The organism is Streptomyces sp. NPDC102467 (assembly GCF_044765445.1).
Taxonomy (GTDB): domain Bacteria; phylum Actinomycetota; class Actinomycetes; order Streptomycetales; family Streptomycetaceae; genus Streptomyces.
In genome coordinates this window covers 285,584-341,364 of the sequence record NZ_JBIWKA010000011.1, presented here as the reverse complement: position 1 = coordinate 341,364, position 55,781 = coordinate 285,584, and the positions used below count along the sequence as shown (strand labels likewise).

The following is a 55,781-nucleotide window of genomic DNA, read 5'->3' as shown; positions in this document are numbered from 1 at the left end:
AAGTCCCAGTGAGGCGTCGCACCGGCTGGCTGGTCTCCGTGGCCGCGGCCGTCGCCGTGGCCACGGGGGTGGTCGGCTACGCCGTCGCCGACGGGAAGGGCGGCCCCGCCTACCTGAAGGTGCCGGCGGCCGAGTCCGCGGACGCCGGGTTCGCGCGCGACATGGCCGTGCACCATCAGCAGGCCGTCGAGATGTCGTACATCGTGCGCGACCGCACCAAGGACGTGGAGGTGCGCCGCCTCGCGTACGACATCGCGCAGACCCAGGCCAACCAGCGCGGCATGCTGCTCGGCTGGCTCGATCTGTGGGAGCTGCCGAAGGTCTCGGCGAAGCCGCCGATGGCATGGATGGGGATGGCGGACGCGCCGGTCGGCGAGGACGGCGCGCTGATGCCCGGCATGGCGACGAACACGCAGCTCGGCCGGCTCGGCAAGGTCAGCGGGCGGCAGGCCGAGATCATGTACCTGCGGCTGATGATCGCGCACCACAAGGGCGGCGTGCACATGGCCGAGGGGTGCGTGAAGCGGTGCGTGGTCGGGGCCGAACGGCGGCTCGCGCGCGGCATGGTGGCCTCGCAGCAGTCCGAGATCGACCTCATGACGGGCATGCTGAAGGATCGCGGCGCGACCCCCTGACGCCTCCGCCCTCGCCGTCGCCCTGGGGCCAAATCGGTTGATCTCGAACAGACTTGGGATGACTTGACGTCTTCTTGATCGATCCATTCCCCCGGCGTGAACGGTTCGTGGCGAGAGTGGGGCCCTCTGCGTGTGCATTACACGTGCAGCGTGTGCATTACACGTGCACCTCACCCAGGGGTTCCACGAGACCAGGGGGTTTCATGAGATCCATCCGCGGCGCACGCCGCACCCGCGCCGGCCTGAGCCTGGCAGCGACACTGCCGCTGCTCGCCGGCGCGATCGCCCTCGCCGCTCCGGCCGCCCAGGCCGACACCGGCCGCGCCACCCTCTCCGGCACCAAGCCGCTGTGGGCCACCGGCACGGCCGACAAGGGCGCCACCGCCGACGGCAACAAGGTCAACGCCCGGGTCTACCTCGCCGGTAAGGACGCCGCCGGCCTCGCCGCGTACGCGAAGGCCGTGTCCGACCCGTCGTCGGCCGCTTATGGCAAGTACCTGAGCGCGACGCAGGCGAAGGCCCGCTTCGGCGCCACGAAGGCTCAGATATCCGAGGTCACGAAGTGGCTCGAGTCCTCGGGCCTGACCGTGACCGGCAGCAGCGAGCACTACATATCCGTGTCGGGTGACGTGGCCGCCGCCGAGAAGGCGTTCGGCACGCAGCTGCACAACTACACCAAGGGCAAGCACACCTACCGCGCCCCGTCCGGCGCGGCGTCGGTGCCGGGCTCGCTCGACGGCGCCGTACTGACCGTCACCGGTCTGGACAGCGCCCCGCACAAGACGGACCATCAGGACGAACTGCCGCCGCCGGACGCGGTGTTCCGCAACTCCGGGCCGTTCTCCTCGTACTTCGGCTCGAACGTCGCGAAGACCCTGCCGTCCGCGGGCGGCAAGAAGGTCCCGTACGCCGTCAAGGGGTACACCGGCAAGCAGCTGCGCTCCGCCTACGGCGCGGGCAAGGCCACCGGCAAGGGCGTGCGGGTCGCGATCACCGACGCGTACGCCTCGCCGACCATCGCGCAGGACGCCGAGAAGTACGCGGGCAAGCACGGCGACGCGGCGTACGGCGACGGCCAGTTGAACCAGATCCTGCCGTCGGCGTACACCAAGACCGAGGAGTGCGGCGCGGCCGGCTGGTACGGCGAGGAGACCCTCGACGTCGAGGCCGTGCACGCGGTGGCGCCCAAGGCGGACATCACGTACGTCGGCGCGGCCTCCTGCTACGACGACGACCTGCTCGACTCGCTGAGCAAGGTCGTCGACAAGCACCTGGCCGACATCGTCTCCAACTCCTGGGGCGACATCGAGGCCAACCAGACGCCGCAGCTCGCCGCCGCGTACGACCAGGTGTTCCAGCTGGGCGCGATCGAGGGCATCGGCTTCTACTTCTCCTCCGGCGACAACGGTGACGAGGTCGCCAACACCGGTGTGAAGCAGGTCGACACCCCCGCGAACTCGGCGTGGGTGACCGCGGTCGGCGGTACGTCGCTGGCCGTCGGCAAGGGTGACAAGTACCAGTGGGAGACCGGCTGGGGCACCCTGAAGTCGAACCTGTCGGCCAACGGCAAGAGCTGGACCGACTACCCGGGGGCGTACACCTCCGGCGCGGGCGGCGGCACCAGCAAGACCGTCGCGCAACCCTTCTACCAGAAGGGCGTCGTGCCGAACACGCTGGCGCGGGCCAACGGCGGCCTGAACCGTGTCGTGCCGGACATCTCCGCGATCGCCGACCCCAACACCGGTTTCCTGGTGGGTCAGACGCAGACCCTGCCCGACGGGTCGCAGGCCTACGACGAGTACCGCATCGGTGGTACGTCGCTGGCGGCGCCGGTGATCGCGGGCGTGCAGGCGCTGGCGCAGCAGCAGCGGGGCGGCCGGGCGATCGGCTTCGCCAACCCGGCGATCTACGACCGGTACGGGTCGAAGGTCTACCACGACGTGACGGACCACCCGGTCAAGGGTGACCTCGCTGTGGCGCGGGTGGACTTCGCGAACAGTGTCGACGCGTCCGAAGGGCTGCTCACGTCTGTGCGCAGCCTGGGTGACGATGCGTCGCTGAAGGCGGTTCGTGGCTACGACGATGTGACGGGGGTCGGTTCGCCGGCGCCGGGTTACATCTCGTCGTACACGCGTCGCTGATCCCTTCCAGGGTTCAACTGGCGCCTGCCCCGGGGAGCTTCTTCGCTCCGGGGCGGGCGCTTTGGCGTGTGCCGGATGACTGGCGCGTCGGCGCGGGGCCGCGGTCTCGTCTGCCGGTACTTGTTCCGCCGGCGCGGGGCGCGGTCTCGTCTGCCGGGTTCTTGTTCCGTCGGCGCGGGGCGCGGTTTCGTCTGCCGGGTTCTTGTTTCGCCGGCGCGGGGCGCGGTTTCGTCTGCCGGGTTCTTGTTTCGCCGGCGCGGGGCGCGGTCTCGTCTGCCGGTACTTGTTCCGCCGGCACGGGGCGCGGTCTCGTCTGCCGGGTTCTTGTCTCGCCGACGCGCGCGGGTGCGTCGTGGCTGGTCGCGCAGTTCCCCGCGCCCCTGAGATGCGCACTTCGTGCGCCATCTCAGCGAACGCCGCGCATGGCCGGCGCCGCGCGGATGAGTGCCGGGCGTCTCGCCCCGAATGCCGCGGCGAAGCCGCGCATTCGAGGGGCGCGGGGAACTGCGCGAGAAGCCCCACCGAGCCGCGGCCGCCGACGCGACAGTCACCCGGCAGACGAGCACGCACCCCGCCGCGCAGCAGCAGCCCGGCACGAGAGACGCAGCAGCCGCACGCCAGTGACCCCGCACAAACGAAACCGCCCCCGCCCGGCGCAGCCACCCGCACCCAATACCCCCGGGCTCAAGCCACCCGCCCCATATCGGCCCGCCCCGTAGCGCCCCGCAACACCGCCCCCCGGACGAACCGCTCGACCTCCTCCACCGCGTACACGCCCAACCTCCGCACCTCACTGCCCTGCGCCCCCGCGATATGCGGAGTCACCAGCACATTGGGCAGCGCCAACAACGGATGCCCGGCGGGCAACGGCTCCGGATGCGTTACATCCAGGTACGCCGACAACCGGCCGGACCCGCACTCGGCGGCCAGCGCCTCCGTGTCGAGCAGTGAGCCCCGCGCCGTGTTGATCACCACCCCGCCGTCCGGGATCAGCGCGAGCATTTCCGTACTCAACATGCCCTGGGTTTCAGGGAGTTGAGGCGCGTGCACGCTGACCACGGTGCTGCGTCGGCACAGCTCGGCGAGCCCGACCCGCTCCACTCCGAGCCGCGCGGCCTCACCCTCGTCGACGTACGGGTCGCACAACAGCACCCGGTACCCCGCGGAGTCGGCCCGCAGCGCCTCGATCACCCGGCGCCCGATGCGGGACGCCCCGATGATGCCGACGACCCGCGCGTCCGCGCCGGTCCGCTCGGTGAACCCCGGCCACGCCGTCGCGTACCCCGCGGCGGCGGACAGCGCCCCCTTCGCCGCGAAGGTGATCGCGGCGAGGGTGAAGGCGACGACGGGCCCCGCGTTGGCGTCGGCGGCCGAGGAGACGAGCAGCCCGCGCTCCCACACGGCGTCGGTGACGATCGGCCGGACCGATCCCGCGGCGTGCATCACGGCCCGCAGCCGGGGCGCGGCCGCGAGGACCCGGTCCGTGAGCGGCGGGCAGTCCCATCCGGTGACCAGGATCTCCGTCGCGGCCAGCACCTCCGCGGCGTCCGGCCCGTCGAGCGCGCCGGTCAGCGGCGCCGACGCCAACCGTGTGCTGCGGCCGAGCCGTTCCCGCAGGTCGGGCGGGAAGACCCGCTCCACCACCTGAGCGCCCATGGCCAGTGCCGCGGTCGGTCGGTGTGCCGTCACTCGGTCCCACCCCTCGTTTCACATCACACATGCTGTAACCGGTTACTGAAGTGCATCAGGAGGCTAGGCACTTGAGGTGCCCAGGGTCAAGGTAGATCTGAGCCAAGGGGGTTGACCGTTCGTAGTAACCGTTTTAGATTCCGGCTCACCTTGTTCCAACGACGGAGGGGTTCCCGTGCCCACTGTGGCGAAGGAAAGGCCCGATACCGGGGCAGTGGAGCCCCCAGGCGAGCCACGAAACGGGTCAACTGACCCCATAATCAGACGCGATACGAAGTGGAAACGGTTTCAGAGCAGCCGGACACTTCTGCTGCTCATGGTTCCGGGCGTCGCGTACTTCCTGGTCTTCCACTACGGCGCCTTCGTGGGCAACGTCGTGGCGCTCAAGGAGTACGACCCGTTCGCCGGGCTGTGGGGCAGCCCCTGGCTGGGCTTCGGCAACTTCAGCCGGATGTTCGGCGACCCGGACTTCTGGCACGCGACGTGGAACACCCTCTACATCGCCGTGCTGCAACTGGTGTTCTACTTCCCGGTGCCGCTGGCGATCGCGCTGCTGCTGCACAGCCTGACGTCCGACCTGCTGCGCCGTTTCGTGCAGTCGGTCGTCTACCTGCCGCACTTCCTGTCGTGGGTGATCGTCGTCGCCCTGTTCCAGCAAGTCCTGTCCGACACGGGCCTGTTGAACAGCTTTCTCGGCGACTCGGGCCTGCACACCGTCGACATCATCGGCAACCCGGACGCGTACCGCCCGCTGGTCGTCGCCGAGGTGATCTGGAAGGACGCCGGCTGGGGCACGATCATCTTCCTGGCCGCCCTGATGCAGGTCGACGAGCAGCAGTACGAGGCCGCCGCCATCGACGGCGCCGGGCCCTGGCTCCGCTTCTGGCACGTCACGCTGCCCTCGATCCGCCCGATCGTCGTGCTGCTGCTGATCATGCGGCTCGGCGACATCCTCTCCGTCGGCTTCGAACAGATGCTGCTGCAGCGGCAGTCGGTGGGCCCGGAGGTCGGCGAGGTCCTCGACACCTTCGTCTTCTGGCAGGGCATCATCGGCGGCGACATCGGCTACGCCACCGCGGCCGGGCTCTTCAAGGGCCTGATCGGCGCGGCCCTCGTGTTCGTCGCCAACCGCATCGCGCACAAGCTCGGCGAACAAGGGGTCTACAAGTGAGCAGGACGTCCACCGCCGCCCCCGCCCGTCCCGCCTGGATGGAGAAGCCGAAACCCGCCACCAAGGCCGCCAAGGGCCTGGCCGTGATCGTGCTGCTGTGCCTGGTCCTCGTACCGTTCCTGGTGATCATCTCCACCTCGCTCGCCTCCAACAAGGAGGTCGTCGCCAACGGCGGCTGGGTACTGTGGCCGACCGACCCGAGCCTGCGCGCGTACGAGAACATCCTCAGCGGCGGCATCGTGACGAAGGCGCTCGGGGTGAGCGTCGGCATCACCGTCATCGGCACGCTGCTCTCCCTGGCCTGCACCTCGTTCCTCGCCTACGCGCTCAGCCGCCCCGGGGTCTTCGGCGGCAAGCCGGTGCTGCTGCTCGTGCTGTTCACGTTCCTCTTCCCGCCCGGCATGATCCCCGCGTTCCTGCTGGTGAAGGAGCTCGGGATGCAGAACATGTACGCGGCCGTCATCGCCCCGTGCCTCATCAACGTCTTCAACCTGGTGGTACTGCGCGGCTTCTTCCAGGGCATCCCCGAGGAGCTGTACGAGGCCGCGCGGCTCGACGGCGCCGGTGACTGGGCGACGTTCTGGCGGATCGCGCTGCCCCTGTCGAAGGCCGCGCTCGCCGTCGTCGGTCTCTTCTACGCGGTCAGCTACTGGAACTCGTGGTTCACCGCCTCGATCTACCTGGAGTCCGACCACTGGCCGCTCTCCCAGGTCCTGCGGACGTACGTCATCGGCGGCGCGCAGATCGCCGACACGGGACTGAGCGAGGCCGGCATGGTCTCGGCGCCGCAGACGACACAGATGGCCGTCCTGGTGATCGCCGTGGTGCCGATCCTGCTCGTCTACCCCTTCCTCCAGAAGTACTTCACCAAGGGCGTGCTCACCGGCGCCATCAAGAGCTGAGCCACCCCCGCCTCGCTCTCCGCTTGCGCTCTCTCCTCAACTTCCTTTAACCGAAGGGTCCTTCACCATGTCCGCGAACATGTCGCGCCGCACCCTGCTGCGCTCCATCGCCGTCGGCGGCACCGCGCTCGCCGTGCCGTCCCTGCTCACCGGCTGCTCGACCGGGAGCGGCGGGGGCGGGTCCGTCGGCAACAAGGGCACGAAAGCGGCGCCCTGGCCGACGTACGCCGCCGCGCAGGGCCCGGCCCCCGACCTCGCGCCGACCGCCGACGGGGTCCAGGCCGGCTACCTCTCGTACCCGGAGAAGCTGGTCGAGGCGGTCGCCGAGAAGCCCGGCACCGGCAAGGAGAAGATCCGGATCATCTCCATCACGTACGGCACACCGCCCAAGCCCGCCGCGCAGAACAAGTACTGGGCCGCCCTGAACAAGGCGCTCGGGGTCGACATCGAGTTCACGGTGGTGCCGGACGCCGACTTCCGCACCAAGATGGCCACGCTCATGGCCGGCGACGACCTGCCCGACATCATCGCGATCGGCGGCGGCTACACGCTGCCGCGCGAGGCCCAGTTCGTGAAGCAGCGGTGCGCGGATCTGACCGAGTACCTGTCGGGCGACGCCGCGAAGGACTATCCGCACCTCGCCGCCATCCCGACGTACGCCTGGGACGGGATGGGCCGGATCGCCGGGCGGATCTACGGGGTTCCGGTGGAGCGGCCCAAGCCGCAGGACACCCTCTTCCTCAACCAGGAGGCCTTCAAGAAGGCCGGGTTCGAGCAGGGCATGTCGGCGGCGGATTTCGCGAAGGTCGCCAAGTCCGTGACGGGACACCGCAAGTGGGGTCTCGGCGCCTCCACGAGCAGCTACTTCGGCTACAAGACGCACGCCATCTGGCACGGCGCCCCGAACGAGTGGCGGATCAAGGGCAGCAAGGCCGACTACTTCGCCGGTACCGACGAGTTCAAGGCGTCCCTGGAGTACATGGCGAAGCTGCGCGCGTCCGGCGCGTACTACCCCGAGGCCACCTCGGTCTCCCAGGTCGACCTGAAGACGCAGTTCTACAACGGCACGGCCCTGTCGATGACCGACGGCTTCGGCGCGACGATCTCCAACGCGCAGGGCATCAAGGACGCGTACACCCTGGACGTCGCGCAGCCCTACGCCGCCGGCGGCTCCCGGCAGTACCAGCAGAGCCGCGGCATCTTCGGCTACACGGCCCTGAAGAAGGCCTCCAAGGACCGGATCAAGCTGCTGCTGCGCGTCCTGGACTGGCTGGCCTCGCCGTTCGGTTCGCAGGAGTACGAGCTGCTGCACTACGGCATCGAGGGCACGCACTTCAAGCGCGACAAGGACAACAACCCGATAGCGACGGAGCTCGGGCTCGTCGAGTCGAAGGACAACCTGCCGCTGGTCAAGGTCGCCGACGCGCCCCAGCCGCTGTACTACCCGGGCTACGCGGACCTGACCGAGCGGGTGCACGCCTGGCAGCAGAAGGTCGTTCCGATGATGGTGCCCAACGAGCGGTGGGGCCTGCAGTCCGACACGTTCAACCGGCAGGGCGCCACGCTCGACCAGATCATCAACGACGGCGTGACCGCGGTGGTGACCGGCCGCAAGAAGCTCTCCGACTGGGACGGCATCTACAAGAAGTGGCTCGCCCAGGGCGGGAAGAAGGCCCTGGACGAATTCGGTGAGGAGTACGCGGCGGCCCACTGACCCGGCTGACCGACGGCGACGACGCACGCGATGATGGTGCGGGGCCCGCAGGAGGTTCCGCACCATCGGACTTTTGAAGGAGTCAGAGTGGGCGACCGGGCGACGATCCGCGACGTGGCCGCGCGCGCGGGGGTCTCGGTGGCGACCGTGTCACGGGTCCTGGCGGGCAACTACCCGACGTCGGCCGCCTCGCGCGCGAAGGTGCTGCGCGCGGCCAAGGACCTGGACTACGTGGCCAACGCGCACGCGCGCGCGTTGGCGGGCGCGGGCCGCAAGACCATCGCCGTGCTGATGCTCGACGTGGTGAGTTCCTTCTACGCGGCCATCGCGCAGGGCGTCGAGAAGGAGGCCGCCCAGCACGACCGGCTCACCCTGGTCGCGTCGACCGGCGCGGACCCGGACCGGGAGCTGGCGCTCGTGCAGATGATGCGCGAGCAGGCGGCGGAGGCGGTCGTCCTGGTCGGCGGGGTCGTCGAGGACGCCGCGTACCGGGAGCGGATGGCCCAGTACGCGCAGTCCCTCGCGGCCGCCGGTTCGCGTCTGGTGCTGTGCGGCCGGCCCGCGCCCGCGCCCGACGTGCCCGCGGTCGTCGTGGAGTACGACAACGAGGCGGGCGCCCACGCGATCACCAGCCATCTGCTGGGCGCGGGCCACCGCAAGATCGCACTGATCGGCTACCAGCCGGGCAACACGACGGGCGAGGACCGGGTGCGCGGCTATCTGCGGGCCCTGGAGAACCACGGCGTCCCGAAGGCGGACGCGCTGCTGCACGGGATCGGCTTCGGCCAGCTCGCCGGCGACGAGGCGATCCGCGACCTGCTCGACAAGTGCGACGGCAGACCGGACTTCACGGCGGTGTTCGCGGGCGACGACCGGGTGGCCGCCGCCGTGGTCAAGGCGCTCAAGGAGTACGGGCTCCGGGTCCCGGAGGACATCTCGGTGGTCGGCTACAACGACGACCCGGTGGCCACCGACATGACCCCGGGCCTGACCACGGTCCACATCCCCGGCGAGGAACTCGGGCGCACCGCGGTCCGTCTCGCCCTCGGCGGCACGGGCCGGACCGGACAGCGGCGCCAGCTCCTCGGCACGCACATCGTGATCCGCGACAGCGTGCGCCGCCTCACGCCGTAGTCGGATACCCGGTGGGGGTAGGGTGCGGTCCATGGCGACGACGAAGGGCCGCACCGGCCGCGGGCAGCTGCTGCTGTTCGTGGCCCTGCTCTTCGGGATCGTCGGCATGCACACGCTGGGGCATCCGACGGGACACGTGGCCGGGGGCATGAGGCCGATGGCCTCCCACGCGGCGCCTGTGCCGGAGCACACCAGCGTGCGGGCGCAGGCACCCGAGCACCGCTCCCCCGGCGACAGCGGCATGGACCCGCTGAGCGTGTGCCTCGCCGTGCTGGGGTCGTTCACGCTGCTGTTGCTGACGGCTGCGGTGCTGCGGCCACTGGGGTCGGCGGACCCACCCGGGCCCGCCGCGCGCGGCCTGACCGACGCGCACCGCCCCCGCCCTCCCCCGCCACGCACCTTGTTGTCCCGACTGTCCGTGCTGCGCATCTAGGCCTGCGCACCGGCTGCTTCGCGCTGCCCGGAACCCGGCCGGTGAGTCCGACCGGCGGAACCGCCCGATGGGAACCTGATCGGGTCGAGCGGTGTATCAGAAGCAGCGGATGAGTTCGCCCACCCACTGCACGCAGCACAGCACGACACCGATACAGAGGTGCACTCAGTCATGCACGACACACGACAGCTGTACAGCTCGCCCTCGCCCTCCCGCCGCGCCCTGCTCGGCGCGTCGATCGCCGTGGCCGGCACGGGAGTTCTGACCGCCTGCTCGGGAGCGGGCTCCGCTTCCGGCTCCGGCCACGGTGGTCACGGTTCGAGCGGCAGCGGGGGCAGCGAGGGCAGCGAGGTTGACGGGTTTGTCGACCCGGCGGGCAAGGAGGTCGCCGCCGCGGAGCGCGAGCGCGGCTCGGGCCCGGTCCGCGAGGTGCGTCTGACGGCCGCCGCGGCCCCGCTGGACCTGGGCGGTCGCACCGTCAGGTCCTGGTCGTACGGGGGCGATCTGCCCGGCAAGGAGCTCCGGGTGACCGCCGGGGACACGCTCGCCCTGACCCTCGCCAACCACCTTCCCCGATCCACGTCCCTGCACTGGCACGGCCTCGCCCTGCGCAACGATATGGACGGCGTCCCCGGCCTCACCCAGAAGGCGATCGCCCCCGGCGCCGACTTCACCTACCGCTTCGCGGTGCCGCACCCGGGCACGTACTGGTTCCATCCGCACTCGGGCACGCAGCAGGACCGCGGCCTGTACGCGCCGCTGATCGTGGACGACCCCAAGGAACCACTGTCGTACGACAAGGAGTGGGTGATCGTCCTCGACGACTGGGTCGACGGGGTGGACGGCTCGACGCCGGACGCGGTCCTGGCCGAACTGCGTGGCGGCATGGACCACTCGGGCGGCACGGGCGGCTCGGGCGACACGGGGCACTCCGGCCACGACATGCCGGGGATGAGCGGCATGTCGATGACGGAGTCGTCATCGCCCTCGGCGGCCGGCCCGTCCCGGATGATGATGGGGGCCCGGAGCGATCTGCTCGGCGGCGACGCGGGCGACGTGGCGTACCCGCACTACTTGATCAACGGGCGTACGCCACAAGCCCCTTCGTCCTGCAAGGCCCGCCCGGGGGACCGTATCCGCCTGCGGTTCATCAATGCGGGCGGGGACACCGCATTCCGCGTCGCGCTCGGCGACCACGAGATAACGGTGACGCATGCGGACGGCTACCCGGTCCGGCATGCGAAGACCGACGCGCTGCTGCTGGGCATGGGCGAGCGGTACGACGTGCTGGTCACTGCGGGCGACGGCGTCTTCCCGCTGACGGCGCTGGCGGAGGGCAAGAAGGCGTCGGCGCTCGCGGTGCTGCGCACGGGCACGGGGGCGGCGCCCGCCGCCACGGTCCGGCCCAAGGAGCTGGACGGCCGCCTGCTGACGGCGGACCAGCTCAGGGCGGACGCCTCGGTGGCCCTGCCGCCCCGCCAGCCGGACCGCACGATCAGGCTCCAGCTGACGGGCTCCATGGCCGCGTACGACTGGGCCTTCGACAAGAAGCCCTACTCCGCGGACCGGCGCCGTCCGGTCCGGGCGGGTGAGCGGGTCCGGCTGGTCTTCGCCAACTCGACCGCGATGTGGCACCCGGTCCATCTGCACGGCCACACGTTCGCCCTGGCGAACGTGGCGGGCGGCCCCCGCAAGGACACGGCGATCGTGCTGCCGAACGGGACTCTGACGGTGGACTTCGACGCGGACAACCCCGGACTGTGGATGGTCCACTGCCACAACGTCTACCACTCGGAGGCGGGAATGATGACGGTGCTCGGCTACCGCCGCTGAGCCGGGGGCGGCCCGGCCACCCCGACGCCGGGCCGTCACCGCCGCGCCGGCTCCGCCTCGCTCGGGACGTGCGTCGCGACCAGGCGTCCCGGGGCGGAGCCCGTCGTGCCGCGGCGCAGGTCCACGGCGTAGGCGAGCGCGGCCACGGCCAGGCCGAGGACGGCCAGGACCGCGCCGGTCAGGGCCGGGGACGTGACGCTCAGGCCCGCGGCGAGGGCGAGGCCGCCGATCCAGGCGCCGCCGGCGTTGGCCAGGTTGAAGGCGGCCTGGTTCGCGGACGAGGCGAGCGACGGCGCGGCGGACGCCTTCTCCATCACCATCAGCTGCAGCGGCGAGCCGGTCGTGAACGCCGCCATCCCGAGCAGCAGCACGGCGAGCGCGGCGCTCCACTCGGCACGCATCAGCAGCGGGAAGAGGGCCAGGACCGCGACGAGTGACGTCAGGCCGCCGAAGAGGGTGCCGCGCAGCGAGTGGTCGGCGAGGCGGCCGCCCGCCAGGTTGCCGATCGTGGCGCCCACGCCGAACAGGGCGAGCAGCAGTGTCACGCTTCCCTCGGCGAATCCGGCGGCGTCCGTGAGCATCGGCGTGATGTAGCTGTAGGCGGAGAAGAGTGCGCCGAAACCGGCGACGGTCGTACCGAGTGCGAGCCACACCGGGACCGAGCCGAGCGCCTTCAGTTCGCTGCGGACGCCCACCGTCGCTCCGTGTCCGTGGTCGGCGGGGACGAGTGCCGCGAGGGCCGCGATCGCGGCGAGGCCGATGGCGCTGACCGCGAGGAAGGTGGCGCGCCAGCCCAGTTGCTGCCCCATGGCGGTGGCGACGGGCACGCCGACGATGTTGGCGACGGTCAGGCCGAGGAACATCAGCGACACGGAGCGGGCCTTGCGCTCGGGTGCGACGAGGGAGGTGGCGACGACGGCGCCGACGCCGAAGAAGGCGCCGTGCGGCAGGCCGCTGACGAAGCGGGCGACCATCAGCGAGTGGTAGTCGGGGGCGACGGCCGACACCGCGTTGCCGACGACGAAGAGCACCATCAGGCCGATCAGGACCCGGCGGCGCGGCATGCGTGCGGTGACCGCGGCGAGTACGGGGGCGCCGATGACGACGCCGAGCGCGTACGCGGAGACGAGGTGTCCCGCGGCGGGGATCGAGATGTGCAGATCGTCGGCGACGTTGGGCAGCAGGCCCATCATCACGAACTCGGTCGTGCCGATGCCGAAGGCGCCCACAGCGAGGGCGAGCAGGGCGAGGGGCATGAGGGATCGTCCAATGAAAGTGGGTGCAGGGAGGGTGAGCCGCGTACGCAGGTCACGTAGGACAGGTACGTCACGCACGACATGCCGACCCCGTAAGTTTACGTACGGAACAAAGTCTCCCGCGCCAACTATTCCGTGAGGTTAAAGCCCCGTGAAACCCAGGGGGCGGACGGTGACAGGTACGTCACACGGCGAGGCGGGCCGCGATCGGCAGATGGTCGCTGCCGGTCTCGGGCAGCGTCCACGACGACACCGGCTCCACGCCCTTGACCATGATCTGGTCGATGCGGGCCATCGGGAACGCGGCCGGCCAGCTGAACCCGAAGCCGCTGCCCGCGGCGCCCTGGGTGGAGCGCAGCTGGGACGTGACGGCGGTCAGGGCGCGGTCGTTCATGGTGCCGTTCAGGTCACCGAGCAGGACGACCTTGCCGAGCGGCTCGTCGCCGATGGCCTCGCCCAGCGCGTTCGCGCTCTTGTCGCGCTGGCTGGCGGTGAACCCGGAGTCGAGCTTCACGCGCACCGACGGCATGTGCGCCACATAGACGGCGACCTTGCCCTCGGGCGTCGCGACGGTGGAGCGCATGGCCCGGGTCCAGCCGAGCTTGATGTCGACGGGCCGGGTGGCCGAGAGCGGGTACTTGCTCCACAGCCCGACGGTGCCCTGGACCGAGTGGTACGGGTACTTCGCCGCGAGCGCCTTCTCGTACGTCGGCAGCGCCCCGGCCGTCAGCTCCTCCAGGGCGACGACCTGCGCGCCGGACGCGGCGACGTCCTTCGCGGTGCCGGTCGGGTCGGGGTTGTCGGCGTTCACGTTGTGGGTGGCCACGGTCAGGTCGCCGCCGCCGGCCTGCTTGTCGGTGAGCAGGCCGCCGAAGACGCTGAACCAGACGATCGTCGGGATCAGCAGGGCGACCAGCGCGGTCGCCGATTTCCGTACGAGGGCCAGGATCAGCAGCACCGGGAGGAAGACGCCGAGCCACGGCAGGAACGTCTCGGTCAGGGAGCCGAGGTTGCCGATGGTGTTCGGAATCTGTGCGTGCAGCAGCATGACGAGCGCGAGCAGCACCGCGATGACGGCAAGGACGATGCCGCGGCGCCACACCCCGCGGTCATGACGCAGTCGGCGCCCCAGGCGGCGGAGTCTGGCGCCCGGTCCGGTGCCGCCGGATCCGTCGCCGTCTCCCTTGTCGTACGCCTGCGCCATACCGTCGTCGCCTCACTGCCGTGCCCGCCGTCCCCCTGCCCGAAAACCCTAGGCGATGTTCAGCGGCTTTCTGTCCGTCACGGCCCGGCCCGGCGGGTCCTGTGACGGCCGTACTGCCACGAGGACGAGCAGGGCGGCGTTCGGAGTTCCGAACAAGGCGCTCCGATGTGCTTTCTGTGACGAAACGCTCACATTCGGCTGTCGGGCCCGGTCCGCAGTCCGGCGAGCGCGAGATCGACGATCTGTGCGGCGAGGTCCTCGGCGAGAGGCTGGTCGTCGCGCATGATGCTGCGCAGCAGCATGGGCCCGGTGACCAGGTCACTGGCGAGCTCGATGTCGGTGCCCGCGGGCAGTTCCCCGTCGGCGACGCCGCGCCGCAGCACCTCGTGCATGACGCGCCGGCGCGGGTCGATGACGATCTCGTGGTAGGCGTCCCAGAGCCTGGGCAGGGTCTTCATCTGTGCGAAGACGTTGTGCAGGAGTACCGACCTGCGCATGCTCAGGCCGCGCCGGCGCAGGTGCTCCAGGAGGCAGACCAGGTCGTCGCGCATGGAGGTGCCGGGCAGTTCGGGGTCGGGCGCCTCCATGGAACGCAGGACCTCGACGAACAGCTCTTCCTTGCCGCTCCAGCGCCGGTAGATGGTGGCCTTGCCGACGCCGGCGGTGCGGGCGATCCGCTCGATGGACAGTTCGGTGAGCGGGACGCCCTTCTCGAGGAGTTCGACGACGCCCTCGACGATGGCCTGCTCCACGGCCTCGCTGCGGGGACGGCCACGGGCGGGGGTCTCGGAGCCGGCCGGCGGCGTCGGGGAGCCCGGGGTCCTGTGCCGCCGCGCCTGCCGCTCGACCCGCTCCGTGTCCACGCCCTCCGCCTTCCGCCACAGCCCCGGAACCCGGCCGTCCGCCGGTGTCCGGGGCGATTCTCTCAGCGCCGCCCGTGCGCCCGCAGACGCGGTGCGCGGGTCAGTGGCCCGCGCCGACCTTCTCCGGTTCGCCCGGCTGCCCGGCGGACGCGGCCGGCGCCCTGCCCGGCAGGAACAGGGCCGTGACCACGGCGCTGATCAGCGCGATGCCCGCGCCCCACAGAGCGGTGACGTGCATGGCGTGCAGGAACGAGTCGTTGGCCGCGTCGACCAGGCCGTTGGCGCGCGGGCCGAGCTTCTCGGCGACGCCGAGGGTGGCCTCGATCGAGGCGCCGGCGGTGTCGCGCAGACCGGCCGGCAGCAGCCCCAGCTTGTCCTCTATGCCGCTTCGGTACGCGGTCGAGAGCACGGAGCCGAGAACGGCGATGCCGAGCGCGCCGCCGACCTGGCGGAACGTGTTGCTGAGCGCGGACGCCGAACCGGCCTTCTCGCGCGGCAGCGCCTGCATGATCACGACGCTGGTCGGCGTCATGACGTGCGCCATGCCCGTGCCCATCAGGAAGAAGATGACCTCCAGGAGCCAGATCGGGGTGTCCGCGTCGAGCACGGTGAAGGCGGCGAGCATCCCCGCGAGCAGGACGAGTCCCCCGGTGGTCGTGGCCCGTACGCCGATCTTGTCGACGACGATCCGGGCGCGCGGCGCGAAGATCAGCTGGGCCACGGCGAGCGGCAGCATCAGGGCGCCGGTCTGCAGCGGCGAGTACCCGCGCACGCTCTGGGTGTAGAAGACCGAGAAGAACGTGACGCCCATCAGCGCGAAGAAGACCAGCGCGATGGCGGCGATCGCGGCCGAGAACACCTTGTTCTTGAAGTAGTCGATGTCGATCGACGGGTGGTCGCTGCGCTTCTCGTACAGGACGAACCCGACGAGGACGGCGAGCCCCGCGATGACGGTGGCGAGGACCTGGGGGCTGGTGAAGTCGCCCTCGTCGCCGCCCTTGATGATCCCGTAGACGAGCAGGACGAGACCCACGACGGACAGGACGACACCGACCAGGTCGATCCGGCCCGGCTTCGGGTCCTTCGAGTCGGGCACGAGCGCGAGCATCAGGACGACGGCGATGATCACGATCGGCACGTTCACGAGGAACACCGAGCCCCACCAGAAGTGGTCGAGGAGCAGGCCGCCGGTGATCGGGCCGATCGCGATGGCGAGGCCGACGCCGCCCGCCCAGATGCCGATGGCCTTGGGCTGCTCGTCGCGCTCGAAGACGTTCATGAGCACGGCGAGCGTGGCCGGCATGACGAAGGCGGAACCGAGGCCCATCACCGCGCGGAACGCGATGAGCTGGGCCGGCGTACCGGATTCGGCGGCGAGCGCCGAGCCGATGCCGAACACCACCAGGCCGCCGATGAGGACCTTCTTGCGGCCGATGCGGTCGCCGAGCAGCCCCGCGGTGAACAGCAGGCCCGCGAAGACGAGGGTGTAGGCGTTGATGGCCCACTCGAGCTCACTCTGCGTGGCGCCGAGGCCGGTGGGCGCGGGCGTCGAGATGGTCTTGATCGCGACGTTCAGGATGGAGTTGTCGAGGACGACGATCAGCAGGCTCAGCATGAGCACGCCGAGGATCGCCCATCGACGGCGGTGCACGGCCTCCGGTATACGCGGAGCCGCAGGGACGGCGGGAGTGGTCATGGGGACGACCCTAGCCTCATTTCGATACGGGACCGTCTCGTATTGAAACTCACGGGGAAAGCCTTACCCAGGCTTTACATGGGCGGCGCTCTGGCGCCGGGGCGGCACGCGGTGCCACCATGGAGGCGATCCGGGGACGCCGTCAGGGCGCCTCGAGACGAATTGAAGGAGCCGTTGCGATGACGCAACTTCAGGCTGCCCAGACACCGGCCACCGACAGCAGCAATCCCAAGGCGCTGTACGGAGGCCTCCAGAAGAACAGCACCCGCCGCATCACCGTCCGCGACATCTCCCTCGCCAAGGAGCGGGGCGAGAAGTGGCCGATGCTGACCGCGTACGACGCGATGACGGCGTCGGTCTTCGACGAGGCCGGCATCCCCGTGATGCTGGTCGGCGACTCGGCGGGCAACTGTCATCTCGGGTACGACACCACGGTCCCGGTCACCCTGGACCAGCTCACCATGCTCTCGGCCGCGGTCGTCCGCGGCACGAGCCGCGCGCTGATCGTCGGCGACCTGCCCTTCGGCTCCTACCAGGAGGGCCCGGTGCAGGCACTGCGCTCGGCGATGCAGCTCGTGAAGGAGGCGGGCGTCGGAGCGGTCAAGCTGGAGGGCGGCGAGCGCTCCCACGAGCAGATCAAGCTCCTCGTCGACGCGGGCATCCCGGTCATGGCCCACATCGGTCTGACCCCGCAGTCCGTCAACACGCAGGGCTACCGGGTGCAGGGGCGCGGCGAGGAGGCGGCGCAGCAGCTGCTGCGCGACGCGAAGGCGGTCCAGGACGCGGGCGCGTTCGCGGTCGTCCTCGAACTGGTCCCGGCGGAGCTGGCCGCGGAGGTCACGCGTGTCCTGCACATCCCGACGGTCGGCATCGGCGCGGGGCCCGAGACGGACGCGCAGGTCCTGGTCTGGACGGACGCGCTCGGACTGACGGGGGGCAAGATGCCGCGGTTCGTCAAGAGTTACGCAAATCTGCGCTCTGTCATGTCCGATGCGGCAAAGGCGTTTGCGGAGGACGTGATCGGCGGAACGTTCCCTCTGGAGGAACACTCCGTCCACTAAGTCTCCACCGCTCCTCCACGGATCCGGTCCCCCACAGAGCCGGTCCGCATAGAGCCACTGCGGCACCAACGCGGCCCGTCGATCTTCCCCCGTCGACGGGCCGCGGCCGTTTTCCCGGGCTTGCCCGTGCAGGTTCACCGATACGAGCCAATCCATCGGCGATATATCGGCGTACGTTCGAATCTGTAGGTCGGCTGTCGGTGATCTGTCGGTGGCGGCTGGCACCTTGATGGACATGACGCGAATCGACAAGAACCCCGGCAACAGCGCGGCCGGCCGGCCCGTGGCCGTGTCCGTGCGGGGGCTGGTCAAGCACTACGGCCCGACCAAGGCCCTGGACGGCGTGGACCTGGACGTGCACGAGGGCACCGTGATGGGGGTCCTCGGCCCGAACGGCGCCGGCAAGACCACCCTCGTCCGCTGCCTCTCCACCCTGATCACCCCCGACTCCGGCACCGCGATCGTGGCCGGCTACGACGCGGTGAAGCAGCCCCGCCAGCTGCGCCGCGTGATAGGCCTCACCGGCCAGTACGCCTCGGTCGACGAGAAGCTCTCGGGCCGCGAGAACCTGTACATGATCGGGCGGCTGCTCGACCTGTCCAGGAAGGACGCCCGCTCCCGCGCCGACGCGCTCCTCGAGCGGTTCTCGCTCACCGACGCCGCGACCCGCCCCACCAAGACGTACTCCGGCGGTATGCGCCGCCGCCTCGACCTCGCGGCGTCGATGATCGGCAGCCCGCATGTCCTCTACCTCGACGAGCCGACGACCGGCCTCGACCCCCGTACCCGTAACGAGGTGTGGGACGAGGTCCAGCGGATGGTGCGGGACGGCGTGACCGTGCTGCTCACCACCCAGTACATGGAGGAGGCCGAGCGGCTGGCCTCCGAGCTCACCGTCATCGACCGCGGTCAGGTCATCGCGGGCGGCGGCATCGAGGAGCTGAAGGCGAAGGTCGGCGGCCGCACCCTGCGCATCCGCCCGGCCGACCCGCTGGAGCTGGGCCCGCTCGCGGCAGCCCTGGACGACATGGGTCTGACCGGTCTCGCCACGTCCACCGTCGACACCGAGTCCGGCACCGTCCTGGTGCCGATCCTCAGCGACGAGCAGCTCACCGCGGTCGTCGGCGCGGTCACCGCGCGCGGCATCACGATCGGCTCGATCGCCACCGAACTGCCCAGCCTGGACGAGGTGTTCCTCTCCATCACCGGCGAGAAGGCCTCCGCCCCGCAGGACGCCCGCCCCGAACTCGAGGAGGTCGCCGTATGAGCGCCACCACCCTCTCCCCCTCGACCGTCACCACCATCAAGGTCGACGCCGATCCCCGCATCGGTCTTCGCGACCACGTGCGCCACACCAGCGCGCTCGTCCGCCGCAACCTGCTGTGGATCAAGCAGGACCCGGAGTCGATGTTCGACGCCGTGCTCATGCCGGTCGTCTTCACGCTGCTGTTCGTCTACGTCTTCGGCGGCTCGATCGGCCAGTCGCTCGGCGGCGGCCAGGACGCCTACGTCCAGTACGTGATCCCCGGCATGGTCGCGATGATGAGCATGAACATCGCGCAGGGCGTCGGCACCGGCTTCAACGAGGACTTCAACAAGGGCATCATGGACCGCTTCCGGGCGCTGCCCATCGGGCGGGCCTCGGTCCTGATCGCGAAGATCTCGGTGGAGCTGCTGCGCCTGCTGGTCGCGACCACGATCCTGATGATCGTCGCGCTGCTCGTCGGCTTCGACATCACCAACTGGGCCGGTCTGTTCGGCGCGATCGGGCTGACCGTCCTGTTCGGCTCCGGCATCATGTGGATCTTCCTGGTCCTCGGTGTGACCATGAAGAACGCCCAGTCGGTGCAGGCCATGGGCTTCCTGGTGATGATGCCCCTGCAGTTCGGCTCGTCGATCTTCGCGCCGACCCAGTCGATGCCGGGCTGGCTGCAGAACTTCACCAAGTACAACCCGATGTCCGGTCTCGCCGACGCGGCCCGTGGCCTGATGGTCGGCGGCCCGGTCGCCCACGGCCTGTGGGTGACGCTCGCCTGGACCGCCGGTCTGACGGTCGTCATGGCGCCGGTCGCGATCCGCAAGTTCACCAAGAAGAGCTGAGCCCGTCATTGGACCCCGCCGGGACCGCCCGGCCGGTTCGCGTCACAGCAGGGCGGTGGCCTCCTCCACGGAGAGGCCGCCGCCCTCGGCGTATGCCCGCTCGTACGTGGCATCGTCGAGCAGCGACCGCACCACTGCCTCGGTGTCCGTGCGCCACTCGCGCTCCATCACGGCCCGGTGGTGCAGGGCGGACAGCGAGGCGTCGGAGGCGCCGATCAGCAGGGCGGCGAGCTCCACGTCTCCTGGCCGGCCGCGCAGCGCGAGCCCGCGCGCCATGGTGAGCAGGTGCAGCGCCGACAGGTTCGGCATGATCACCCCCGAGAGCGGGTCGCTCGCGAGTTCCATGGCCCGCAGCGCTCGTGCGACGGCCTCCTCGGCATGTCCGTCGAGGGCGTCGAGCATCGCTTCCAGACCGGTGGTCATGCCCTGGAAGAAGACGATGTCCGCGACCTTGAACTCGCCCCGCAGCGCGGCCAGTTGCTCGCGCGCCTCGGCGGTGCGGCCGGTGTTCGCCAGCCAGCCGACGAGGAACATCCGGGCGGCGGGCCGGGCCTCGTTCGTGTGCCGGCGGCCGGACTCCAGGGCGTCGCGCAGCAACTGCTCACCGCGCTCGCCCGCACCCTGCTCGATGAAGACCTGGCCGAGCCTGATCTGGAGGATCGCGGCCTGGGAGTGGGCGCCCATGCTCTCGGCGACGGACCGGGCCCGCGTGTAGTCGGCGGCCGACTCCGTGTACCGGCCGAGCTTCTCGTAGGCCTCACCGCGCGCGGAGAGCGCCTCGGCGACGCCCCACTCGTCGCCGAGCCGGGTGAACAGGGCCAGTGACTCGTCGGCGTCCGCGAGCCCGCGGACGGCCGTCTCCGCGCTGTTGGCCAGCACATTGGCACGCAGTTGGAGGACGAGCGCGAGTTCCCAGTCGTATCCGAGGGCGCGGCAGGTGTCCACGGTCGCGTCGGCGAGGCCGTGCAACTTCTCGATCTGGCCGGTCAGCAGGACCGCGAAGTACCAGACGTTGCCCGGGGGACGGCAGGCCTGCGGCAGGTCGGCCCGGTAGGTCTCGCGGATGACGCGCAGCCTCGCCTGCCCCTCCGGCGTCTGCCACTTGTCCATCTCCATGTCCATGTAGCCGAGGCGGGCGATGTGGACCTGTCGGCGGGCCTCGTCGAGCAGCTCGCCGGTGAACGGCGGCGGCACGTCGGTGCAGCGCTCGTACACCGGCGGGGCGGGGCGCACCGGCCCGTCGAACGGGTCGGGGCCCAGCTTGGCGGCCTCCCCCGCCCAGGCGCGGGCGTCGGTGCGCAGGTCCCGCATCTGCCAGAACCAGGCCAGGGACAGCACGAGGCTGATGGCCTCCTGCTCGTCCCGCCGCGTGACGGCGCGCCGCAGGGCGGAGCGCAGGTTCTCGTAGTCGCGCTCGATGCGGGCGACGGCCGCACGCTGCCCGTGGCCGCGCAGCAACGGGTCGGTGGCGCGGGCGAGCTCACGGAAATACGTGAGGTGGCCGCGTTCGGCGCCTTCCCGCTCGCCCGCCTCGTCGAGGCGCTGGCCCGCGTACTCGGCGACGGTCTCCAGGAGCCGGTAGCGCATCGCCCCGTCCGCCCCGTCGGGTGCGGCGACGACGAGCGACTTGTCGACGAGCGAGGCCAGGGCCTCCAGGGTGTCGGGGCCGCACACCGACTCGGCGGCGGCCAGCTCGCAGCCGCCGCTGAAGACGGACAGCCGGGCGAGGACGGTGCGCTCGGGGGTGTCGAGCAGATCCCAGGACCAGTCGACGACGGCGCGCAGCGTCTGCTGGCGGGGCAGCGCGGTGCGGGCGCCCGAGGTGAGCAGCCGGAACCGGTCGTCGAGCCGGTCGGCGATCTGCCGGGGCGTGAGCATCCGCAGCCGGGCGGCGGCCAGCTCGATGGCGAGCGGCAGCCCGTCGAGGCGGCGGCAGATCTCCTCGACCGCGGCTGTGGTCCCGGCGGACCGGTCCACGGCGAACCCGGGCCGCACGGCGGCGCCCCGCTCGCCGAAGAGCCGCAGGGCGTACGGCTCGGGCAGCGGCTCCACCGCGTACAGCGACTCTCCGGGTACGCCGAGGGGTTCGCGGCTGGTGGCGAGCACGGTGACGCCGGGGCAGCGGGCGAGCAGGTCATCGGTGAGGGCGGCCGCGGCGCCGATGACGTGCTCGCAGTTGTCGAGGATGACCAGCATGCGCAGGTCGGCGCAGTGCTCGGCGAGCCGGACGAGCGGGTCGTCGCCGTGCCGCTCGCTCACGGCGCGCAGCTCCTCCGCGCCGGCGCCGCGCAGCACCGTCTCGCGTGCGCCGAGCGCGCTGACGACGGCTTCCGGCACGGCGTCCGGGTCGCTCACGGGGGCGAGTTCGACGAGCCAGACGCCGTCCGGCGCGGCGTCGGTCAGGCCCTCGGCCACCTCCTGCGAGAGACGGGTCTTGCCGGCGCCGCCGGGGCCGAGCAGCGTGACCAGGCGGACCCGGCCGAGGTCGGCCCGGATGGCATCGATGTCGCCGCCGCGTCCCACGAACGAGGTGAGGCGGGCGCGGAGGTTGCCGGGGGGCGGTGCGGGCCGCGTCCGGACGGGGGCGTCGTCCGTCGGCAGGGCGACCGGGGCCAGCAACTCCTCGTAAAGGGCGCGGAGTTCGGGTCCCGGGTCGGTGCCGAGCCGGTCCGCGAGGGCGACACGTATGGCCTCATAGGCGGCCAGCGCCTCGGCGGCCCGGCCGGTGTCGCGCAGCGCCCGCAGCCGCAGGGCCTGGATCGGCTCGTCCAGCGGGTGCGCGTCGCACAGGGCGGACAGCTCCGCCAGCGCCTCCTCGGCCCGGCCGAGGGCGAGCCGGGCGGCCAGCCGGGTGCGGCGCGCGTCCAGGTGGCGGGTGTCCCAGCGGGCGGCGTCGGCGGCGCGGTCGGGCAGGTCGGCGAGGGCGGGCCCGCTCCACAGGGCGAGCGCCTCGTCGAGCACGCCGACGGCCTTGGCCGGATTGCCGTCGGCGAAGGCGCGGGCGCCGTCGGCGGTGAGCCGCTCGAAGCGGAACAGGTCGATGTCGTCCGCCGACGCCGTGAGCCGGTACCCGCCGTCGGCGGAGGCGATCGCGTCGGCGCCCAGGGCCCGGCGCAGCCGCCCGACGAGGGCCTGCAGCGCGCCGGGCGCGTCGGCGGGCGGATCGGCGCCCCACACCTCGTCGACGAGCACGCCCGCCGGTACGGTCCTGCCCGGCCGCAGGGCGAGCACGGTGAGCAGGGCACGCAGCCGCGCCCCGCCGACGGGGACGGCCGTGCCGTCGTCGCGGAGTGCCTGGGTGGTGCCGAGGATGCGGTAGCGCACGGCCCTATTGTCACCGCTGTCCCGTGCGTGGGGCACCAAGAACGTCACAGCCGCGGAAACGGCGGCCGCCGGGCCCTGGAACTCCCGCCGTACCCCGACACGTTCCCCGCTCAGGGCGGGTACGTTCAGTGACGCCACAGACCACGGACCAGCGACCCCGGGAGCTCCACCCCATGACCACCGCCACATCCCGTCGCGGCGACAGCAGGATCAGCCCCGTCTTCCTCGGCATCGTCGCGGTCGCGGCCGTGTCCGGCTGGGCGGTGTGGACGGACTACGCCTCGCAGCCCGGTTTCGCCGTGTTCCTCTTCGTGACGGCGGCGTGGATCGTCTCGCTGTGCCTGCACGAGTACGCGCATGCGCGTACAGCCCTGCACAGCGGCGACATCTCGATCGGCGCGAAGGGCTATCTGACCCTGAACCCGTTGAAATACACCCATGCCCTGCTCAGCATCGTGCTGCCGGTCATCTTCGTGATCATGGGCGGGATCGGTCTGCCCGGTGGTGCGGTCTTCATCGAGCGGGGCCGTATCCGGGGCCGCTGGAAGCACAGCCTGATCTCGGCGGCGGGGCCGTTGACGAACGTGCTGTTCGCGGTGGTCTGCACGGCGCCGTTCTGGCTGCACGCGCTGGACGGGGTGCCGGACACGTTCCGCTACGCGCTCGGGTTCCTGGCGCTGCTGCAGGTGACGGCCGCGATCCTGAACTTCCTGCCGATCCCGGGGCTCGACGGGTACGGGGTGATCGAGCCCTGGCTGTCGAACAGCATCAAGCGGCAGGTGGAGCCGTTCGCCCCGTTCGGGCTGCTCGCGGTCTTCGCGATCCTGTGGATCCCGACGGTCAACGGGTACTTCTTCGACGCGATCAACGCGGTGCTGGACTCGCTCGGCGTGACCCGGTGGGACACGTACTGGGGGCGGCAGTTCTACCAGTTCTGGCAGGGCACCCCGCAGATCCAGACCTTCACACAGTCGTAGTCGACCCGGCCCGCTGCGCCTTCTCCAGCTTGGCCTTGCGCACGTAGAACCACGTCATGTTCGACGTGACGCCGGCGATGAGGACCCACACGATCCCGAGGAAGCTGCCCTCGATGAAGGACACCACCGCCGCCGCGACGGCGAGGACGCAGACGACGAGGGCGAAAAGGGCGATGCGGGGCATGGGGTCGGCTCCAATACGGCACGGCTCGGTCTTCGCCGACCAGTGTCCCCCATGCCCCGCTGACGCATGAACGCGCCCTGCACATACGGAAAGTATAAGGAAGTGGTGTTATACGTCCGTGATGCGCAGGCCCGCGTGCGCCTTGTAGCGGCGGTTGGTGGAGATGAGGTTCGCGACCAGGGACTCGACCTGGTGGGCGTTCCTCAGGCGGCCCGCGAAGACGCCGCGCATGCCGGGGATGCGGGCGGCCAGCGCCTGGACGAGGTCGGTGTCGGCGCGGGCCTCGCCCAGGACCATCACGTCCGTGTCGATCTCCTCGACCTCCGGGTCGGCGAGCAGCACGGCCGACAGGTGGTGGAAGGCTGCCGTGACGCGGGAGTCCGGCAGCAGGGCGGCGGCCTGCTCGGCGGCGCTGCCCTCCTCGGGCTTCAGCGCGTACGCGCCCTTCTTGTCGAAGCCGAGCGGGTTGACGCAGTCGACGACGAGCTTGCCCGCGAGGTCCTCGCGCAGCGACTCCAGGGTCGGGCCGTGCCCGTCCCAGGGCACGGCGACGATCACGATGTCGCTGCGTCGCGCGCACTCGGCGTTGTCGGCGCCCTCGATGCCCTGGCCCAGTTCGTCGGCGGCGGCCGCGGCGCGCTCGGCGGCGCGGGAGCCGATGATCACCTTCTGCCCTGCACGGGCGAACCGGTAGGCGAGGCCCTTGCCCTGCGGTCCGGTGCCGCCGAGGACGCCGACGACGAGCCCGGACACATCAGGCAGGTCCCAGGGGTCCTTGGCCGGGGCCTTCGGGGCGTTCTGTGCACTGTCGGCACTGTCACTGGAAGTCATGGACCGACCTTACTCAGCGGCCCGGCGCTCGGTGGTCCGGCACTCAGGGGTCGGGCACTCAGCGGTCCGGCCCGGTGAGCGTGAGCGCGGCCACGGGGATCCGCCGGAAGGTGATCGTCTCGTACGCGGAGAAGTCCCCGGTCTCGTAGAGCAGGCCGATGGTGGCGTCGTCGACACGGACGAGGTCGGAGTAGGCGGCGGGCAGTCCGTCGACGGTGTGGACGGGGCTCCAGGTGACGCCGGCGTCGAGGCTGCGGCGCACGGTCATCAGGGCCCGGAAGCCCGGGTCGGCGGGCCCCGCGTAGAGCAGCACGTCCGGGTCGCCCAGGTGCAGCAGGCTGCCCTCGACGACCGGTCCGACGAGGCCGGCCTGCGGCCGGAAGGGCTTCAGCAGGTGCTCGCCGCCGTCCAGGGAGTAGGCGTCGGCGCGGGTGCCGGGGGCCGGTGAGTCGTTGCGGGTGTTGAAGTAGAGCCTGCCGTCGGGGAGTTGGGCGGCGGTCGTCTCGTTGGGGTTCATGAGTCCTTCGGTGGGGCCCGCGCCGTCGTCGACGTAGCCGATGCGCCAGGTCGCGCCGGAGTCGTCGCTGAGCAGACAGTGCCCGCCGTTGTACTTCGCCTCGGTCCCGGTGTCGCTGCCGGTGGGTGGCAGCGAGTGGTTGGCGGGGACGACGACGCGGCCCTCGCGGGTGAGCACGGCGTGGCCGGGCGTGGTGGCGTACCAGCGCCAACTCGCCTTCTTCGTCTGAGCGGTGATCTCCCGTGCGGGCTCCCAGGTCAGGCCCGCGTCGTCGCTGTACGTGACCCACACGCGCCGTCCGTCGGCGGCGGTGACCCGCCCGCGGCGGATGGCGTCCTCGGTGGCGGCGGCCGCGTTCCGGATGTGGACGAGCAGGACGCGCCCGGAGGCGAGGACGACGGGCGCCGGATTGCCCGCCAGATCACGGCCGTTGGAGGCGACGACCTGGAGCGGGCCCCAGCCGCGGCCGCCGTTCGTGGAGCGGCGCAGCACGAGGTCGATGTCGCCGCTGTCCGCGCTGGAGGCGCGCCGGGCCTCGCAGAAGGCGAGGAGCGTGCCGTCGGCCGCGGACACGACGGCCGGGATACGGAAACTGGCATAGCCGGCCTGTCCGGCGTGGAACGGCACGGAGGTCTCGAAGGTCTCGGAGGTCTCGGAGGTCTCGGGGGCCAAGGAGTTCAAGGAGGTCACGGGGGTCTCCGGCGGCTCGGGCAGCGCTCCTGTGTCGGGCATGCACCCCATGCTCCCCGCCCGGAATAACTCCGGGTGAACTTCAGCCGTACGGGCCGTCTTCCGGCGAACGAGGCGAACGCGGACGCCTGTTGAGGCAGCATGCCACCCCATGGACGCCGTACGAGTAGCCCTGCTGCGCGAGGTCCTCGCCGGGACCGAGTGGCCCGCCGCCACCCGTCGCTTCGCCGGGGCGCTGCGCTCCTCGGTGGCGTCGCACGGCGGGGGGCTGCTGCTGGTGGGCTCCACGGGGTACGAGCCGTGGCATCTCGCGGCGCACCTGGTCGACGAGGCGGCCTGGTCCGGCACTCCCGAGCTGGCGCCGACCCTCGTACGGCACGCGGCGCGGCCCGACGATCCGGCCCACCTGGCCGTCGGGCTCGGCCGGCTCGCGGCGGCCCGGCGCGGGGAGACGCTGCTCGTGGTCACGCCGGACACGGTGGGCGCACCGCTGCTCGAGCGGGTGCACGACGCCCGCCGGGCCGGCGCGACGGTCCTCGCGCTCGACGCGGAACCGGCGGGCAACGGTGATCTGCACGCCCTGGCGCACGACGGGCTCACCGTGCCCGGCGACACCGACCTCGACCTCGACACGGTGCAGCACCTGGTCAGCGCGGCGGCCGGGGAGAACTCGGCGCCGGGCCCGCGCAGCCGCCGCGGGTTCCGCGACCGGCTCTCCCGCCTCGCGGACCATCTGACGGCGCCGCCGCCGGCCCGCTGGTGACGGCGCGATCAGAAGGCGCCGCCGCTCAGAGCCTGTCTCTCAGCCGCTCGCGTCGTCCTCGTCGCGCGACGACGCGTCGTGCCACCGGGGATCGTTCTCCCACTGGAGATTCTTCTCCCGGGCGGTGGCCATCGCGTGCTCCGCCTCCTGGCGGGACGCGTACGGCCCGAACCGGTCTTTGGCGGGGCACTCCGGTCCCTCCTCGACCTTGCCGTGCTCCAGGCAGTAGTACCACTCGCCCGGCTTCCCGGCGGTCCGCTTCTTGAACAGGGCCACAGCGGCTCCTCTCGTCAGGGCCATGGTCCCCCACGGCGCCTCGTTACACTCGCTGGCATGTCTGGCCAGTCGACGCAGTCGTCACTCCTCGTACCGGGGGAACAGTCCCCCATCCGTTCCGTGCCCGGAAACATCCGGCGCCCCGAGTACGTCGGCAAGCCCGCGCCGACGCCGTACAAGGGCCCGGAGGTCCAGACCCCGGAGACGGTCGAGGCGATGCGCGTCGCGGGCCGGATCGCCGCGCAGGCGATGGCCGAGGCGGCGAAGGCGATCGCGCCCGGCGTCACCACGGACGAACTGGACCGCATCGCGCACGCCTACATGTGCGACCACGGCGCCTACCCTTCGACGCTCGGTTATCGCGGATTCCCCAAATCGCTGTGCACAAGCGTCAACGAGGTCATCTGTCACGGCATCCCCGATTCCACGGTGCTGCGTGACGGCGACATCATCAATCTCGACGTGACCGCGTACATCGGCGGTGTGCACGGTGACAACAACGCCACGTACCTGGTGGGCGATGTCGACGAGGAGTCGCGGCTGCTCGTGGAGCGCACCCGTGAGTCCCTGGACCGGGCCGTCAAGGCCGTGAAGCCGGGCCGCCAGATCAACATCATCGGCCGCGTCATCGAGTCGTACGCCAAGCGCTTCGGCTACGGCGTCGTGCGCGACTTCACCGGGCACGGCATCAACTCGTCGTTCCACTCGGGCCTGATCGTCCCGCACTACGACAGCCCGCACGCGACGACCGTGATCCAGCCCGGCATGACGTTCACGATCGAGCCGATGCTGACGCTCGGTACGTACGAGTACGACATGTGGGCCGACGGCTGGACCGTCGTCACCAAGGACCGCAAGCGGACCGCCCAGTTCGAGCACACGCTGGTGGTCACGGAGACGGGCACGGAGATTCTCACGCTTCCGTAGCCGCCGCACGCCTTCCCTGTCAGGAGCCCGTCCCGTTCGGGGGCGGGCTCTTCTCGTGCGCCGAAAGCGGGTAGGTTTTTACCGACAGGATGTCGGGAAGCCTGATATTTTAGGTAAGGCTAACCTACCTAGACCCCGTTGGCGGAGGCCTCATGGACACCTCGTTCTCCACTCTCATCCGTACCGCCTCGCATGAGCAGCACACGGAGGCGGAGACGTCCACGTTCATGAGCGACCTGCTCGGCGGCGGTCTCGGCGTGGACGCCTATGCGCGCTACACGGAGCAACTGTGGTTCGTCTACGCGGCACTCGAGGGCGGCATAGAGCGGCTGGCCGACGACCCGGTCGCAGGCCCTTTCATCCAGCCGGAGCTGTTGCGTCTGCCCGAGCTGGAGCGCGACCTCGCGCATCTGCGGGGGCCCGACTGGCGCGAGACGGCCTCCGCGCTGCCGGCCACGGCGGCGTACGCGGCGCGGGTCGCGGAGTGCGCGGCGTCCTGGCCGGCCGGATACGTGGCGCACCACTACACGCGATACCTGGGAGATCTCTCCGGCGGGCAGATCATCCGCGACAGGGCCGAGCGGGCGTGGGGGTTCGCGCGCAAGGGGGACGGCGTGCGGTTCTACGTGTTCGAGGGGGTCGGGAATCCGGCGGCCTTCAAGCGGGGGTATCGCCTGCTGCTCGACCGGATCGGCGTGGACGAGTTGGAGAAGCAGCGGGTGGTGGCTGAATGCAAGGCCGCTTTCGCTTTGAACACGGCCGTGTTCCGGGCGCTGGGGGAAGAGTTTTCCGCGGCCGCATAGGGCGCGCCGTCACGGGGCTCCGCCCAGGGCCCCGCTCCTCAATCGCCGGAGAGGCTGAACTGGCTAGCGTGCGAGGCGGACCCGTCCGCCCACCTCGATCAGACCTCCCGGCTGCGGCGCCGTCAGGAGCTGTGAACCCCGGCCCTGGCGGATGTTCAGCGCCCGGCCCAGGCGGGCGGTGAGCAGCAGCGCGGCCGCGCCCGTCGCCTCGTCCTCCGTGATGCCGTCGTCGCGGCCGGGGAAGCCGCGGGCCCGGACCCGGCCCGCGGCCTCGTCCTCCCAGGCCCACGCGTAGATCCACTCCCCCGCCGGGGGTACCGGCAGCGCGTCCACCTCTGCCGCCGAACCGAACTGCCGCAGTGTGCGCGGCGGGGCCCATTCGGGACGGGCCTCGATCCAGCTGAACTCCCCGTCGAGGCGGGCCCCGACGACGCCGGCGGGGACGACCAGTTCGGGCACGTCGAGCAGCCAGGCGGTGCCGACGCAGGGGTGGCCAGCGAAGGGAAGGCGCAGGGTCGGCGTGTAGATGTCGATGGCGCCGCGCTCGGGGTCGTCGACGAACACCGTCTCGCTGAAGCCCAACTTGCCCGCGAAGGACTGCCGTTCCGCCCTGCCGGGGATGTCGGCTCCCTCGCGTACGACTCCGAGGGCGTTGCCGTGACGGCCGTCGGGCCCGCAGAACACGTTCAGTACGTCGTAACCCTGGCCGTCCAGGTCATCCATGTGGTCCACGCGAAAAAGTGAACCACGCAACCACTCACCGGCCGCCGCTTGACCGCTCCTTGACCACTGCCTGGGTCGCTCGAGGGTCGCTTGTATCCGTGGCGCGACCTGGCGGTTTGCGTGAGAGGTGAATCACGGTGCACGTGGGTAGCACTAAGGCAAGCCTCATATAAGTTAGGGCCGCCTTAGTAGAAGCTGTGCACTTCCTTGGAGCCCGCATGCGAGCCGTTCGCCTCTCTGTCGCCACCGCCGTCGCCGCGGTGGCGGCCCTGACCGCCGTCACGGGTTGCACCGAGAAGAGCGACGCCAAGGGCGGCTCCGGCGCCATCAAGGTGACCGCCACCGACGACGGCTGCAAGGTGTCGAAGGCCGAATTCCCCTCTGGGCACGTCGAATTGGCCGTCGAGAACAAGGGGTCGCGGGTCACCGAGGTCGAGATCCTCTTCCCCGACGACCGCATCGTCTCCGAGCGCGAGAACATCGGCCCCGGCACCAAGCACACGCTGACCGCCGAGGTGAAGAGCGGTGACTACCGGATCGCCTGCATCCCCGGCATGAAGGGCAAGGGCCACCGGCAGGACGTCAAGGCCACGGGCGGCAAAGCCACCAAGCGCGACCCGCGCCTCGACAAGGCGGTCGCCGACTACCGGGCGTACGCGCAGGAGCAGGCCGACGAGACGCTGCCCCGGGTGAAGACCTTCACGGACGCGATCCGCAAGGGCGACCTGGCCGCCGCGAAGAAGGCGTACGCCCCCTCGCGCATCGGCTGGGAGCGCACCGAGCCGGTCGCCGAGTCGTTCGGCGACATCGACCCGAAGACCGACACCCGCGCCGACGGCCTCGAAGAGGGCCAGAAGTGGACCGGCTGGCACCGCCTGGAGAAGGCGCTGTGGCAGGACAAGAAGATCGGCGCCGCGGAGAAGTCCCTCGCCACGCAGCTCGACAAGGACCTCGCCGACTGGCAGCAGCGCGTCGGCAAGGCCGAGATCACCCCGACCTCGATGGCCAACGGCGCCAAGGAACTCCTCGACGAGGTGGCCACCGGCAAGATCACCGGCGAGGAGGACCGCTACGCGCACACCGACCTCGTCGACTTCAAGGCCAATGTCGAGGGCGCTGAGAAGGCGTACGACCTGCTCAAGCCGGTCGCGTCGACGAACGACCCGGCGCTGACCAAGGACCTCGACAAGCAGTTCGCCGCACTCGACAAGCTCCTGGACACCTTCCGCCAGGACAAGAGCGACACCAAGAACGACAACGAGAACTCGTACGACTTCGTCTCCTACGACAAGGTCGGCAAGGCGGAGCAGAAGGAACTGTCCGACGCGGTCAACGCGCTCGCCGAGCCGCTGTCGAAGCTGGCCGCCGCGGTCGTCAAGTAGGCACCACGTGAGCGAAGAGAGCACAGAGGGCCCCGCCATGACGGACAACTCCCCTGCCCCGTCCAGGCGTTCACTGCTCGCCGTCGGCGGCGCCGGGCTCGCGCTCGGTGCCGCGGCGACGGGCGGCGCCGTCGCGCTGACCCGTTCCGGCGGCGACGACATGCAGCCGGCCGCCGAGTCGGGCGGCGCGGTGCCGTTCCGCGGCGCGCACCAGGCCGGCATCGCCACGGCGGTGCAGGACCGGCTGCACTTCGCCGCGTTCGACGTGAAGACCGACGACCGTGCGGAGTTCGTCCAGCTCCTGAAGGACTGGACGGAGGCCGCCGCGCTGATGACCGAGGGGCGTCCGGTCGGCGAGGGCGCGTACGGCGGGCTCGCCGAGGCGCCGCCGGACGACACGGGCGAGGCCCTCGGCCTCAAGCCGTCCCGGCTCACGCTGACGATCGGCTTCGGGCCCTCGCTCTTCGAGACGTACGGGAAGACGTTCGGGATCACCGGGCGGCGGCCCGAGGCGCTGGTGGAGCTGCCGAAGTTTCCCGGCGACAACCTCGACAAGGCCCGCAGCGGCGGCGACCTGTGTGTGCAGGCCTGCGCGGACGACCCGCAGGTGGCCGTGCACGCCATCCGCAATCTGGCCCGGATCGGCTTCGGCAAGGTCGCCATCCGCTGGTCGCAGCTCGGCTTCGGCAAGACGTCGTCGACGACCCCGGACGCGCAGACCCCTCGTAACCTGATGGGTTTCAAGGACGGCACCCGCAACATCGCGGGCACCGAGACGAAGCGGCTCGACGAGCACGTGTGGGTGACCGACGAGGGGTGGATGCGCGGCGGTTCGTACCTCGTCGCCCGGCGCATCCGGATGAACATCGAGACCTGGGACCGTACGTCGCTGCAGGAGCAGGAGGACGTGTTCGGCCGCGACAAGGGCAAGGGCGCACCGGTCGGCAAGGCCCATGAGCGCGACGAGCCGTTCCTCAAAGCGATGAAGCCGGACGCGCACGTGCGGCTCGCGCACCCCGACTCCAACCACGGCGCGACGATCCTGCGCCGCGGCTACTCGTTCACCGACGGCACGGACGGCCTGGGCCGCCTGGACGCCGGGCTGTTCTTCCTCGCGTACCAGAAGGACGTCCGCACGGGGTTCATCCCGGTGCAGCGGAGGCTGTCGTCGGGCGACGCGCTCAACGAGTACATCCAGCACGTGGGTTCGGCGGTGTTCGCCGTCCCGCCGGGGGTGCGGAACGGCAAGGACTGGTGGGGCCGCGGCCTCTTCGAAGATACCGAGCACGCCGAGAACGGGGCCTGAGGAATGTTCGCGAACTATCTGATCGGGCTGCGGGAAGGGCTCGAAGCGAGCCTCATCGTCTGCATCCTGGTCGCGTACCTGGTGAAGACGGACCGCAGGGACGCCCTGAAGCCGGTGTGGGTGGGGGTGGGCGCCGCCGTGTTCGTGGCGCTCGCGTTCGGCGCGGGCCTGGAGTTCGGCTCGCAGGAGATGACCTTCAAGGCACAGGAGGCGCTCGGCGGTTCGCTGTCGATCGTCGCCGTCGGTCTGGTGACGTGGATGGTGTTCTGGATGCGGCGCACCGCCCGGCACCTGAAGTCCGAGCTGGGCGACAAGCTGGAGACGGCGCTGCGCACGGGCACGGCCGCGCTGGTCGTCACGGCGTTCCTCGCCGTCGGCCGGGAGGGCCTGGAGACCTCGCTGTTCGTGTGGACGGCGGTGCACGCCACCAGCAACGGCACGATGGAGCCGGTGGCCGGCGCGCTGCTCGGCCTGGCCACGGCAGTGCTGCTCGGCTGGCTGTTCTACCGGGGCGCGCTGAAGATCAACCTCGCGAAGTTCTTCACGTGGACCGGCGCCATGCTGGTCGTCGTGGCCGCGGGCGTCCTCGCGTACGGCTTCCACGATCTGCAGGAGGCCGATTTCATCGGCGGCCTGAACAACCTGGCGTTCGACATCAGCGGCGTGATCGCCCCCGACGGCTGGCTGGGCACGCTCCTGAAGGGCGTCCTCAACTTCCAGCCCGACCCGACGGTCCTCCAAGTCGTCGTCTGGCTCGTGTACTTGGTGCCGACGCTGGCGCTGTTCTTCGCGCCGCCCGGACTGCTGTCCCGCAGGGGCGGGGCAGTGGGCGCTTCTTCTTCCCGGTAGGGTTCGGCCCCGGGAAGGGGAAGGTGAGAGCAACGTCATGAGCGAGGTCAGGATCGGGTTCGGCAGACCTGTCGCGGCGGCGGCGGCAGCGGTCGTGCTGTCCCTCACGGCGAGCGGCTGCGTGACCGTGCACGGGGAGCTCGAGGTCGTGCCCACGACCACGAAGGCGCAGGCCGCACGCGCCCTGGACACCTTCGTCACCGCGTACAACAAGGCGGACAGGACGAACGACCGGGACGCCGACGCGAAGTACGTCACCGGGGCGCTCGGCTCGATCGACGCGGCCAAGCTGAAGGCGGGCCACGTGGTGAGCCCGAAGGGCAATCCGAAATACGTGCCGCTGAAGCTCACCGACGCGCACTTCACGATCCCGAAGAAGGCCGGATGGCCCCGCTGGTTCGTCGCCGACAGCGACAACAACCGGTCCCCCGACTCCCGCTGGGTGATGGTCTTCACCCGCGACGCCGTCGACGAGCCGTGGGCGGTCTCGTATCTGACGGTGTTCAGGGGTGACACCTTCCCCGAGTTCAAGAAGGACGCGGACGGCTGGGGCGAGGCCATCTCCCCCGACGCCAAGGGGCTCTCGATGCGCCCTGCCGACCTGAGCGAGAAGTACACCGGGTACCTGAAGAACGGTGGCGACGGCTTCGCGGAGGGGCCGTACACCTCCGAACGGCGCGCGTCCCGCGAGAAGAGCACCCGGCCCGGCCTCGCCACACAGTTCATCGACGAACCGCTCACGTCCGGTGACTACGCGCCGGTCGCGCTGCGTACCGAGGACGGCGGGGCGCTCGCCTTCTTCACGACGCGGCGCTACCAGAAGCTGACCGCGTCGCCGGGCACTGATCTGCCTGCGATGAGCCTGAGCGTCAAGGCTCTGATGTCGGGGGACGCGAAGCAGTCCGTGACGTACGGGTACGTGTCGAACCAGGCTGCGATCGTCCCGGCGAGTGGCTCCGCGAATGGCTCCGCCGGGGGTGGGGTTCAGGTGTTGAACCGGGTCGAGGGGATTACTACCGTCGAGGGGTCGTGACCGGTTGCGGGGCTGTCGTGACCGTTACGGGGCTCCGCTCCTCAATCGCCGGAGGGGCTTAAGCGTGCCGGAGGGGCTTGAGCGCGCTACCAGGCTGACGTGTAGTCCGGTTCCGCTCCCGCGTGGCGGGCGCAGGCGTCGGTGAGTGTTTCCAGCAGGGTCAGCGGGTCCGGCAGGGGGTGTTCGGGTCCGCGCAGCCAGTCCACCGAGCGGTCGGCGGGGAGCCGGGCCGGGGGGACCAGGACGTACGAGCCGCGGCAGTGCCAGCGCAGGCCCGGGTGTTCGTCCATGGTCTCGGGGTGGCAGTCCAGCTCGCAGGGCCACCACTCGTCCTCGTCCTCGGGCGTACCGCGCGTCGCCGTGAAGAAGAGCATGCGGTCACCGCCGGATTCGGCCACGGGGCCGACATCGATGCCCATCGACAGCAGGCGCTCCAGCGCCTCGCGGCCGGCCTCGATCGGTACGTCCAGGACGTCGTGGACCATGCCGGTCGCGGTGATGAAATTGGCCTCCGGCTGGTGCCGGGCCCAGCGCTCGATCTGCGCGCGGTCCGTCGTGGACTGGGTCTGCCAGGCGAAGGAGACGGGGTGCCGGCCAGGCGTCGGACAGCCGATGCGGTTGCAGGAACACCGGTAGTCGGAGGGGTAGGCGGCCGGTGCGAGCGGCAGTCCGGCGGCGGCAGCGGCGAGCAACAGGGACTCACGGTCCTCGTCGGCCCCGGCCTCCTTCGGGCCTCTGCCCGACTTCAGCCACTGGGCGAACCTGCCGAGCCCCGTACGTGCGCCGTCACCGCGCTCCGCGCCCATCTATCCCCTCACCACACCATCGCCGTCGTGCCGGGTCCGGGACGAACCCCGGGCCCCCATGGTCGCACCATCCTGCTTCCCGGGGGGCCACAGGGTGTCATTGCCCGATTTGCGTGCATTTGTAGGCCTACCTTGTTCGCCATGGTCACTCTCGCCAGCAGGACCGTGCCGGTCGTCGCCACCTCCGGCGCCCTCTCCCTGGCCGTACTGGCCTTCGCGTTCCCGCTGGATTCCGGCGGCGGGACGACGCCGCCGGCCTTCGCCGCCCTGCCCCGCATCACCTACACGGCGCACCGGGGCGGCGCCCTGGAGGTGCCGGAGAACAGCATGGCGGGGCTCGCCGCCGCCTTCCAGCGGGGTACCGCGCAGGTCCTCGACTTCGATACGCGGATGCTGCGCGACGGCACCCTCGTAGTGATGCACGACCCGACCCTGGACCGTACGACCTACTCGACCGGCCCGGTGAGCGCCCTCGACCGGGCCCGGTGGCAGGGCGTGCTGGAGCGGCCGAAGCCGTCGCTGCCAGGAATCTGGCTGCCCGAGCGGGCGCCGACGGTCGCGGAGGTGCTCGACAGGTTCGGCGGCCGGACCATGCTGATGCTGGAGGCCAAGGATCCCTCCAGCCTCACCGGGCTCGCCCGGCTGATCCGCGCCCGCGGCCTGACGCACTCGGTGCTGGTCAACTCCAACAGCCCGACCGTCGCCGCGGACGCGCACCGGCTCGGCCTGATCTCCCAACTGTGGCGCTCCGCCCAGCAGATGCGGGCCGACCGGCCCGAGCACTGGGCCTCGTACGTCGACGTCCTGGACATGGACCACAAGGCGCGCGACGCGGATCTCGTGCGGGCGGTCAGATCGGGGGTGCCGCGCGTGTGGGCGCACACCGTGAACACGCCGAGGGAGCGGGACCGGGTGCTGCGGCTCGGCTGCGACGGGGTCATCACGGACGCGCCGGGCCTGCTCGCCGCTACGCCGCGGGCCTCGGGCGGGCGCTGATCCCGTAGAGGGCGTACTCGACGAGCTTGTCGGCGTAACCGTGGTCGAGCGGGCCCGTGAGCTGCAGCCAGCGCTGGGCGAGCGGCGAGGCGAAGAGGTCGCGGGCGATCTCCGGGTCCACGTCGGCGCGGATGTCGCCCGTGTCCTGGGCGGCGCGCAGCCGGGCGGCGTACAGGTCGAGGCCGGGCATGAGGAGCCGGGCGATGAACGCCTCGGCGAACTCGGCGTTGGCGACGCCCTCGGCGGCGAGCGCGCGGGCCGGGGCGTCGAAGCGGGGATCCTTGAGCTCGTCGACGGTGGCGCGCAGCACCAGCTTGAGGTCGGCCTCCAGGTCGCCGGTGTCGGGGAGGCCCGCCGCGCCGACGGGGGCGCCGGGGTGGTTCTCGGCGGCGGCCCGCGCGTTCTGCTCGTTGAGGTCGACGAAGGCCTCCATGAGGACCTCGGCCTTCGAACCCCACCAGCGGTAGATCGTCTGCTTGCCGACGCCGGCGCGGGCGGCGATGCCCTCGATGGTCGTGTGGGAGTAGCCGATCTCGCCGACCAGGGCGAGGGCGGCGTCGTAGATCGCGCGGCGCGAGCGCTCGCTGCGGCGGGTGGAGTCGGGAGCCGACTTCTTCGGGGTCCGGTTGGTCGTGGCTGACATGGTTCGAATGTAGCAGCGAGCGAGGCGAGACGTACCGTCTCGATAAGGGTTGACAAGACGCTGCGTCTCGCTCAAAGTAGGGGACGCCAGCAACGCGAGACGATGCGTATCGTCAAGTGTTGGAAACAGGCCAGCCGGAGGAGTACGTCATGACCCGAGGTGGAGCAGGCGGCATGCTGGGCGTCGGCGGTACCCGTCGCACTCTCTCCCGCAAGGCGCTGCGCGGCGGCGGCCGGAGCGGTCAGGTGGGTGGCGGCGGCACCGATCCCGTGGCACAGAAGCGGGAGCTGTTGCGGAAGTTGCAGGAGAGGCACGGCACCGACGACATCTCGTGACCCGCTACCCGCGGGAACCACCCGTTCGGTGCACAGCCCCGAGGGCTCCTCCGACCGCACCATGGGCGCAACAGACCCTGCGGTCGTGAGGAGCCCTCATTGCGTACCTCGTATTCCGGGTGTTCCGTCGAACGGCACGCCACACCCCGGCGCTATCTGATGTGCCCACCGGCACACTTCAAGGTCACCTACTCGATCAACCCGTGGATGGATCCGGCGAAACCCGTCGACGTCCCGCTCGCCGTCGCGCAGTGGGAGGTCCTGCGCGACCGGTACCGCGCCCTCGGCCACACCGTGGAGGTGCTCGACCCGCGGCCCGCACTGCCCGACATGGTCTTCGCGGCGAACGGGGCGACCGTGGTGGACGGGCGGGTGCTCGGGGCGCGCTTCGCGTACCCGGAGCGGGAGTCGGAGGCCGCCGCCCATCTGGACTGGTTCCGTGCGCACGGGTACGCCGACGTGCATGAGCCCGTGCACGTCAACGAGGGCGAGGGCGACTTCGCCGTCACCGCGTCGTACGTGCTGGCGGGGCGCGGGTTCCGGGCCTCGCCGCTGTCGCACGGGGAGGCGCAGGAGTTCTTCGCGCGGCCGGTCATCGGGCTCGATCTGGTGAACCCGCGCTTCTACCACCTGGACACGGCGCTCGCCGTTCTGGACGACGCGGCGGACGAGGTCATGTACTACCCGGCGGCGTTCTCGGCGGGGAGCCAGGAGGTGCTGCGGCGTCTCTTCCCCGGCGCGCTGATCGCCGACGAGCCCGACGCGGTCGCCTTCGGCCTGAACTCGGTCTCCGACGGGCGGCACGTGCTGGTTCCGCAGGGCGCGGTCGGGCTCTTCGGGCCGCTCAGGGAACGGGGGTTCGTGCCGGTCGCGATGGACCTGTCGGAGCTGCTGAAGGGGGGCGGGAGCGTGAAGTGCTGCACGCTCGAACTCCGCTGAGTCCGTAGGGGCCTACGGGGTCCAGCCGTCTCCCCAGTTCGCGTCGCGGGCCGCCTTGTACGCGTCCCCGTGCTTCTTCGTCACCGTCGTCCTGGTCAGGGCGCCCTCCGGTACGCAGAGGTCCAGGAGCACCTGGCCCTTGCGGATCTGGGGGCGCCTGACCACCCGGGCCGGGACCGGGGCAGGGGGGAAGCGGGTCGCGGCCACGTAGGAGAACTTCTCGTCCTCGTACGCGAGTGAACCGCCCTTGACCTTGCGGTGCAGGGAGGAGCGGCTGACCCGGGCCGAGAAGTGGCACCAGTCCTCGCCGGGGGTGATCGGGCAGGGGCCGCTGTGCGGGCAGGGGGCCGCGATGTGGAAGCCCGCGGCGATCAGCCGGTCGCGGGCCTCGATGATCCGGGCGTAGCCGTCGGGGGTGCCGGGTTCGATGACGACGACAGCGCCGGTGGCGGCCCCGGCCGCGGCGTCGACCACGGCCGCGCGGTCGGTGTCGGTCAGTTCCTTCAGGACGTACGAGATCGTCACCAGGTCGATGGCGTCGAGGGGCCGGTGGGAGCCGATCCGCGCCCGCTCCCAGCTGACCGACTGCTTCAACCCGCCGTCCGCGGCTGCCAGTTCACGGCCGAGTGCGAGCGCCGCCTCCGACCAGTCCAGGACCGTCGTCGGGCGCTCGGCGGGCCACACCGAGCGGGCCGCCCAGACCGCCGCGCCGGTGCCGCCGCCGATGTCGAGGTGGCCGGAGGGCGTCCAGTCGGCCGGCGCCGCGGCGGCGAGCGCGCCGAGCGACGCGGCGACCGCCTCGAACGTGGCGGGCATCCGGTACGCCGCGTACGCCGCGACGTCCGCCCTGTCGCGCAGGATCGGGGTGTCGGTCGGGGTGGTGCCCCGGTAGGTCGCGATGAGCCGCTCCACGGCGCGGGCCGCCCGGGTGGGCGGGAGTCCGTCGAGGAGGCCGGCGAGGGCCGAGCGCAGGGTGTCCGCGGGCTCGGCGGTGGGCGAAGAGGGGTCGATCGGGGCGTTCACGCGGACGATCCTAGGACAGGCCCCGGCGGGCCGAGCCGTGGAGCCGTGGCCTACGAGCCCGGCGGGCCGGTGACCGCCCGGGCCAGCCGGGTCGCCGCGGCCGCCCGGGGGCCGCTGTCGGCGGGACGGCGGCGCGGGTGGACCGTGTTGGCGAGCAGCACCAGGAACGTGTCCGTCACCGGGTCGAGGACCAGGGACGTACCCGTGAACCCGCCGTGGCCCGCGGCGCCACGCCCCGCCAACTCGCCCATGAACGACGGCTGGTCGACCCGGAAGCCGAGTCCGGGCGCCGCCAGCATCAGGTCGACGAAGTCGGGGCCGAGGATGCGGGCGGTGCCGTACGAGCCGCCGTTGAGCAGGGTGCGGCAGAGCACGGCCAGGTCGTACGCCGTCGAGAAGAGGCCCGCGTGGCCCGCGACGCCGCCCAGCGCCCAGGCGTTCTCGTCGTGCACCTCGCCGCGCAGCATGCCGCGGTCGGCCTTGGCCCAGGGGCGGCGCTGGTCCTCGGTGGCGGCGGCGCCGGGCCGCGGCCCGTACGACGTGGCGCTCATGCCGAGGGGGCGGGTGATGCCCTCGCGGACGAGCACGTCGAGGGAGCGGCCGGTGAGGCGCTGCAGGAGGTGCTGGAGCAGCAGCATGTTCAGGTCGGAGTAGCGGTACTCCCCCGGCTTCGACGAAGGGGCCTCGGCGCGCAGCAGCGCGAGCCGGGTGGACAGGCCCCGGGCGTCGTACAGCGGGAGTTCGGGGCGCAGGCCCGACGTGTGGGTGAGGAGCTGGCGGACCGTGATGCCGCAGCGGGTCGCTCCGGTGAACTCGGGGAGGTAGGCGCCGACCCGCGCGTCGATGCCGAGCGTGCCGCGCTCGATCTGCTGCACCGTGGCGATCGAGGTGCAGAGCTTGGTCACCGAGGCCAGGTCGAAGGGGGTGTCGACGGTCATCGGGACGCGGGCGGCGGACGGCAGCTCGACGCCCCGGTCGGTCGCCTCGTCGTACTCCGCGTACCGCACCGCCCAGCCGCAGGCGGTCTCGGCGGCGATCACCGGGCCGCGCCCGGCGATCAGCACGGCGCCCGCGCACCAGGGGCGCGGGCCGTCGGGAAGCGCCCGCACGTCGCGGACGAGGCGGGCGATCTGTCCGGCGTCCAGGCCGGCCCGCTCGGGGGTGCCGTGCCGCAGTCGTGGGTAGCTCAGCGCTCCGTCACCTCTTTGGTCGTCTTGGCCGCGAGCTGCCAAGGGCGGCACAGTGCCATGAAGGCGACGATCGCCGCCAGGCCGCAGACGAGTTGCACCAGGGCCATCGGCACGGCCGTGTGCTCGCCCGCGATGCCGACGAGCGGCGAGGCGACCGCGCCGATCAGGAAGGACGAGGTGCCGAGCAGCGCGGACGCGGATCCTGCGGCGTGCGGGGTGCGCAGCAGCGCGAGGGCGTTGGTGTTGGGCGTCGCCAGGCCCATCGACGCCATGAGGACGAAGAGGCCCGCGGCGACGGGCACGAGCCCGAGGTCGTCCGGAGCGCCGAACACGCCCGTGGCGACGAGGAGCAGGAAGGCGGCGGCCAGCACGATCAGGGTCAGGCCGACGGTGAGGACCTTGTCGAGGCTGACGCGGCCGACGAGGACCTTGCCGTTGAGCTGGCCGACGGCGATCAGGCCGATCGAGTTGATCCCGAAGAGCAGGCTGAAGGTCTGGGGCGAGGCCCCGTAGATCTCCTGGATCACGAACGGGGAGGCGCTGATGTACGCGAACAGCGCGGCGAACGCGAAGCCGCCCGCGATCATGTACCCGGTGAAGACGCGGTCGGCGAGCAGGGACCGCATGGTGCGCAGCGCCTCCACGGTGCCGCCGGAGTGCCGCCGCTCGGGCGGGAGCGTCTCGGGGAGGAACTTGCCCACGATCGCGGTGAGCGCGATGCCGATGAAGGTGAGCACGACGAAGACGCCGCGCCAGTCCGTGACGCGCAGGATCTGCCCGCCGATGAGGGGTGCGACGATCGGGGCGACCCCGGATATCAGCATCAGGGTGGAGAAGAAGCGGGCCATCGCGACGCCGTCGTAGAGGTCGCGCACGACGGCCCGCGCGATCACGATGCCGGCCGCGCCCGCAAGGCCCTGCAGCAGGCGGAAGGCGACGAGCAGCGCGGCACTCGGCGCGAAGGCGCAGATCGCGGTGGCGACGACGTACACGAACAGGCCGATCATGAGCGGTCTGCGGCGGCCCCACTTGTCGCTCATCGGGCCGACCACGAGCTGGCCGAGCGCCATCCCGGTCAGGCACGCGGTGAGGGTGAGCTGGGCGGTGGCGGCGGAAGTATGCAGGGCGCCGGTGACCTCGGGCAGGGCCGGGAGGTACATGTCCATGGACAGCGGCGGCACCGCGGTCAGGCCGCCGAGCACCAGGGTGACGAGGGCGCCGGTGCGAACGGCCGCCCTGGGTACGGGAGTTGGGCCACCTGCCCGGATGACCCGCGCGGGCTCCACCACGCTCTTGGCGCTCCCCGTACTTCCGCTCTCCGCCATCCCGATGCCCCTCGTTCCCTTTCGCCTCTCCCGGCCGTACGTGCGATTACCTATGCTCTCAGCTCGGTGGAGTGGCCGAGACCAACGACTGAGGTGGCACGGATGGCAGCGGAACGCGTGCGGTGGGGCATTCTCGCGACGGGTGGGATCGCCGCGTCGTTCACGGCGGATCTGCTGGATCTCCCCGACGCGGAGGTGGTGGCGGTCGCCTCACGGTCCGAGACGTCGGCGAAGGGGTTCGCGGAGCGGTTCGGGATCGAGCGGGCGTACGGCGACTGGGCCTCCCTCGCCGCGGACGAGTCCATCGACGTGGTGTACGTGGCCACGCCGCACTCGGCGCACCGGGAGGCGGCCGGGCTCTGCCTGGAGGCGGGGCGCGCGGTGCTGTGCGAGAAGGCGTTCACGCTGAACTCGCGCGAGGCCGAGGAGCTGGTGACGCTCGCCCGCTCGCGTGGCCTGTTCCTCATGGAGGCCATGTGGATGTACTGCAACCCGCTGGTCCGGCGCCTCAAAGCGCTGGTCGACGATGGGGCGATCGGTGAAGTCCGCACCGTGCAGGCCGACTTCGGCCTGGCCGGCCCGTTCCCGCCCGCGCACCGGCTGCGGGACCCTGCCCAGGGGGGCGGTGCGACCCTGGACCTCGGGGTGTATCCCGTGTCGTTCGCGCAGCTGCTGCTCGGCGAGCCGTCGGAGGTGGCGGCTCGGGCGATGCTCTCCGAAGAGGGCGTGGATCTGCAGACCGCGATGCTTCTGTCCTGGGACAGCGGTGCGCAGGCGCTGCTGCACTGTGCGATCAATTCCGGTACGGGCGGGACGGCCTCCGTCAGCGGGTCTGCGGGGCGTATCGACGTGCCGTCCGGGTTCTTCCACCCCGAGCGGTTCGTCCTGCACCGGGACGGGCGGGACCCGGAGGAGTTCGTCGCGGATCCGGCCGACGGGCCCCGTGATTCACTCCGTCACGAGGCGCTTGAGGTCATGGGGCGGTTGCGGGCCGGCGACACGGAGTCTCCGCTGGTGCCGTTGGATTCTTCGCTGGGGGTCATGCGCACGCTGGACGCTGTGCGCTCCGCGGTGGGGGTTCGGTACCCCGGGGAACGGTGACGCGTCTGCCGGGTACCGGTCTCGTCGCCGGGTGCACCCCGGTGGGGCTTCTCGCGCAGTTCCCCGCGCCCTCTGAAATGCGCACTGCGTGCGCCATTTCAGAGGGCGCGAGCGTTTGCGCCCGATGGGGCTGCGGCGGAGCCGCATGCTCCAGGGGCGCGGGGAACTGCGCGACCAGCCCCCACCGGGCCGCACCCGGAGTCGTACCGGATCAGGCCGGGCGCAGGCCCTGGTCGCCCACCTCCGTGACGAAGGACGCCGCCGTAGTGATGGGCGCCCCGGGGACGGACACCGCAGAGACCGTCTTGAAGTCGGCCCGCGCCTCGGACTCGCCGAGCCCCACGGTCACGTAACCCCGGCGCCCGTTGTAGAACTTCAGGTGCGGATTGGCGCGGGTGTACGTGTCCCAGTTGGCCGGCTTCTCCGCGCCGTCCTTGCCGGAGGTGATGGACGTGGCGACGATCTCGGTGCCGAGGGTGCGCGACGCCGGGTCGGCGAAGTCGTCCTTGATGTCGAAGGCGTACCCGACGTGGACGTCTCCGGTGAGGACCATGAGGTTCTCGACGCGGGCCGCCTTGGCCCCGGCGAGCACCCGCTCGCGCGAGGCCCGGTAGCCGTCCCACGCGTCCATGGACAGCTTCGCCTGCGCGTTCAGGTCGAGCCTGCGCTCGGAGAAGGTGACCTGCTGCGGCACGACGTTCCACAGGGCGCGCGAGCGGCGCCAGCCGTCGATCAGCCAGCGCTCCTGCGTGGCGCCGGTGATGGTGCGCGCCGGGTCGTCCGACTCGGGGCCCGGCACGTGGGAGCCGTCGCCGTAGGCCTGGTCGGAGCGGTACTGGCGGGTGTCGAGGATGTCGAACTGGGCGAGCCTGCCCCAGACGAGGCGGCGGTAGAGCTGGGCGTCGGGGCCGGTCGGCAGCTGGGGGCGGCGCAGCGGCTGGTTCTCCCAGTACGCGCGGTACGCGGAGGCGCGGCGCAGCAGGAACTCGGCCGGCGGGTCGTCGTTCTCGGAGGTGTCGTCGGCGTAGTTGTTCTCGGTCTCGTGGTCGTCCCAGGTGACGACGAAGGGGTGCGCGGCGTGCGCGGCCCGCAGGTCGGGGTCGGACTTGTAGAGGGCGTAGCGCAGCCGGTAGTCCTCCAGGGTCACGGTCTCCCGGTGGAAGACGTCGGGCAGCACGCGGTCGGTGTACTTGCGGGCGCCGCCGACGGAGTCGACCGCGTACTCGTAGAGGTAGTCGCCGAGGTGGAAGACGACGTCGACGTCGTCCTCGGCCAGGTGCTTGTACGCGGTGAAGTAGCCGTCGTGGTACGCCTGGCAGGAGACGGCGGCCAGCGTCAGTTCCGAGACGCGGCGGGAGGCGGCGGGTGCGGTGCGCGTCCGGCCCGTCTCGCTGATCCAGTTCCCCGCGCGGAAGCGGTAGTAGTAGACGCGGCCCGGCGCGAGGCCGTCGACCTCGACGTGCACCGAGTGGTTGAACTCGGGGTGGGCGGCGGCGGTGCCGTGTCTGGCGATACGCCGGAAGCGCTCGTCGTGGGCGAGTTCCCAGCGCACGTCGACCCGTTGCGCGGGCAGCCCGCCGCCGGTCTCGTACGGTTTCGGAGCGAGTCGTGTCCACAGCAGCACGGACTCGGGCAACGGGTCACCGGAGGCGACGCCGAGGGTGAACGGATCAGCGGTGATCTTGCGGGCATCCAGCTCCGCGGCGGCCGCGGGGCCGGCGGTGGGTAGGTTCACACTGAAGGCTAGCGCCGCGGCGGCGCCCGCGACAGTGAGGAAGCGCCGACGGCCCAAGTGCTGGGCGGCTACGCGCAATTCGGGCGTGTGCTGCGGTACGTGTGACATGGAGCCCCTCCCCTGACGGCTGACTTCATCTGCTGCCACAGGGAATTTGAGTGGGCCGGGACGACGCCCGACTGTCACGTACACAACAGCCACATGGCGGATCGGTGATCTCCACGTGGCCGGGGCGCCCGTACGCTGCCGCGTCATGAGCGAACAGCGAGACGATCAGCGAACCGAAGAGCCGCCGACCGAAGAGACACAGACCGAAGAGACGCGAACCGCCGTGGTCACCGGTGCCGGGTCCGGTATCGGCCGGGCCGTCGCCGTGGAACTGCTGCGCACGGGCTGGCGGGTGGTTCTCGCGGGCCGCCGCACCGAGCCGCTGGAGGAGACGGCGGGGCTCACCCGGGGCGGGGACTCGTGCGCCGTCCGCACGGACGTGTCGCGCCCGGACGACGTGGCGGCCCTCTTCACCGCCGTGCGCGAGCGGTTCGGCCGGCTCGATCTGCTCTTCAACAACGCGGGGACGTTCGGGCCCGGCGGCGTGCCGGTGGAGGAGTTGGCCTACGACGCGTGGCGGCACGTCGTGGACACCAACCTCAACGGGGCGTTCCTCTGCGCGCAGGCGGCGTTCCGGCAGATGAAGGAGCAGGACCCGCAGGGCGGCCGGATCATCAACAACGGCTCCATCTCGGCGCACACGCCGCGTCCGCGCTCGATCGCGTACACGGCGACGAAGCACGCGCTGACGGGCCTGACCAAGTCGCTCTCGCTGGAGGGCCGCCCGTACCGGATCGCCTGCGGCCAGATCGACATCGGCAACGCGGCGACGGACATGACCGAGCGCATGCAGGCCGGAATCCTTCAGGCGAACGGGGAGTTGGCGCCGGAGCCGGTGATGGACGTGGCGGACGTGGCGCGCACGGTGCGGCACATGGCGGAGCTGCCGCTGGAGGCCAATGTGCAGTTCGCGACCGTCCTGGCCACCAACATGCCTTATATCGGCCGGGGTTGAGCGTGCCGGGAGCGTGTCCGCCGACGGCGTTTGCTTGAGATATAAATCTCCACAAGCGGAATATGCCCCACCGCCTCAACCGCCTCATTAGCGGACAGCGCAACCCGTATGCTCAGGCTCTCTCCACGAGAACTTCACACTTGGAGCACACCTTGCGCATACGTTCCGCGGCTCCCGCCGCACTCGCCGCGGTCGCCCTCGCCGGTTCGCTGCTCGCCGCGTCCCCGGCGTCCGCCGCCGCGCACCAGGGCGGGCTGCACCTCGGGTACATCCAGTACGACAGCCCCGGCGCGGACCGCCGCAGCAACAGCTCGCTGAACGCGGAGTGGGTGAACCTCCACAACAACAGCCGCTCCGCGATCCAGCTCAAGGGCTACAAGCTGAAGGACAACACCGGCTACACGTACACCTTCGGCAGCTACAAGATCGGCGCGGGCAAGACCGTCAAGGTCCGCACCGGCAAGGGCACGAACGCCTCCGGCGTCCGGTACTGGGGCCGTGGCCAGTACGTCTGGAACAACACGGGCGACAAGGCCCGTCTGATCAAGCCGAGCGGCACGCAGCTCGACTCCTGCTCCTGGGGCCGCGGCTCGGGCGGGATCAGCTGCCACTGAGCCACCGCGAGGGGGGACGGAGGGGGTACCCGTGCCGTAAGCACGGGTATCCCCTCCTGGCGCGCCGCGGTCTTGATTTGATGGGCCCATGACCACCGACATGACCGACGACGTGCTGCGCTACACCGCTTTTGCCACCCATCCCGACGGCGGCAACCCCGCCGGGATCGTCCTCGACGCCTCCGCTCTCGACGACGCGGACATGCTCAAGATCGCCGCAGAGCTGAACTACAGCGAGTCCGCGTTCGTGACCCCCGGCCCGGCCGGCAGCGGCGAACGGGCGTACACCGTCCGCTACTTCAGCCCCAAGGCCGAGGTTCCGTTCTGCGGCCACGCCACGGTCGCCACCGCCGTCGCCCTCGCGGAGCGCCACGGCACCGGCGACTACCTGTTCCACACCCGGGCCGGCGAGGTCCCGGTCACCGTCGACGGGTCGGGGGACGCGCTGCGCGCGACCCTCACGAGCGTCGCGCCGCACCTGGAGGACGTCACCGGCGACGATCTCACCGAGGCGCTGGCCGCGCTCGACTGGCCGGCCGCCGATCTCGATCCCGCCCTGCCTCCTCGTATCGCCTACGCGGGGGCCCGCCACCTCGTCCTGGCCGCGACCACCCGGCAGCGCCTCGCCGACCTCGCGTACGACTTCGACCGGCTCGCCGCGCTGATGCACCGCCTCGACCTGACGACGGTCCAACTGGTCTGGCGCGAGAGCGACTTCACCTTCCACGTACGTGACCCGTTCCCCGTCGGCGGTGTCGTGGAGGACGCCGCGACCGGCGCGGCGGCCGCGGCGTTCGGCGCGTACCTGCGCGAGCTCGGCCGGGTCCCGGAGGCGGCCGAGCTCACCCTGTTCCAGGGCGCCGACATGGGCCGACCGGGCGAGCTGACGGTGACACTGCGGGAGGGCGACCCGCGGGTGCGGGTGAGCGGGACCGCCGTACCGATTCCGTAGCCGCGCTGATTTCTACCCAGCGTCCTGGGCGCGGCGCAGAATGTGCTCGACCTGCGCCAACTCGGCCTCGGCCAGGGGCCCGTGAGCCAATGCGCCCGCGTTCTCCTCGGCCTGTGCCACCGTGCGGAACCCGGGGATCGGCACGGTGTGCGGGCTGCGGGCCCAGAGCCAGGCGAGCGCGCCCTGCGCCGGGGTGCGGCCGCCGCTCGTGAGCACGGAGCGCAGCGCGTCGACGCGGGCCAGCCAGTCCGGATCGGCCCCGCCGCCCGTGCCGAAACCGGGCAGCCAGGCCGGCGGGGCGCTGCGGATGTCGCCGGCGGACAGCCGCCGTCCCGCGCCGTGCCCGCCGCCCAGCAGGCCCATGGCGAGAGGGCTGCGGTTGATGCTCGCCAGGCCCAACTCCTCGCACAGGGCGAGCATGTCCGGCGCGTCCTGCAGAACGTTGCAGCGGTGCTGCACCGCCGCGCAGTGCGGGCCCTCGGCGAAGACGCGGGCCCGCTCGGGATCGTCGGTGCTCCAGGCGTAGGCGCGGACGAGCCCTTCGCGCACGAACTCCTCGCAGGTGTCGCGGAGTCGGGCGGCTCGCTCCGGATCGGCGTCGGAGATGTGCAGTTGGTAGAGGTCGATGCGGTCGGTGCCGAGGCGGGCCAGCGACGCCGTCAGGGCGCGGCGGGCGTGCTCCGGGGAGTCGTCGCTGCCGGTGCTGGTCCTGGTGCGCTCGTCGAAGACGTTGCCCCATTTGGTGGCGATGACGACGTCGTCCCGGCGCTTGCCGAGGGCGCGGCCCAGGACGCGTTCGCTGTGCCCGGTCCCGTAGGCGTCGGCCGTGTCGAAGAAGGTGACGCCCAGGTCGAGCGCGCGCCGCACGGCCCGCACCGACTCCTCGTCGTCGACCGGGCCCCAGCCGAGCGGCTGCCCGGCCGGATCCTGCCACTCCCCGCCGATGGCCCAGCATCCGAAGCCGAGCGCGCTGACCTCGATACCGCTGTCCCCTAGTGCCCGCGTAGTGATGTCCATGCCCGCGGACACTAGGAGTTGAAGTGCACACGAGGTCAACACCCTTGGTGGAAGCGGGTGTTCAGGCCTGGCCGGTCTCGAACCGGGTGACCTTGCCGCCCGCCACGTCGAACGTCCACTTGGTGCGCATCTCACCCCAGGTGTCGTTGCGGTAGCGGGCGACGAGGGAGCGGCCCTCCGCGGTCTCCTTCTCGACCTCCATGTGACCGTTCGAGTCGAAGATCTCGCGGGCCGTCCAGTCGGCGAGGTCCCGGTCGGACCCGTCGTCGGCCATGGTCGCGCCGGGCGCGAGCACGGCCCGGAAGGCTTCCTGGTCGTGCGCGTTCAGCGCCGAGACGAAGGCGCGGACGGCCGGGTCGCTGAGCTTTGCGGTCTGGATGGGCATGCGCCCAGGCTTGCACCGCGGCCGCACGCCCGCCACCCGAATGGGCCCGCGCACGAGGTGCGCGAGCCACGTCTGCCGGACGGTGGAGACATGACCTGTACCCCTTTCCGTAGCTCCCGTACCTCCTGCCTCCACCGACGCGACCTGGGCCTCCTCGTGCTGCGCGTGGGCACCGGAGGTGTCCTCGCGGCGCACGGCGCCCAGAAGCTGCTCGGCTGGTTCGGCGGGGGTGGTGTGTCCGGGACGGCCGCCGCCATGGACGCCATGGGCTATGCCCCCGCGAAGGCGAGCGCCCTCGCGGCCGGGCTCGGCGAGGCGGGCGGCGGGGCGCTCCTCGCCCTCGGCCTCGCCACTCCCCTGGGCGGCGCGGCCGCGGCCGGGACCATGGCGGGCGCGGCGGCCGTGCACGCGCCGAACGGATTCTTCGCGATGAACGGCGGCTACGAGTACCCGGCCTTCCTCGGCTTCGTCGCGGCGGGCCTCGCGGTGACCGGCGCCGGCCGCTACTCCCTCGACCACGCGCTCGGCCACGTTCTCGACCGGCACTGGATGGTGCCCGCGGCGCTCGTCGGGGCCGCGGCGGCGACCCTGGCGGTGGTCGGCTCGCGCACCAAGCGGGTGCAGGAGGCGGACACCGGCGAGTAGCCCCCGGCGGCCGGGTCATAGGCTCGGCTCCTGTGACTACGTGCGATGACGACGAGCTGTGGACGACCATCGACCGGCTGCGCGCCTGGCTGGACTCGAGCCGACAGGGATCTGCCCAAGAGGACCTCCTTCTGCGGATGTTGAAGCTGTCGGAGGAGGTGGGCGAGGTGGCGCAGGCGGTCATAGGCGCCGTCGGCCACAACCCCCGCAAGGGGTTCAGCCACACCTGGCAGGACGTCGAGTCGGAGCTGTGCGACGTGGTCGTCACGGCTCTGGTCGCGCTCGGCACACTGACCCCGGACGTGCGCGGGGCGCTGTCCGCGCACGTGACGAAGGTGGCGGAGCGCTCGCTCGGGGGCTGAACCGGAATCCAGCTGCACCATTCGCGTACATCCGCACACCGAGCCGCACCGCCGCTGGAGAAGGTCTGATGCCCGAGCACGAGAAGCCCGTCGTCGCGCCGCACGACCCCGCGTGGGCTGCCCAGGGAGCCGCGCTCTGCGCTCAACTCGGAGCCGCAATAGGCCCCTTGGCACTGTACGTCGAACACATCGGGTCGACGTCCGTGCCGGGCATGGCCGCCAAGGCCATCTACGACGTGCAGGTGAGCGTCGCCGATCTGGACGACGCCGCGGCCGCGTTCGAGGCGCCGCTGGCCGCGCTGGGATTCGTCCGGGCGCCGTACCTGCGCGACCACGTCCCCGCCGGGCGCGAGGGCGACGAGGATCCCGCCGACTGGGCCAAGCGCTACTGGTCGCGGCGCACCGAGGACGCGACGCCGGTCAACCTCCATGTGCGCAGGGCCGGTTCACCGAACGAGCGGCTCGCTCTGCTGTTCCGCGACTGGCTGCGCGCCACGCCGGAAGCGGTTCCCGCGTACGGCCGCTTCAAGTACGTCCTCGCCCAGGCCGTCGCGGACACGGGCACGTACGCGGACGTGAAGGACCCGGTCGTCGACGTCATCGGCGTCGTCGCCGAGCAGTGGGCCGCGCGGACGGGCTGGCGCCCGCACCTCTGACGCCCCTCCCCGCGCCCCTGCCACCACCCTTGCGAGCGCCCTACAGGTGAACGACTACCATCGCCGCCATGACAGACAGGCGCCGAACCACCGAACTCCCCCGCTTGGGCGTGGCCATCGTCACCATGGGCAACCGCCCCGACGACGTGAACGCGCTGCTGGAGTCGGTGGCCAAGCAGGACGCGCCACCGGCCCGCGTCGTCATGATCGGCAACGGCACACCGCTGCCCGCGTTCACCGGCCTGCCCTTCGAGGTCACCAACGTCGAACTCGACGACAACCTCGGCTGCCCCGGCGGCCGGAACGTGGCGCTGGCCCGGCTGCGCGCGTTCGGTGACGTGGACGTGGCGGTCGAGCTCGACGACGACGGTCTGCTCGTCGACGCCGACGTCTTCTCCACGATCCAGAACCTGTACGCGTCCGATCCGGGCCTGGGCATCGTCGGTTTCCGCATCGCCGACGAGCTCGGCGAGACGCAGCGCCGCCACGTGCCGCGGCTGCGCGCGAAGGACCCGATGCGGCGCGGCCTGGTGACCGCGTTCCTCGGCGGCGGCCACGCCTTCTCGATGGACATGCTGGCCGAGACCGGCGACTGGCCCGCCGACTTCTTCTTCACGCACGAGGAGACGGACCTCGCCTGGCGCGCGCTCGACGCCGGCTGGAAGGTCCTCTACGAACCGTCGCTGCTGCTCCAGCACCCGAAGACGTCCCCGGCGCGGCACGCGGTCTACTACCGGATGACCGCCCGCAACCGCGTCTGGCTGGCCCGCCGCCGCCTCCCGGTCCCGCTGATCCCGCTGTACCTGGGGACCTGGACGCTGCTGACCCTGCTGCGCACCCGCTCGTACGGCGGCCTGCGCGCCTGGGCGGGCGGCTTCATGGAGGGCCTGCGCGCCCCGGCCGGTGAACGGCGCCCCATGCGCTGGCGCACCGTGTGGCGCATGACGCGGCTCGGCCGCCCGCCACTGATCTGACGGACGGCCGGAACCAGGGGCGGGGACAGACATTCAGCCTTCCTGCGGGCGCCGCCTGCGCACGGCGAACACGGTGCCCGCGCCCGCGGCGACGACCAGCGCGGCGGCAGCGGCGAGCGGGCCCGCCGGGACGTCGGCGTCGGTCGAGACGAGGGAGCCGGTGCCGCCGGTGGTCGAGCCGGTGCCGGTGGAACCGGTGGTGCCCGCGGCGCCCGAACTGCCGCCGGACGTACCGCCTTCGGAGCCGCCGCCCGAGGGGAGCGTGGCGGTCTCGTCGAGGGAGACGGCCACGGCCACCGGGTCGAGCGCGCCACCGGCCTGATAGAACCCGCCGAACGCCTTGGCGCCGTCGGCGGTGAGGGTGGCCGCGGCGTCGTCGAGCTCGACGACGTCGTTCTTCGCGGTCAGGTCACCGGAGCCGCCCTTGAGGGTGGCCACGGTCAGATCGGCGTACGTCGTGACCTTGCCGCTCTCCTGGTCCTTGCTGGACACGTCGGCGACGAGCGTGCCGCTGCTCCCCTTCGCCGTCACGTGCAGATCGCTGAAGTGCAGGTCGAGGGCGAAGGTCCCGCCCTCCTCGTGACCGAGGAAGCGGACCTTGCCCGCGAACTTCGCGTCGAGGAACTTGGCGTCGGCGTCGTAGCTGCCGCTCGCGTCGCCGAAGCGGTACACGGAGCCGTTCTTCGCGGCGCCGCCGGTCAGTTCGACCTTGCCCTTCGCGATGGGGCCCGTGATGTACGTACGGAAGGACTCCTTGACGCCCCAGTCCAGGTTGCCGTCGGCGATCTCGCCGGTGGCGGCCTGCCCGGACGGTGCGGCGGCAGGCTTCGGCGTCGTCGAGGCGGTGGCGGTCGGCTCACCGGTGGGGGTCGCGGTCGGCTTCTCCGTGCCGGGCGGGGTGGCGGGCGTCGTCGACGGGTCCGGGTCCGGCGACGAGGTGGCGGCGGTCACCGCCAGCGTCGCCGGGTCGAGGGCGGTGCCCGCCGCGTACATGCCGTTGAACGCCTTGGCACCGTCGGCGGTCAGCGTCGTCGGGATGTCCTTGAAGGTCATCGCGCCGCCCGCGCCCTGCCCCGGCCGCACGGCGGACAGGTCGAGCGTGGCGAACTCGATGTCGTCCTGCACGGTGCCGTTGAGGGAGACGTCGGCGTCGATGTGCCCGGTCGTGCCCGAGGTGACGACCTGCACGTCACTGATCCTGATGTCGAACCCGTGGGCCGCGGAGGCGAACCGGACGGCGCCCTTGAAGGCGGTGTCGGTGCCGTAGGGTCGCCGTGTCGTACGTTCCTGTGCCGCCGGTGAAGGTGAACGCGCCGTTGTCCGCGGCCTGCGTCGCCCCGTCGGTCGCCTCGATCGACTCGGCGGCGACCCCCGTGACGTACTTCCGGAACGACTCCTTCACACCCCAGTCGAGCGTGCCGTTCTTCAGCTCGATGGCGGGAGCCTGCTCGGCGGCTAACGCGGGCAGAGCGACGGCTCCCGCCCCGAGCGCGACGGCGGTGGCGGCGGCGAGGGCTATGGAGTGTCTGACGAGGGACATGTTCTCTCCTGCAGCATTGTTAGGGGGCGGCGCCCCTTTAGGGGCGCGAGGAACTGCGCGAGCAACCACGAGAAGGCGGCACCCGGCAACGAAACGCACAAGGGCAGACGCCTAGCCGTCGGCCGGACCCCGCTTACGCATGCGAACGACAACGAGAACGACTCCGGCGACAAGCACGACGCCCCCGCCGGCGATCCCGGCGACCGCGCTCCCCGGGAGTCCTGAACCACCGTTCTGGGCAACGGAGTTGGTCGAACCCGCGCTCGGGCTCGGCGACGCCGAACGATCGGACCCCGAGCTGCCGAGATCCGGCAGAGCGGGCAACACCGCATCCGCGTCGAGGGCGACCGCCAAGGACACCGGATCCATCGCGGCCCCCTTCTGATACATGCCGCCGAACGCAGTAGCACCCGCGGCGGTCAGCACGGCCGGTGCCTCCTCGACCCGCACGAGACCGTCCTTCGCGGCGAGGGACTTCACGGTGAAGGTGACGAGCGCGGTGCCCTTCGTGGTCTTCTTGCCGCTGGTCACATCGGTGCGCAGCGTGCCCTTGCCGTCGGCGACGGCCGGATGCGCGAGCGTCAGGTCGAGCCCGTGCTCGCCGGTAAACCGCACGGATCCGGCGAACTCACCGTCCAGGGTCTGCTTCTTCTCGTCGTACGAGCCCTCGCCCTCGGGGAAGCGGAACAGCGCGCCGCCGTCCTGCGCCCCGTCGCCGAGTTTCCATTCGCCCTGGGCGATGTCCCCGGTGACGTACTCGCGGAAGGTGCGGCGCACACCCCAGTCGACGGCGCCGTCCCGGAGCTTCCCGGAATCCTTCTCAGCGGCCTCGGTCTTCTTCCGGGCCTTCTTCGAAGCGGACTCCGACGGCTTCGCGGTCACCTGCTGCGGCGCGACGTCCGCGGACAGGCTCACCGGGTCGAGCGCGGTCCCGGCCGTGTAGTACCCGGCGAAGGACGTGGCGCCCTGCGAAGTGAGGGGTGGCGGGAAGGTTGTTGAGCGTGACAGCGTTTCCGTCGCCCTTCATGGTGATCCCGCCGAGGGCGAGCGTGGCGAAGGGCACCTGGCGGGACGACGTGACCGCCCCTGTGCCCTTCGCCCTGCTCACGACATCGACGTACAACGTCCCGCTGCCGCCCGCGATGCGGACGGTGGGACGGCTGATGGTCATGTCGAGTTCGTCGGTGCCGTCGCTCTTCTTGTGCCCGACGAAGTGCACGCCGCCGGAGAAGGAGGAGGTGAAGGCTCCCGTCGAGCCGTCGTACGTGCCAGTCGCCGAGTGGAAGCGGAACTGGCTCGCGCCCACGGTCGCCGCGCCGCCCGTCAGGGAGTAACTCCCCTTGGCGATGGGCCCGGTGATGTAGCTCTGGAACGACGATTTCACGCCCCAGTCCAGTCGGCCGCCCTGTACGGCGCGGGCCGCGGCGTGCGCGCCGGCGACCGGGAGCAGGTGCTCCGAGCAGCGCGGTGAACAGGGCGACGGCGAGGACTCGTATCCGGGCGCGTCGGGGCATGGGGGTTCCTCCGGTGTGCGTCACCAGACCCTGACGACTTAGGTAAGGCTAACCTAAACCACGATCGCCTCTGTCAACAGCCCCTCCCACCACGACAGGACGGTGTCCGCGTGCCGACGCCAGCCGCCCCCTCACGCACCCCCCGACGGACGGGCGCGCTGATCTCCGTATGCGCACTGGCCCTCGCGCTGATCGCCACCGCCTGCGGAGGCGGCGGCACCACGACGGCCACCACGAGCGCCGGAGCCAAGGCCGGAGCGAAGGCGGCCGCGACGGCGAACCGTCTCGAACCGCTCACCCCGGTCCCCCACCCGAAGCTGCCGACCACGGTCACCTCGGCGGACGGCCACAAGGTGACGGTGCGCAAGGCCGACCGGATCGTGCCGCTCTCCGGCAGCCTCAGCGAGATCGTGTTCACGCTCGGGCTCGGCAAGGAGGTGGTCGCCCGCGACATCACGGCCACGTTCGACCAGGCGAAGAAGCTGCCGGTCGTCACCCGCAACCACGACGTGTCCGCGGAGAGCGTGCTCTCGCTCGAGCCGGACCTGGTGCTCGCCGAGCGGACGACCGGGCCCGACGAGGCGATGCAGCAGATACGCGACGCGGGAATCCCCGTGGTCGTACTGGACCCGGCCCAGGGCCTCGACGACGTGGGCACCCGCATCCAGGCGGTCGCGGAGACGCTCGGAGTCCCCGCCGCCGGGCGGGAGTTGACGCGGCGCAGCGAACAGCGGATCGCCGCCGTGCAGAAGAAGATCCCCCGTGCGGCGAAGTCGACAAAGGGGGCGAAGCCGCGCGTCGCCTTCCTCTACGTGCGCGGCTCGGCCTCCGTCTATCTCATCGGCGGCGCGAAGTCCGGCGCCACGTCGCTGCTCGCGGCCGCGGGAGCGATCGACGCGGGCGCGGCGTCCGGCCTGAGGAGCGACTTCCGGGCCATCACCAGCGAGGCACTCGCCAAGGCCGCGCCCGACGCGATCCTCGTCATGACGAAGGGCCTCGACTCCGTCTGCGGCATCGAAGGACTGGTGAAGATCCCCGGCGTGGCCGAGACACCGGCGGGCGTCGACCGCCGGGTCGTCTCCGTCGAGGACGGCGTGCTGCTCAACTACGGGCCGCGCACCGACCAGGTGCTGCGGTCGATCGTGGACCAGCTCTACGGCAAGGGCGGTGCGTGACGTGACGGCGACCGCGACCCCGCCCACGACCTCCCCGCACCAGGCTCCTGCCCGTCAACCGCACAGCAGATACTGGCTGTTGACGGTGCTCCTCGCCGCGGCGCTCATCCTACTGGCGCTGCTCTCGGCGGGCGTCGGCGCGTACGACATCGCGCCGGGCGACGTGCTCTCCTCGGTCCAACACCGCATCGGTCTCGGCGGGTCGGCGCTCGACCGGGTCGGCGAATCGGTCCTGTGGAACGTGCGCCTGCCCCGTGTCGTCCTCGCCCTCCTCGTCGGCGCCTCGCTGGGCTGCGCGGGCGCGCTGATGCAGGGCGTCTTCGGCAACCCCCTTGCCGAGCCGAGTGTCATCGGCATCTCGTCCGGCGCGGCGG

52 protein-coding genes and 2 pseudogenes (2 of these 54 running past the window's edge) are annotated in these 55,781 nt (G+C 71.3%); 33 read left to right on the top strand and 21 right to left on the bottom strand.

Annotation, left to right across the window (positions count from 1 at the left end):
• From ACIREE_RS24645 to ACIREE_RS24635, 3 genes are all read left to right on the top strand, one after another.
• Window positions 1–12, top strand: partial view of a DUF3105 domain-containing protein gene (locus ACIREE_RS24645; protein ID WP_404155937.1) — the 3' end only. 669 nt of this gene lie to the left of the window's left edge; the window shows 12 of its 681 coding nt (coding positions 670–681); its start codon lies off the left edge, out of view; the stop codon is at window positions 10–12.
• Window positions 9–635, top strand: coding sequence for a DUF305 domain-containing protein (locus ACIREE_RS24640; RefSeq protein WP_404155934.1), 627 nt, complete (start codon window positions 9–11; stop codon window positions 633–635). Before ACIREE_RS24645 ends, ACIREE_RS24640 begins: the two co-directional genes overlap by 4 nt.
• 203 nt (window positions 636–838) lie before the next feature.
• Window positions 839–2,776 carry a protease pro-enzyme activation domain-containing protein gene (locus ACIREE_RS24635; RefSeq protein WP_404155931.1) on the top strand — a complete coding sequence of 646 codons (1,938 nt, stop codon included), beginning with the start codon at window positions 839–841 and terminating at the stop codon, window positions 2,774–2,776.
• 684 nt (window positions 2,777–3,460) lie between these two features.
• Here the strand turns inward: ACIREE_RS24635 and ACIREE_RS24630 are convergent.
• Entirely contained in the window at window positions 3,461–4,432 is a 972-nt protein-coding gene (locus ACIREE_RS24630; RefSeq protein WP_404156090.1) for a hydroxyacid dehydrogenase, read from the bottom strand.
• A gap of 349 nt (window positions 4,433–4,781) precedes the next feature.
• Between ACIREE_RS24630 and ACIREE_RS24625 the strand changes: the two genes are divergently transcribed.
• The 6 genes from ACIREE_RS24625 (at window position 4,782) to ACIREE_RS24600 (ending at window position 11,652) form a co-directional block, all read left to right on the top strand.
• Window positions 4,782–5,636, top strand: a complete 855-nt coding sequence (locus ACIREE_RS24625; protein WP_404155928.1) for an ABC transporter permease — start codon at window positions 4,782–4,784, stop codon at window positions 5,634–5,636.
• A 38-nt stretch (window positions 5,637–5,674) separates the two neighbouring features.
• On the top strand, window positions 5,675–6,538 hold the full coding sequence (locus tag ACIREE_RS24620; RefSeq protein WP_404156087.1) for a carbohydrate ABC transporter permease: 864 nt from the start codon (window positions 5,675–5,677) through the stop codon (window positions 6,536–6,538).
• 67 nt (window positions 6,539–6,605) lie between these two features.
• The gene (locus tag ACIREE_RS24615; RefSeq protein WP_404155925.1) at window positions 6,606–8,252 is read left to right on the top strand and encodes a sugar ABC transporter substrate-binding protein; all 1,647 of its coding nucleotides are present in this window, start codon (window positions 6,606–6,608) and stop codon (window positions 8,250–8,252) included.
• An 87-nt stretch (window positions 8,253–8,339) separates the two neighbouring features.
• On the top strand, window positions 8,340–9,386 hold the full coding sequence (locus tag ACIREE_RS24610; protein WP_404155922.1) for a LacI family DNA-binding transcriptional regulator: 1,047 nt from the start codon (window positions 8,340–8,342) through the stop codon (window positions 9,384–9,386).
• A 31-nt stretch (window positions 9,387–9,417) separates the two neighbouring features.
• Window positions 9,418–9,819, top strand: coding sequence for a DUF6153 family protein (locus tag ACIREE_RS24605; protein WP_404155919.1), 402 nt, complete (start codon window positions 9,418–9,420; stop codon window positions 9,817–9,819).
• A 171-nt stretch (window positions 9,820–9,990) separates the two neighbouring features.
• On the top strand, window positions 9,991–11,652 hold the full coding sequence (locus ACIREE_RS24600; protein ID WP_404155916.1) for a multicopper oxidase family protein: 1,662 nt from the start codon (window positions 9,991–9,993) through the stop codon (window positions 11,650–11,652).
• Between the two features lie 35 nt (window positions 11,653–11,687).
• Here the strand turns inward: ACIREE_RS24600 and ACIREE_RS24595 are convergent, their stop codons facing one another.
• From ACIREE_RS24595 to ACIREE_RS24580, 4 genes are all read right to left on the bottom strand, one after another.
• Window positions 11,688–12,908, bottom strand: coding sequence for an MFS transporter (locus ACIREE_RS24595; protein WP_404155913.1), 1,221 nt, complete (start codon window positions 12,906–12,908; stop codon window positions 11,688–11,690).
• A gap of 184 nt (window positions 12,909–13,092) precedes the next feature.
• A complete protein-coding gene (locus ACIREE_RS24590) occupies window positions 13,093–14,112 on the bottom strand; it encodes an endonuclease/exonuclease/phosphatase family protein (protein WP_404155910.1) in 1,020 nt (339 codons plus the stop codon).
• A gap of 188 nt (window positions 14,113–14,300) precedes the next feature.
• On the bottom strand, window positions 14,301–14,975 hold the full coding sequence (locus ACIREE_RS24585; protein ID WP_404155907.1) for a TetR/AcrR family transcriptional regulator: 675 nt from the start codon (window positions 14,973–14,975) through the stop codon (window positions 14,301–14,303).
• 100 nt (window positions 14,976–15,075) lie between these two features.
• Window positions 15,076–16,671 (bottom strand): MFS transporter, encoded by a 1,596-nt coding sequence (locus tag ACIREE_RS24580; protein WP_404155905.1) that lies wholly within the window; start codon window positions 16,669–16,671, stop codon window positions 15,076–15,078.
• A 179-nt stretch (window positions 16,672–16,850) separates the two neighbouring features.
• Between ACIREE_RS24580 and panB the strand changes: the two genes are divergently transcribed.
• From panB to ACIREE_RS24565, 3 genes are all read left to right on the top strand, one after another.
• The gene (panB, locus tag ACIREE_RS24575; RefSeq protein ID WP_404155903.1) at window positions 16,851–17,732 is read left to right on the top strand and encodes a 3-methyl-2-oxobutanoate hydroxymethyltransferase; all 882 of its coding nucleotides are present in this window, start codon (window positions 16,851–16,853) and stop codon (window positions 17,730–17,732) included.
• Window positions 17,733–17,967: 235 nt separating this feature from the next.
• Window positions 17,968–18,999 carry an ATP-binding cassette domain-containing protein gene (locus tag ACIREE_RS24570; protein WP_404155900.1) on the top strand — a complete coding sequence of 344 codons (1,032 nt, stop codon included), beginning with the start codon at window positions 17,968–17,970 and terminating at the stop codon, window positions 18,997–18,999.
• Entirely contained in the window at window positions 18,996–19,832 is an 837-nt protein-coding gene (locus ACIREE_RS24565) for an ABC transporter permease (RefSeq protein ID WP_404155897.1), read from the top strand. Before ACIREE_RS24570 ends, ACIREE_RS24565 begins: the two co-directional genes overlap by 4 nt.
• A 42-nt stretch (window positions 19,833–19,874) precedes the next feature.
• Here the strand turns inward: ACIREE_RS24565 and ACIREE_RS24560 are convergent, their stop codons facing one another.
• Complete coding sequence (locus ACIREE_RS24560) at window positions 19,875–23,156, bottom strand: BTAD domain-containing putative transcriptional regulator (protein ID WP_404155894.1); 3,282 nt, start codon at window positions 23,154–23,156, stop codon at window positions 19,875–19,877.
• Window positions 23,157–23,329: 173 nt separating this feature from the next.
• On the opposite strand from ACIREE_RS24560, the gene ACIREE_RS24555 reads away from it, so the two are divergent.
• Entirely contained in the window at window positions 23,330–24,133 is an 804-nt protein-coding gene (locus ACIREE_RS24555; protein ID WP_404155891.1) for a site-2 protease family protein, read from the top strand.
• Here the strand turns inward: ACIREE_RS24555 and ACIREE_RS24550 are convergent.
• From ACIREE_RS24550 to ACIREE_RS24540, 3 genes are all read right to left on the bottom strand, one after another.
• Window positions 24,120–24,317: a hypothetical protein gene (locus tag ACIREE_RS24550; RefSeq protein ID WP_404155888.1), complete on the bottom strand. Its 198-nt coding sequence runs from the start codon at window positions 24,315–24,317 to the stop codon at window positions 24,120–24,122. The two genes, ACIREE_RS24555 and ACIREE_RS24550, sit on opposite strands and share 14 nt — an antisense overlap.
• A gap of 108 nt (window positions 24,318–24,425) precedes the next feature.
• On the bottom strand, window positions 24,426–25,148 hold the full coding sequence (npdG, locus tag ACIREE_RS24545; protein WP_404155885.1) for an NADPH-dependent F420 reductase: 723 nt from the start codon (window positions 25,146–25,148) through the stop codon (window positions 24,426–24,428).
• Window positions 25,149–25,206: 58 nt separating this feature from the next.
• The gene (locus ACIREE_RS24540; RefSeq protein ID WP_404155882.1) at window positions 25,207–26,397 is read right to left on the bottom strand and encodes an exo-alpha-sialidase; all 1,191 of its coding nucleotides are present in this window, start codon (window positions 26,395–26,397) and stop codon (window positions 25,207–25,209) included.
• Between the two features lie 109 nt (window positions 26,398–26,506).
• Here ACIREE_RS24540 and ACIREE_RS24535 point away from each other — a divergent pair, with 109 nt between their 5' ends.
• Window positions 26,507–27,118: a hypothetical protein gene (locus ACIREE_RS24535; protein ID WP_404155880.1), complete on the top strand. Its 612-nt coding sequence runs from the start codon at window positions 26,507–26,509 to the stop codon at window positions 27,116–27,118.
• 39 nt (window positions 27,119–27,157) lie between these two features.
• On the opposite strand, the gene ACIREE_RS24530 is transcribed toward ACIREE_RS24535, so the two are convergent.
• Entirely contained in the window at window positions 27,158–27,394 is a 237-nt protein-coding gene (locus ACIREE_RS24530) for a hypothetical protein (RefSeq protein WP_404155877.1), read from the bottom strand.
• Window positions 27,395–27,451: 57 nt separating this feature from the next.
• Here ACIREE_RS24530 and map point away from each other — a divergent pair, with 57 nt between their 5' ends.
• Together map and ACIREE_RS24520 are read left to right on the top strand one after the other, a co-directional pair.
• Window positions 27,452–28,321, top strand: coding sequence for a type I methionyl aminopeptidase (gene map, locus ACIREE_RS24525; RefSeq protein ID WP_404155874.1), 870 nt, complete (start codon window positions 27,452–27,454; stop codon window positions 28,319–28,321).
• Window positions 28,322–28,473: 152 nt separating this feature from the next.
• On the top strand, window positions 28,474–29,124 hold the full coding sequence (locus tag ACIREE_RS24520) for a heme oxygenase (biliverdin-producing) (RefSeq protein ID WP_404155871.1): 651 nt from the start codon (window positions 28,474–28,476) through the stop codon (window positions 29,122–29,124).
• 63 nt (window positions 29,125–29,187) lie between these two features.
• Here ACIREE_RS24520 and ACIREE_RS24515 read toward each other — a convergent pair whose 3' ends face one another.
• Window positions 29,188–29,847 carry a PhzF family phenazine biosynthesis protein gene (locus ACIREE_RS24515; protein ID WP_404156085.1) on the bottom strand — a complete coding sequence of 220 codons (660 nt, stop codon included), beginning with the start codon at window positions 29,845–29,847 and terminating at the stop codon, window positions 29,188–29,190.
• Window positions 29,848–30,065: 218 nt separating this feature from the next.
• On the opposite strand from ACIREE_RS24515, the gene efeO reads away from it, so the two are divergent.
• From efeO to ACIREE_RS24495, 4 genes are read left to right on the top strand one after another with little or no spacing between them, the layout of a single operon-like run.
• Window positions 30,066–31,229 (top strand): iron uptake system protein EfeO, encoded by a 1,164-nt coding sequence (efeO, locus tag ACIREE_RS24510; protein ID WP_404155868.1) that lies wholly within the window; start codon window positions 30,066–30,068, stop codon window positions 31,227–31,229.
• Between the two features lie 37 nt (window positions 31,230–31,266).
• Complete coding sequence (gene efeB / locus ACIREE_RS24505) at window positions 31,267–32,535, top strand: iron uptake transporter deferrochelatase/peroxidase subunit (RefSeq protein ID WP_404156083.1); 1,269 nt, start codon at window positions 31,267–31,269, stop codon at window positions 32,533–32,535.
• Window positions 32,536–32,538: 3 nt separating this feature from the next.
• Window positions 32,539–33,384 carry an iron uptake transporter permease EfeU gene (gene efeU / locus ACIREE_RS24500; RefSeq protein ID WP_404155865.1) on the top strand — a complete coding sequence of 282 codons (846 nt, stop codon included), beginning with the start codon at window positions 32,539–32,541 and terminating at the stop codon, window positions 33,382–33,384.
• 37 nt (window positions 33,385–33,421) lie between these two features.
• Window positions 33,422–34,417 (top strand): hypothetical protein, encoded by a 996-nt coding sequence (locus ACIREE_RS24495; protein WP_404155862.1) that lies wholly within the window; start codon window positions 33,422–33,424, stop codon window positions 34,415–34,417.
• An 86-nt stretch (window positions 34,418–34,503) separates the two neighbouring features.
• Here ACIREE_RS24495 and ACIREE_RS24490 read toward each other — a convergent pair whose 3' ends face one another.
• On the bottom strand, window positions 34,504–35,223 hold the full coding sequence (locus ACIREE_RS24490; protein ID WP_404155859.1) for a bifunctional DNA primase/polymerase: 720 nt from the start codon (window positions 35,221–35,223) through the stop codon (window positions 34,504–34,506).
• A 141-nt stretch (window positions 35,224–35,364) separates the two neighbouring features.
• Here ACIREE_RS24490 and ACIREE_RS24485 point away from each other — a divergent pair, with 141 nt between their 5' ends.
• Window positions 35,365–36,219, top strand: coding sequence for a glycerophosphodiester phosphodiesterase (locus tag ACIREE_RS24485; protein WP_404155856.1), 855 nt, complete (start codon window positions 35,365–35,367; stop codon window positions 36,217–36,219).
• Here the strand turns inward: ACIREE_RS24485 and ACIREE_RS24480 are convergent.
• A complete protein-coding gene (locus ACIREE_RS24480) occupies window positions 36,191–36,862 on the bottom strand; it encodes a TetR/AcrR family transcriptional regulator (RefSeq protein ID WP_404155854.1) in 672 nt (223 codons plus the stop codon). The genes ACIREE_RS24485 and ACIREE_RS24480 overlap by 29 nt on opposite strands.
• Before the next feature lie 149 nt (window positions 36,863–37,011).
• Here ACIREE_RS24480 and ACIREE_RS24475 point away from each other — a divergent pair, with 149 nt between their 5' ends.
• A complete protein-coding gene (locus ACIREE_RS24475) occupies window positions 37,012–37,197 on the top strand; it encodes a DUF6243 family protein (protein ID WP_404155851.1) in 186 nt (61 codons plus the stop codon).
• A 99-nt stretch (window positions 37,198–37,296) separates the two neighbouring features.
• Window positions 37,297–38,136: a dimethylargininase gene (gene ddaH / locus ACIREE_RS24470; RefSeq protein ID WP_404155849.1), complete on the top strand. Its 840-nt coding sequence runs from the start codon at window positions 37,297–37,299 to the stop codon at window positions 38,134–38,136.
• A 12-nt stretch (window positions 38,137–38,148) separates the two neighbouring features.
• Here ddaH and ACIREE_RS24465 read toward each other — a convergent pair whose 3' ends face one another.
• From ACIREE_RS24465 to ACIREE_RS24455, 3 genes are read right to left on the bottom strand one after another with little or no spacing between them, the layout of a single operon-like run.
• The gene (locus ACIREE_RS24465) at window positions 38,149–39,159 is read right to left on the bottom strand and encodes a small ribosomal subunit Rsm22 family protein (protein WP_404155847.1); all 1,011 of its coding nucleotides are present in this window, start codon (window positions 39,157–39,159) and stop codon (window positions 38,149–38,151) included.
• Window positions 39,160–39,209: 50 nt separating this feature from the next.
• A complete protein-coding gene (locus tag ACIREE_RS24460) occupies window positions 39,210–40,391 on the bottom strand; it encodes a serine hydrolase domain-containing protein (RefSeq protein WP_404155844.1) in 1,182 nt (393 codons plus the stop codon).
• Entirely contained in the window at window positions 40,346–41,674 is a 1,329-nt protein-coding gene (locus ACIREE_RS24455; protein ID WP_404155841.1) for a multidrug effflux MFS transporter, read from the bottom strand. Before ACIREE_RS24455 ends, ACIREE_RS24460 begins: the two co-directional genes overlap by 46 nt.
• A gap of 102 nt (window positions 41,675–41,776) precedes the next feature.
• On the opposite strand from ACIREE_RS24455, the gene ACIREE_RS24450 reads away from it, so the two are divergent.
• Window positions 41,777–42,775 carry a Gfo/Idh/MocA family protein gene (locus ACIREE_RS24450; RefSeq protein WP_404155838.1) on the top strand — a complete coding sequence of 333 codons (999 nt, stop codon included), beginning with the start codon at window positions 41,777–41,779 and terminating at the stop codon, window positions 42,773–42,775.
• 211 nt (window positions 42,776–42,986) lie between these two features.
• On the opposite strand, the gene ACIREE_RS24445 is transcribed toward ACIREE_RS24450, so the two are convergent.
• A complete protein-coding gene (locus tag ACIREE_RS24445; protein ID WP_404155835.1) occupies window positions 42,987–44,618 on the bottom strand; it encodes an alkaline phosphatase D family protein in 1,632 nt (543 codons plus the stop codon).
• A 145-nt stretch (window positions 44,619–44,763) separates the two neighbouring features.
• On the opposite strand from ACIREE_RS24445, the gene ACIREE_RS24440 reads away from it, so the two are divergent.
• The 3 genes from ACIREE_RS24440 to ACIREE_RS24430 all read left to right on the top strand — a co-directional run bounded on the left by ACIREE_RS24440 (window position 44,764) and on the right by ACIREE_RS24430 (window position 47,139).
• Window positions 44,764–45,573: an SDR family oxidoreductase gene (locus ACIREE_RS24440; RefSeq protein ID WP_404155832.1), complete on the top strand. Its 810-nt coding sequence runs from the start codon at window positions 44,764–44,766 to the stop codon at window positions 45,571–45,573.
• Window positions 45,574–45,725: 152 nt separating this feature from the next.
• Window positions 45,726–46,187: a lamin tail domain-containing protein gene (locus ACIREE_RS24435; RefSeq protein ID WP_404155829.1), complete on the top strand. Its 462-nt coding sequence runs from the start codon at window positions 45,726–45,728 to the stop codon at window positions 46,185–46,187.
• 88 nt (window positions 46,188–46,275) lie between these two features.
• On the top strand, window positions 46,276–47,139 hold the full coding sequence (locus tag ACIREE_RS24430; RefSeq protein WP_404155826.1) for a PhzF family phenazine biosynthesis protein: 864 nt from the start codon (window positions 46,276–46,278) through the stop codon (window positions 47,137–47,139).
• A gap of 12 nt (window positions 47,140–47,151) precedes the next feature.
• Here the strand turns inward: ACIREE_RS24430 and ACIREE_RS24425 are convergent, their stop codons facing one another.
• Window positions 47,152–48,156 (bottom strand): aldo/keto reductase, encoded by a 1,005-nt coding sequence (locus ACIREE_RS24425; RefSeq protein WP_404155823.1) that lies wholly within the window; start codon window positions 48,154–48,156, stop codon window positions 47,152–47,154.
• A 61-nt stretch (window positions 48,157–48,217) separates the two neighbouring features.
• Window positions 48,218–48,541: a nuclear transport factor 2 family protein gene (locus tag ACIREE_RS24420; RefSeq protein WP_363191331.1), complete on the bottom strand. Its 324-nt coding sequence runs from the start codon at window positions 48,539–48,541 to the stop codon at window positions 48,218–48,220.
• Window positions 48,542–48,631: 90 nt separating this feature from the next.
• Between ACIREE_RS24420 and ACIREE_RS24415 the strand changes: the two genes are divergently transcribed.
• From ACIREE_RS24415 to ACIREE_RS24400, 4 genes are all read left to right on the top strand, one after another.
• Entirely contained in the window at window positions 48,632–49,186 is a 555-nt protein-coding gene (locus ACIREE_RS24415) for a DoxX family protein (protein WP_404155819.1), read from the top strand.
• Window positions 49,187–49,218: 32 nt separating this feature from the next.
• Window positions 49,219–49,548 (top strand): MazG-like family protein, encoded by a 330-nt coding sequence (locus ACIREE_RS24410; RefSeq protein ID WP_404155816.1) that lies wholly within the window; start codon window positions 49,219–49,221, stop codon window positions 49,546–49,548.
• Between the two features lie 68 nt (window positions 49,549–49,616).
• Entirely contained in the window at window positions 49,617–50,204 is a 588-nt protein-coding gene (locus ACIREE_RS24405) for a GrpB family protein (RefSeq protein ID WP_404155813.1), read from the top strand.
• A gap of 68 nt (window positions 50,205–50,272) precedes the next feature.
• Complete coding sequence (locus ACIREE_RS24400; protein ID WP_404155810.1) at window positions 50,273–51,178, top strand: glycosyltransferase family 2 protein; 906 nt, start codon at window positions 50,273–50,275, stop codon at window positions 51,176–51,178.
• Window positions 51,179–51,211: 33 nt separating this feature from the next.
• On the opposite strand, the pseudogene ACIREE_RS24395 reads toward ACIREE_RS24400, so the two are convergent.
• Window positions 51,212–52,718 (bottom strand): annotated as a pseudogene (locus tag ACIREE_RS24395) (HtaA domain-containing protein).
• A 111-nt stretch (window positions 52,719–52,829) separates the two neighbouring features.
• A pseudogene (locus ACIREE_RS24390) lies at window positions 52,830–54,232 on the bottom strand (HtaA domain-containing protein).
• A gap of 110 nt (window positions 54,233–54,342) precedes the next feature.
• On the opposite strand from ACIREE_RS24390, the gene ACIREE_RS24385 reads away from it, so the two are divergent.
• Together ACIREE_RS24385 and ACIREE_RS24380 are read left to right on the top strand one after the other, a co-directional pair.
• Window positions 54,343–55,407 (top strand): hemin ABC transporter substrate-binding protein, encoded by a 1,065-nt coding sequence (locus tag ACIREE_RS24385; RefSeq protein ID WP_404155807.1) that lies wholly within the window; start codon window positions 54,343–54,345, stop codon window positions 55,405–55,407.
• Window positions 55,408–55,483: 76 nt separating this feature from the next.
• A protein-coding gene (locus tag ACIREE_RS24380) for a FecCD family ABC transporter permease (RefSeq protein ID WP_404156080.1) crosses the window boundary here: on the top strand, window positions 55,484–55,781 show its start. Its footprint extends 713 nt past the window's final position; only the first 298 of its 1,011 coding nucleotides appear in the window; its start codon is at window positions 55,484–55,486; its stop codon lies beyond the right edge, outside the window.

Bases quoted from the DNA above. Each gene is read 5' to 3' on its own strand.
- ACIREE_RS24535 (WP_404155880.1), top strand. From the start codon at position 26,507: ATGGACGCCGTACGAGTAGCCCTGCTGCGCGAGGTCCTCGCCGGGACC.
- ACIREE_RS24490 (WP_404155859.1), bottom strand. From the start codon at position 35,223: ATGGGCGCGGAGCGCGGTGACGGCGCACGTACGGGGCTCGGCAGGTTC.
- npdG (WP_404155885.1), bottom strand. From the start codon at position 25,148: ATGACTTCCAGTGACAGTGCCGACAGTGCACAGAACGCCCCGAAGGCC.
- efeB (WP_404156083.1), top strand. From the start codon at position 31,267: ATGACGGACAACTCCCCTGCCCCGTCCAGGCGTTCACTGCTCGCCGTC.
- ACIREE_RS24440 (WP_404155832.1), top strand. From the start codon at position 44,764: ATGAGCGAACAGCGAGACGATCAGCGAACCGAAGAGCCGCCGACCGAA.
- efeU (WP_404155865.1), top strand. From the start codon at position 32,539: ATGTTCGCGAACTATCTGATCGGGCTGCGGGAAGGGCTCGAAGCGAGC.
- ACIREE_RS24565 (WP_404155897.1), top strand. From the start codon at position 18,996: ATGAGCGCCACCACCCTCTCCCCCTCGACCGTCACCACCATCAAGGTC.
- ACIREE_RS24450 (WP_404155838.1), top strand. From the start codon at position 41,777: ATGGCAGCGGAACGCGTGCGGTGGGGCATTCTCGCGACGGGTGGGATC.
- ACIREE_RS24495 (WP_404155862.1), top strand. From the start codon at position 33,422: ATGAGCGAGGTCAGGATCGGGTTCGGCAGACCTGTCGCGGCGGCGGCG.
- ACIREE_RS24570 (WP_404155900.1), top strand. From the start codon at position 17,968: ATGACGCGAATCGACAAGAACCCCGGCAACAGCGCGGCCGGCCGGCCC.
- ACIREE_RS24515 (WP_404156085.1), bottom strand. From the start codon at position 29,847: ATGGATGACCTGGACGGCCAGGGTTACGACGTACTGAACGTGTTCTGC.
- ACIREE_RS24475 (WP_404155851.1), top strand. From the start codon at position 37,012: ATGACCCGAGGTGGAGCAGGCGGCATGCTGGGCGTCGGCGGTACCCGT.
- ACIREE_RS24550 (WP_404155888.1), bottom strand. From the start codon at position 24,317: ATGCCCCGCATCGCCCTTTTCGCCCTCGTCGTCTGCGTCCTCGCCGTC.
- ACIREE_RS24430 (WP_404155826.1), top strand. From the start codon at position 46,276: ATGACCACCGACATGACCGACGACGTGCTGCGCTACACCGCTTTTGCC.
- ACIREE_RS24620 (WP_404156087.1), top strand. From the start codon at position 5,675: ATGGAGAAGCCGAAACCCGCCACCAAGGCCGCCAAGGGCCTGGCCGTG.
- ACIREE_RS24630 (WP_404156090.1), bottom strand. From the start codon at position 4,432: ATGGGCGCTCAGGTGGTGGAGCGGGTCTTCCCGCCCGACCTGCGGGAA.
- ACIREE_RS24635 (WP_404155931.1), top strand. From the start codon at position 839: ATGAGATCCATCCGCGGCGCACGCCGCACCCGCGCCGGCCTGAGCCTG.
- efeO (WP_404155868.1), top strand. From the start codon at position 30,066: ATGCGAGCCGTTCGCCTCTCTGTCGCCACCGCCGTCGCCGCGGTGGCG.
- ACIREE_RS24400 (WP_404155810.1), top strand. From the start codon at position 50,273: ATGACAGACAGGCGCCGAACCACCGAACTCCCCCGCTTGGGCGTGGCC.
- ACIREE_RS24485 (WP_404155856.1), top strand. From the start codon at position 35,365: ATGGTCACTCTCGCCAGCAGGACCGTGCCGGTCGTCGCCACCTCCGGC.
- map (WP_404155874.1), top strand. From the start codon at position 27,452: ATGTCTGGCCAGTCGACGCAGTCGTCACTCCTCGTACCGGGGGAACAG.
- ACIREE_RS24600 (WP_404155916.1), top strand. From the start codon at position 9,991: ATGCACGACACACGACAGCTGTACAGCTCGCCCTCGCCCTCCCGCCGC.
- ACIREE_RS24625 (WP_404155928.1), top strand. From the start codon at position 4,782: ATGGTTCCGGGCGTCGCGTACTTCCTGGTCTTCCACTACGGCGCCTTC.
- ACIREE_RS24555 (WP_404155891.1), top strand. From the start codon at position 23,330: ATGACCACCGCCACATCCCGTCGCGGCGACAGCAGGATCAGCCCCGTC.
- ACIREE_RS24480 (WP_404155854.1), bottom strand. From the start codon at position 36,862: ATGTCAGCCACGACCAACCGGACCCCGAAGAAGTCGGCTCCCGACTCC.
- ACIREE_RS24415 (WP_404155819.1), top strand. From the start codon at position 48,632: ATGACCTGTACCCCTTTCCGTAGCTCCCGTACCTCCTGCCTCCACCGA.
- ACIREE_RS24590 (WP_404155910.1), bottom strand. From the start codon at position 14,112: ATGGCGCAGGCGTACGACAAGGGAGACGGCGACGGATCCGGCGGCACC.
- ACIREE_RS24455 (WP_404155841.1), bottom strand. From the start codon at position 41,674: ATGGCGGAGAGCGGAAGTACGGGGAGCGCCAAGAGCGTGGTGGAGCCC.
- ACIREE_RS24615 (WP_404155925.1), top strand. From the start codon at position 6,606: ATGTCCGCGAACATGTCGCGCCGCACCCTGCTGCGCTCCATCGCCGTC.
- ACIREE_RS24580 (WP_404155905.1), bottom strand. From the start codon at position 16,671: ATGACCACTCCCGCCGTCCCTGCGGCTCCGCGTATACCGGAGGCCGTG.
- ACIREE_RS24605 (WP_404155919.1), top strand. From the start codon at position 9,418: ATGGCGACGACGAAGGGCCGCACCGGCCGCGGGCAGCTGCTGCTGTTC.
- ACIREE_RS24520 (WP_404155871.1), top strand. From the start codon at position 28,474: ATGGACACCTCGTTCTCCACTCTCATCCGTACCGCCTCGCATGAGCAG.
- ACIREE_RS24445 (WP_404155835.1), bottom strand. From the start codon at position 44,618: ATGTCACACGTACCGCAGCACACGCCCGAATTGCGCGTAGCCGCCCAG.
- panB (WP_404155903.1), top strand. From the start codon at position 16,851: ATGACGCAACTTCAGGCTGCCCAGACACCGGCCACCGACAGCAGCAAT.
- ACIREE_RS24405 (WP_404155813.1), top strand. From the start codon at position 49,617: ATGCCCGAGCACGAGAAGCCCGTCGTCGCGCCGCACGACCCCGCGTGG.
- ACIREE_RS24540 (WP_404155882.1), bottom strand. From the start codon at position 26,397: ATGCCCGACACAGGAGCGCTGCCCGAGCCGCCGGAGACCCCCGTGACC.
- ACIREE_RS24420 (WP_363191331.1), bottom strand. From the start codon at position 48,541: ATGCCCATCCAGACCGCAAAGCTCAGCGACCCGGCCGTCCGCGCCTTC.
- ACIREE_RS24425 (WP_404155823.1), bottom strand. From the start codon at position 48,156: ATGGACATCACTACGCGGGCACTAGGGGACAGCGGTATCGAGGTCAGC.
- ACIREE_RS24595 (WP_404155913.1), bottom strand. From the start codon at position 12,908: ATGCCCCTCGCCCTGCTCGCCCTCGCTGTGGGCGCCTTCGGCATCGGC.